At 65.0% G+C, this 56007-nt stretch carries 48 protein-coding genes (1 of these 48 cut by a window edge); 23 read left to right on the forward strand and 25 right to left on the reverse strand.

The window, feature by feature from the left end:
- Positions 1-185 precede the first annotated feature (185 nt).
- From AC1RGE_RS02730 to AC1RGE_RS02740, 3 genes are read left to right on the forward strand one after another with little or no spacing between them, the layout of a single operon-like run.
- Positions 186-1595 (forward strand): circularly permuted type 2 ATP-grasp protein, encoded by a 1410-nt coding sequence (locus tag AC1RGE_RS02730; RefSeq protein ID WP_011060815.1) that lies wholly within the window; start codon positions 186-188, stop codon positions 1593-1595.
- Positions 1596-1598: 3 nt separating this feature from the next.
- Positions 1599-2549 carry an alpha-E domain-containing protein gene (locus tag AC1RGE_RS02735; RefSeq protein WP_011060816.1) on the forward strand — a complete coding sequence of 317 codons (951 nt, stop codon included), beginning with the start codon at positions 1599-1601 and terminating at the stop codon, positions 2547-2549.
- The gene (locus tag AC1RGE_RS02740) at positions 2546-3343 is read left to right on the forward strand and encodes a transglutaminase family protein (protein ID WP_011060817.1); all 798 of its coding nucleotides are present in this window, start codon (positions 2546-2548) and stop codon (positions 3341-3343) included. Before AC1RGE_RS02735 ends, AC1RGE_RS02740 begins: the two co-directional genes overlap by 4 nt.
- A gap of 11 nt (positions 3344-3354) precedes the next feature.
- On the opposite strand, the gene AC1RGE_RS02745 is transcribed toward AC1RGE_RS02740, so the two are convergent.
- On the reverse strand, positions 3355-4152 hold the full coding sequence (locus tag AC1RGE_RS02745) for an AraC family transcriptional regulator (protein ID WP_011060818.1): 798 nt from the start codon (positions 4150-4152) through the stop codon (positions 3355-3357).
- Positions 4153-4263: 111 nt separating this feature from the next.
- Between AC1RGE_RS02745 and AC1RGE_RS02750 the strand changes: the two genes are divergently transcribed.
- Positions 4264-5214, forward strand: coding sequence for a DMT family transporter (locus AC1RGE_RS02750; protein WP_011060819.1), 951 nt, complete (start codon positions 4264-4266; stop codon positions 5212-5214).
- Between the two features lie 54 nt (positions 5215-5268).
- Here AC1RGE_RS02750 and AC1RGE_RS02755 read toward each other — a convergent pair whose 3' ends face one another.
- The gene (locus tag AC1RGE_RS02755; protein ID WP_019094320.1) at positions 5269-5919 is read right to left on the reverse strand and encodes an SEL1-like repeat protein; all 651 of its coding nucleotides are present in this window, start codon (positions 5917-5919) and stop codon (positions 5269-5271) included.
- 177 nt (positions 5920-6096) lie between these two features.
- Here AC1RGE_RS02755 and AC1RGE_RS02760 point away from each other — a divergent pair, with 177 nt between their 5' ends.
- The 3 genes from AC1RGE_RS02760 to AC1RGE_RS02770 are packed head-to-tail and all read left to right on the forward strand — an operon-like array spanning position 6097 to position 8918.
- A complete protein-coding gene (locus tag AC1RGE_RS02760) occupies positions 6097-7317 on the forward strand; it encodes a putative DNA modification/repair radical SAM protein (RefSeq protein ID WP_019094319.1) in 1221 nt (406 codons plus the stop codon).
- Positions 7314-8207, forward strand: coding sequence for a TIGR03915 family putative DNA repair protein (locus tag AC1RGE_RS02765; RefSeq protein WP_492583275.1), 894 nt, complete (start codon positions 7314-7316; stop codon positions 8205-8207). Before AC1RGE_RS02760 ends, AC1RGE_RS02765 begins: the two co-directional genes overlap by 4 nt.
- Positions 8208-8219: 12 nt before the next feature.
- On the forward strand, positions 8220-8918 hold the full coding sequence (locus AC1RGE_RS02770; RefSeq protein ID WP_019094318.1) for a hypothetical protein: 699 nt from the start codon (positions 8220-8222) through the stop codon (positions 8916-8918).
- A gap of 97 nt (positions 8919-9015) precedes the next feature.
- On the opposite strand, the gene AC1RGE_RS02775 is transcribed toward AC1RGE_RS02770, so the two are convergent.
- The 5 genes from AC1RGE_RS02775 to AC1RGE_RS02795 all read right to left on the reverse strand — a co-directional run bounded on the left by AC1RGE_RS02775 (position 9016) and on the right by AC1RGE_RS02795 (position 15307).
- On the reverse strand, positions 9016-10035 hold the full coding sequence (locus AC1RGE_RS02775) for a branched-chain amino acid aminotransferase (protein WP_011060826.1): 1020 nt from the start codon (positions 10033-10035) through the stop codon (positions 9016-9018).
- Between the two features lie 276 nt (positions 10036-10311).
- On the reverse strand, positions 10312-11703 hold the full coding sequence (gene lpdA / locus AC1RGE_RS02780) for a dihydrolipoyl dehydrogenase (protein ID WP_492583277.1): 1392 nt from the start codon (positions 11701-11703) through the stop codon (positions 10312-10314).
- 3 nt (positions 11704-11706) lie between these two features.
- A complete protein-coding gene (locus AC1RGE_RS02785; RefSeq protein WP_194237798.1) occupies positions 11707-13011 on the reverse strand; it encodes a dihydrolipoamide acetyltransferase family protein in 1305 nt (434 codons plus the stop codon).
- Positions 13012-14070: an alpha-ketoacid dehydrogenase subunit beta gene (locus tag AC1RGE_RS02790; RefSeq protein WP_011060829.1), complete on the reverse strand. Its 1059-nt coding sequence runs from the start codon at positions 14068-14070 to the stop codon at positions 13012-13014. It lies immediately after the preceding gene.
- Between the two features lies 1 nt (position 14071).
- Positions 14072-15307 carry a 3-methyl-2-oxobutanoate dehydrogenase (2-methylpropanoyl-transferring) subunit alpha gene (locus AC1RGE_RS02795; protein WP_065363800.1) on the reverse strand — a complete coding sequence of 412 codons (1236 nt, stop codon included), beginning with the start codon at positions 15305-15307 and terminating at the stop codon, positions 14072-14074.
- A 196-nt stretch (positions 15308-15503) separates the two neighbouring features.
- On the opposite strand from AC1RGE_RS02795, the gene bkdR reads away from it, so the two are divergent.
- Entirely contained in the window at positions 15504-15992 is a 489-nt protein-coding gene (gene bkdR, locus AC1RGE_RS02800) for a Bkd operon transcriptional regulator BkdR (protein WP_011060831.1), read from the forward strand.
- Between the two features lie 3 nt (positions 15993-15995).
- On the opposite strand, the gene AC1RGE_RS02805 is transcribed toward bkdR, so the two are convergent.
- The gene (locus AC1RGE_RS02805; RefSeq protein ID WP_492583279.1) at positions 15996-17192 is read right to left on the reverse strand and encodes a cyclic di-GMP phosphodiesterase; all 1197 of its coding nucleotides are present in this window, start codon (positions 17190-17192) and stop codon (positions 15996-15998) included.
- 117 nt (positions 17193-17309) lie between these two features.
- Complete coding sequence (locus tag AC1RGE_RS02810) at positions 17310-18932, reverse strand: methyl-accepting chemotaxis protein (protein WP_015635271.1); 1623 nt, start codon at positions 18930-18932, stop codon at positions 17310-17312.
- A gap of 247 nt (positions 18933-19179) precedes the next feature.
- Here AC1RGE_RS02810 and AC1RGE_RS02815 point away from each other — a divergent pair, with 247 nt between their 5' ends.
- On the forward strand, positions 19180-20664 hold the full coding sequence (locus AC1RGE_RS02815; RefSeq protein ID WP_065363802.1) for a DASS family sodium-coupled anion symporter: 1485 nt from the start codon (positions 19180-19182) through the stop codon (positions 20662-20664).
- A 15-nt stretch (positions 20665-20679) separates the two neighbouring features.
- Here AC1RGE_RS02815 and dapF read toward each other — a convergent pair whose 3' ends face one another.
- Positions 20680-21474, reverse strand: a complete 795-nt coding sequence (gene dapF / locus AC1RGE_RS02820) for a diaminopimelate epimerase (RefSeq protein WP_370058999.1) — start codon at positions 21472-21474, stop codon at positions 20680-20682.
- A gap of 208 nt (positions 21475-21682) precedes the next feature.
- On the opposite strand from dapF, the gene AC1RGE_RS02825 reads away from it, so the two are divergent.
- Together AC1RGE_RS02825 and AC1RGE_RS02830 are read left to right on the forward strand one after the other, a co-directional pair.
- Positions 21683-23344, forward strand: a complete 1662-nt coding sequence (locus tag AC1RGE_RS02825; protein WP_011060836.1) for an MFS transporter — start codon at positions 21683-21685, stop codon at positions 23342-23344.
- The gene (locus AC1RGE_RS02830) at positions 23341-24465 is read left to right on the forward strand and encodes an HlyD family secretion protein (RefSeq protein ID WP_011060837.1); all 1125 of its coding nucleotides are present in this window, start codon (positions 23341-23343) and stop codon (positions 24463-24465) included. The genes AC1RGE_RS02825 and AC1RGE_RS02830 overlap by 4 nt, the downstream gene beginning before the upstream one ends.
- Before the next feature lie 109 nt (positions 24466-24574).
- On the opposite strand, the gene copD is transcribed toward AC1RGE_RS02830, so the two are convergent.
- From copD to AC1RGE_RS02845, 3 genes are read right to left on the reverse strand one after another with little or no spacing between them, the layout of a single operon-like run.
- Positions 24575-25450, reverse strand: coding sequence for a copper homeostasis membrane protein CopD (copD, locus tag AC1RGE_RS02835; RefSeq protein WP_492583281.1), 876 nt, complete (start codon positions 25448-25450; stop codon positions 24575-24577).
- A gap of 3 nt (positions 25451-25453) precedes the next feature.
- The gene (copC, locus tag AC1RGE_RS02840; protein WP_492583283.1) at positions 25454-25822 is read right to left on the reverse strand and encodes a copper homeostasis periplasmic binding protein CopC; all 369 of its coding nucleotides are present in this window, start codon (positions 25820-25822) and stop codon (positions 25454-25456) included.
- 29 nt (positions 25823-25851) lie between these two features.
- The gene (locus AC1RGE_RS02845; protein WP_011060840.1) at positions 25852-26286 is read right to left on the reverse strand and encodes a GNAT family N-acetyltransferase; all 435 of its coding nucleotides are present in this window, start codon (positions 26284-26286) and stop codon (positions 25852-25854) included.
- Between the two features lie 264 nt (positions 26287-26550).
- Between AC1RGE_RS02845 and AC1RGE_RS02850 the strand changes: the two genes are divergently transcribed.
- Positions 26551-27171 (forward strand): TetR/AcrR family transcriptional regulator, encoded by a 621-nt coding sequence (locus AC1RGE_RS02850; RefSeq protein WP_011060841.1) that lies wholly within the window; start codon positions 26551-26553, stop codon positions 27169-27171.
- An 86-nt stretch (positions 27172-27257) separates the two neighbouring features.
- Here AC1RGE_RS02850 and preA read toward each other — a convergent pair whose 3' ends face one another.
- The 3 genes from preA to hydA all read right to left on the reverse strand — a co-directional run bounded on the left by preA (position 27258) and on the right by hydA (position 31558).
- A complete protein-coding gene (gene preA / locus AC1RGE_RS02855; RefSeq protein WP_492583285.1) occupies positions 27258-28532 on the reverse strand; it encodes an NAD-dependent dihydropyrimidine dehydrogenase subunit PreA in 1275 nt (424 codons plus the stop codon).
- Entirely contained in the window at positions 28533-29900 is a 1368-nt protein-coding gene (locus AC1RGE_RS02860) for an NAD(P)-dependent oxidoreductase (protein WP_492583287.1), read from the reverse strand.
- A gap of 218 nt (positions 29901-30118) precedes the next feature.
- Positions 30119-31558 (reverse strand): dihydropyrimidinase, encoded by a 1440-nt coding sequence (gene hydA / locus AC1RGE_RS02865; RefSeq protein WP_072442236.1) that lies wholly within the window; start codon positions 31556-31558, stop codon positions 30119-30121.
- 622 nt (positions 31559-32180) lie between these two features.
- Between hydA and AC1RGE_RS02870 the strand changes: the two genes are divergently transcribed.
- The 7 genes from AC1RGE_RS02870 to msrA all read left to right on the forward strand — a co-directional run bounded on the left by AC1RGE_RS02870 (position 32181) and on the right by msrA (position 40924).
- On the forward strand, positions 32181-33668 hold the full coding sequence (locus AC1RGE_RS02870; protein ID WP_103407949.1) for an NCS1 family nucleobase:cation symporter-1: 1488 nt from the start codon (positions 32181-32183) through the stop codon (positions 33666-33668).
- 229 nt (positions 33669-33897) lie between these two features.
- A complete protein-coding gene (locus AC1RGE_RS02875) occupies positions 33898-35175 on the forward strand; it encodes a Zn-dependent hydrolase (protein ID WP_492583289.1) in 1278 nt (425 codons plus the stop codon).
- 270 nt (positions 35176-35445) lie between these two features.
- The gene (locus AC1RGE_RS02880) at positions 35446-35997 is read left to right on the forward strand and encodes a hypothetical protein (protein WP_093408737.1); all 552 of its coding nucleotides are present in this window, start codon (positions 35446-35448) and stop codon (positions 35995-35997) included.
- A 259-nt stretch (positions 35998-36256) separates the two neighbouring features.
- Complete coding sequence (locus AC1RGE_RS02885; protein ID WP_019093858.1) at positions 36257-37225, forward strand: aliphatic sulfonate ABC transporter substrate-binding protein; 969 nt, start codon at positions 36257-36259, stop codon at positions 37223-37225.
- 113 nt (positions 37226-37338) lie between these two features.
- Entirely contained in the window at positions 37339-39411 is a 2073-nt protein-coding gene (locus AC1RGE_RS02890) for an ATP-binding cassette domain-containing protein (RefSeq protein WP_492583291.1), read from the forward strand.
- Positions 39408-40463 carry an ABC transporter substrate-binding protein gene (locus tag AC1RGE_RS02895; RefSeq protein ID WP_492583293.1) on the forward strand — a complete coding sequence of 352 codons (1056 nt, stop codon included), beginning with the start codon at positions 39408-39410 and terminating at the stop codon, positions 40461-40463. Before AC1RGE_RS02890 ends, AC1RGE_RS02895 begins: the two co-directional genes overlap by 4 nt.
- The gene (gene msrA / locus AC1RGE_RS02900; RefSeq protein ID WP_217438425.1) at positions 40460-40924 is read left to right on the forward strand and encodes a peptide-methionine (S)-S-oxide reductase MsrA; all 465 of its coding nucleotides are present in this window, start codon (positions 40460-40462) and stop codon (positions 40922-40924) included. Before AC1RGE_RS02895 ends, msrA begins: the two co-directional genes overlap by 4 nt.
- Before the next feature lie 581 nt (positions 40925-41505).
- Here msrA and AC1RGE_RS02905 read toward each other — a convergent pair.
- The 4 genes from AC1RGE_RS02905 to AC1RGE_RS02920 all read right to left on the reverse strand — a co-directional run bounded on the left by AC1RGE_RS02905 (position 41506) and on the right by AC1RGE_RS02920 (position 48020).
- The gene (locus AC1RGE_RS02905; protein ID WP_103407947.1) at positions 41506-41874 is read right to left on the reverse strand and encodes a VOC family protein; all 369 of its coding nucleotides are present in this window, start codon (positions 41872-41874) and stop codon (positions 41506-41508) included.
- Positions 41875-42240: 366 nt separating this feature from the next.
- Positions 42241-43659, reverse strand: a complete 1419-nt coding sequence (locus AC1RGE_RS02910; protein ID WP_492583295.1) for an efflux transporter outer membrane subunit — start codon at positions 43657-43659, stop codon at positions 42241-42243.
- A complete protein-coding gene (locus AC1RGE_RS02915) occupies positions 43643-44809 on the reverse strand; it encodes an efflux RND transporter periplasmic adaptor subunit (RefSeq protein WP_492583297.1) in 1167 nt (388 codons plus the stop codon). The genes AC1RGE_RS02910 and AC1RGE_RS02915 overlap by 17 nt, the downstream gene beginning before the upstream one ends.
- Positions 44799-48020 carry an efflux RND transporter permease subunit gene (locus tag AC1RGE_RS02920; RefSeq protein WP_492583299.1) on the reverse strand — a complete coding sequence of 1074 codons (3222 nt, stop codon included), beginning with the start codon at positions 48018-48020 and terminating at the stop codon, positions 44799-44801. The genes AC1RGE_RS02915 and AC1RGE_RS02920 overlap by 11 nt, the downstream gene beginning before the upstream one ends.
- A 229-nt stretch (positions 48021-48249) precedes the next feature.
- Between AC1RGE_RS02920 and AC1RGE_RS02925 the strand changes: the two genes are divergently transcribed.
- The 3 genes from AC1RGE_RS02925 (at position 48250) to AC1RGE_RS02935 (ending at position 50239) form a co-directional block, all read left to right on the forward strand.
- Entirely contained in the window at positions 48250-48654 is a 405-nt protein-coding gene (locus tag AC1RGE_RS02925; RefSeq protein WP_210456826.1) for a PA0061/PA0062 family lipoprotein, read from the forward strand.
- 34 nt (positions 48655-48688) lie between these two features.
- Positions 48689-49099 (forward strand): PA0061/PA0062 family lipoprotein, encoded by a 411-nt coding sequence (locus tag AC1RGE_RS02930; RefSeq protein WP_015635291.1) that lies wholly within the window; start codon positions 48689-48691, stop codon positions 49097-49099.
- Between the two features lie 123 nt (positions 49100-49222).
- The gene (locus AC1RGE_RS02935; protein ID WP_185021764.1) at positions 49223-50239 is read left to right on the forward strand and encodes a PDDEXK nuclease domain-containing protein; all 1017 of its coding nucleotides are present in this window, start codon (positions 49223-49225) and stop codon (positions 50237-50239) included.
- A gap of 75 nt (positions 50240-50314) precedes the next feature.
- Here the strand turns inward: AC1RGE_RS02935 and AC1RGE_RS02940 are convergent, their stop codons facing one another.
- From AC1RGE_RS02940 to AC1RGE_RS02955, 4 genes are all read right to left on the reverse strand, one after another.
- Positions 50315-50686 (reverse strand): YkvA family protein, encoded by a 372-nt coding sequence (locus tag AC1RGE_RS02940; RefSeq protein ID WP_225368752.1) that lies wholly within the window; start codon positions 50684-50686, stop codon positions 50315-50317.
- 327 nt (positions 50687-51013) lie between these two features.
- Positions 51014-51841, reverse strand: coding sequence for a sulfite exporter TauE/SafE family protein (locus AC1RGE_RS02945; protein ID WP_011060859.1), 828 nt, complete (start codon positions 51839-51841; stop codon positions 51014-51016).
- Positions 51838-53115 (reverse strand): NAD(P)/FAD-dependent oxidoreductase, encoded by a 1278-nt coding sequence (locus AC1RGE_RS02950; protein ID WP_492583301.1) that lies wholly within the window; start codon positions 53113-53115, stop codon positions 51838-51840. The genes AC1RGE_RS02945 and AC1RGE_RS02950 overlap by 4 nt, the downstream gene beginning before the upstream one ends.
- Before the next feature lie 30 nt (positions 53116-53145).
- Positions 53146-54030, reverse strand: coding sequence for an MBL fold metallo-hydrolase (locus AC1RGE_RS02955; RefSeq protein WP_011060861.1), 885 nt, complete (start codon positions 54028-54030; stop codon positions 53146-53148).
- 251 nt (positions 54031-54281) lie between these two features.
- Here AC1RGE_RS02955 and AC1RGE_RS02960 point away from each other — a divergent pair, with 251 nt between their 5' ends.
- Positions 54282-55595, forward strand: a complete 1314-nt coding sequence (locus tag AC1RGE_RS02960; RefSeq protein WP_072452278.1) for a sigma-54 interaction domain-containing protein — start codon at positions 54282-54284, stop codon at positions 55593-55595.
- Positions 55596-55621: 26 nt separating this feature from the next.
- Here AC1RGE_RS02960 and AC1RGE_RS02965 read toward each other — a convergent pair whose 3' ends face one another.
- Positions 55622-56007 carry the 3' portion of a GNAT family N-acetyltransferase gene (locus AC1RGE_RS02965; RefSeq protein WP_053151015.1) on the reverse strand. Its footprint extends 157 nt past the window's final position, so the window shows 386 of its 543 coding nt (coding positions 158-543); its start codon lies beyond the right edge, outside the window — the gene reads right to left on this strand; the stop codon is at positions 55622-55624.

Below are 56007 nucleotides of genomic sequence, written 5' to 3' on the forward strand. Positions count from 1 at the left end.
GAATCTATTTGTCGCTAAGCGGTCATTTTTGCCACGGGCCACCTCCCTGGCGGCGCACCGTGCATTTGCGGCATAGCGATTGCTATCACTCTTTCAGGGGGGCTGGGCCCCTCACGCTCGAAGCCGGGTCACGCACACACAGGGTTCAAATAAAAAGCCGTTCACGTCACGGCAAGGAGTTGGCTATGTCCCGCGCTTTCTTTGATGAAATGTATGCTGCCGATGGCGTCTGCCGGCCTCACTACCAGGGGTTTGCCCGCTGGCTGGCGGACACTCCTCTGGAACTTTTGGACCAGCGCCGGCGCGAAGCCGACCTGCTGTTCCACCGCGCCGGTATCACCTTCACCCTGTACGGCGACGAGCAGGGCACCGAGCGCCTGATTCCCTTCGACATCATTCCCCGCAGCATCAAGGCCAGCGAATGGCGCACCGTGGAGCGCGGCTGCATCCAGCGGGTGCAGGCGCTGAACCTGTTCCTCGCCGACCTCTATCACGGCCAGCGGATTCTCAAGGAAGGCATCATCCCCGCCGAACAGGTGCTGGCCAACGAGGGCTACCAGGTGGCGATGCAGGGCCTGGACCTGCACCGCGGCATCTATGCCCACATCGCCGGGGTCGACCTGGTGCGCGACGGCGACGGCAGCTACTACGTGCTCGAAGACAACCTGCGCACCCCCAGCGGTGTCAGCTACATGCTCGAAGACCGCAAGATGATGATGCGCCTGTTCCCCGAACTGTTCGCCGCCCAGCGCATCGCGCCCATCGACCATTACCCGAACCTGCTGCTGGACACCCTGAAAAGCTCCAGCCCCCTGGATAACCCGACCGTGGTGGTGCTGACCCCGGGGCGCTTCAACAGTGCCTATTTCGAACATGCGTTCCTGGCCCGGGAGATGGGCGTGGAACTGGTGGAAGGCGCCGATCTGTTCGTGCGTGACGACCGGGTGTACATGCGCACCACCGCCGGTGCCCAGGCGGTGGACGTGATCTACCGACGCCTGGATGACGCCTACCTGGACCCGCTGTCGTTCAACCCCGATTCCATGCTCGGGGTGCCCGGGCTGATCGCCGCCTACCGCTGCGGCAACGTGGTGCTGGCCAATGCCGTGGGCACCGGGGTGGCCGACGACAAGTCGATCTACCCCTATGTGGACGAGATGATCCGCTTTTACCTCAGCGAGGAACCGATCCTCAAGAACGTGCCCACCTGGCAGTGCCGCAAGCCCGCCGAACTGTCCCACGTGCTGGCCAACCTGGCGCAGTTGGTGGTCAAGGAAACCCAGGGTTCCGGCGGCTACGGCATGCTGGTGGGGCCGGCGGCGACGGCGGCGCAGATCGAGGAATTCCGCGTGCGGATCAAGGCCCGGCCCGAGGCCTATATCGCCCAGCCGACCCTGTCGCTGTCCACCTGCCCGACCTTTGTCGAAAGCGGCATCGCGCCGCGGCATATCGACCTGCGGCCGTTCGTGCTTTCGGGCCGGGAAACCCGCCTGGTGCCCGGCGGCCTGACCCGGGTCGCGTTGCGCGAGGGCTCGCTGGTGGTCAACTCGTCCCAGGGCGGCGGCACCAAAGACACCTGGGTGGTGGAGGACTGAACCATGCTTTCAAGAACCGCAGCCGATCTGTACTGGATGTCCCGCTACCTGGAGCGTGCCGAGAACCTGGCACGCATGCTCGAAGTCAGTTACTCGCTGTCGTTGATGCCCCAGGCCGGGCGCGGCGACGGCCAGGCCGAACTGGCCATGTCGCTGCTGGCCGCCGGCACCCTGGACGATTACCACCAGCGCCACGGCGAACTCAACAGCGAGCGCATGCTGCATTTCTTCGCCCTCGACGAGAGCAACCCGGGCAGCATCTACTGCTGCCTGCGCGCGGCACGCAGCAATGCCCACGCGGTGCGCGGGCGGATCACCGCCGACATGTGGGAAAACATCAACGCCACCTGGCTGGAGATGCGCAACATCGCCCGCAACGGCCTGGGGCGCTATGGCATCAGCCAGTTCTGCGAGTGGGTCAAGGAGCGTTCGCACCTGTTCCGCGGCGCTACCGCCGGCACCATCATGCGCAACGATGCCTATCGCTTTATCCGCCTGGGAACCTTTATCGAACGCGCCGACAACACCCTGCGCCTGCTGGATGCGCGCTATGAAATGTTCGGCGAGGAGTCCGAGGAGGTCAGCGACGATTCGGCCCGCGGCTACTACCAGTGGAGCGCCTTGCTTCGCGCCTTGTCCTCCTTCGAGGCGTTCAACGAGATCTACCGCAATGCCCCGGGGGCCGAGCAGGTGTCCGAAATGCTGCTGCTGCGCGCCGATGTGCCGCGCTCGCTGCACGCCTGCGTCGAGGAGCTGGACCAGATCCTCGCCGCGCTGCCGGGGGACAACGGCCGCCCGGCCCAGCGCCTGGCCGCCGAGCTGAATGCGCGGCTGCGCTACACCGGGATCAACGAGATTCTCGACTCCGGGCTGCACCAGTGGCTGACCGACTGCATCGCTCAGATCCGCCACCTGGGGCAAACCGTGCACGAGTCCTATCTGGAGGTGGTATGAAACTGTCCATTCGTCACGACACGACCTACAGCTACACCGATGAAGTCTGCACCAGCATCCAGTTCCTGCGCCTGACGCCCCAGAACAGCCTGCGCCAGCAGATCCTCCAATGGCACCTGGAGCTGCCGCGGCGGGTGCGTGCCCAGCGCGATCCCTACGGCAACATCCTCCACGTCATGACCCTGGACGAGCCCCACGGCGCGATCGTCCTCAGCGCTTTCGGCGAAGTGCAGATCGACCCGCTGCGCGAAGTGGAGGGCGACAGCCAGTCGCCGCTGCCGTTCCTGCGCAGCAGCCACCTGAGCAAGGCCGACCCGGCCCTGAGCGACTTTGCCCGACAGCATTGTGGCGAGCGCCGCGATCGCGCCGCGCTGATCGAGCTGATGCAGGCCCTGGCCGAGCACATGCCCTACAGCCCTGGCGCCACCGGGGTCGGCAGCACCGGCGCGCAAGCCTTTGCCGGCGGCGCCGGCGTCTGCCAGGACCACACCCATGCGTTCCTGGCCTGCGCCCGTAGCCTGGGCATACCGGCGCGCTACGTGTCCGGCTACCTGTGCACCGAGGACCAGAGCCACCTGGCCAGCCATGCCTGGGCCGAAGCCTGGCTGGATGACGGCTGGTACAGCTTCGACGTGACCAACCGCCTGGACCGCCCCGAGCGCCACCTGAAACTGGCGGTGGGCCTGGATTATCTGGACGCCTGCCCGGTACGCGGCATGCGTCGCGGTGGCGGGGCGGAGCAGATGCACGCGCAGGTGCAGGTCAGTTCCATGATGCAGGTGCAGCATCAATAGGCGCGCCGGGCTCAGTCGCGCCCCATGGCTTGGCGGCGGTATTCATCCGGGGTGGTGCCCATCATCCGCCGGAACATGCTGATAAAGGCCGAGGCGCTGCTGTAGCCCAGGTCCAGGCCGATGCTTTCCACGGTCCGTCCCTGTTCCAGCAGGGCCAGGGCCTGCACCACTTTCAGGCGCTGGCGCCATTCCACCAGTGACATGCCCAGCTCGCGCTGGCTGCGCCGCATCAGCGTGCGTTCGCTGGTGTTGGCGGCATGGGCCAGTTGCGGCAGCGAGCGCGGGTCGCCGGGGTTGGCCTTGAGGGTGCGCAGCACCGGGCCCAGCAGCGGGTCGTCGGACGAGGGCAGGTAGCTGCCAGCGCAGGAGGCATGCCCCAGCTTGTCCACCAGCACCTGCAGCATGCGCTGTTGCTCGTCGCTCTGGGGCAGGCCCGGTGGCGCCTGGCGCAAGTCGTCCAGGAGCGCCAGGACCAGCGGGCTGAGGCTCAGGGCGCAGTGCCGGGCGGGCAGGGCGGTGCACAGCTCGGGCGCCAGGTACAGCGAGCAGTGGCAGGCTTCGTGGCGGTTGAAGCCCATGTGCTCGACATTCGGCGGCAGCCAGATGCCGTACTGCGGCGGCGCCAGGTAATGGTGGTCGCCCAGCTCGATTTCCATCACCCCGCTGTAGGCATAGACGAACTCACCCCACGGATGGCGGTGGCGCGGGTAGGTGGCGTGGGCCGGCAGATTGGCCGCGCGAAAGAAGATCGGCGCCGGCAGGGCTTCGCTGAAAGGCGGCAGGTGCAACTGTTGCGCGGCTTTGTTCATGTCGGGCACCGGTTGGCGGATAAGTGCTATGGGCTGGCGGATTAAAACTATATCTAGGAAAACTGTCAGGCGGACAATCCTTCATCACTTTTTCTCGATGAAGGATCTGCCATGGCCACTCGCCAACCCCTGGATGCCACCGCCTGCAGCCTGATGGTCGGCCTGTGCGCGATCTGGGGCCTGCAGCAGGTGGCGCTCAAGGCCACTGCGTCGGACATCGCCCCGGTGCTGCAGATTGCCCTGCGCTCCGGCGGCGCGGCGCTGCTGGTGGGGCTGCTGATGTGCTGGCGCGGCGAGCGCCTGGGGCTGGGTGACGGCCATTGGCGCCCGGGCCTGCTGGTGGGCGGGCTGTTCGCCCTGGAGTTTTTGCTGGTGGGTGAAGGGCTGCGCTACACCACGGCCTCGCACATGGCGATCTTTCTCTATACCGCGCCGATCTTCGCCGCCCTGGGGCTGCACTGGCTGATGCCGGCCGAGCGGTTGAAACCCGCGCAGTGGCTGGGTATCGGCGTGGCCTTTGGCGGCATAGTCGTGGCCTTTAGCGGCCCCGCCGCGGCCGGGCACGGCGGTGGCAGCCATGTGCTGCTGGGGGATTTTCTCGGGGTGCTGGGCGGGGTCGCCTGGGGCGCGACCACCGTGGTGGTGCGCTGTTCGCGGCTAGCCTCCAGCCCCACCACCCGGACCCTGCAGTATCAACTGCTGGGGGCCTTTGTCTGGCTCGGGCTGGCGGCGCTGCTGACCGATCAGACCAGCATCCATTTCACTCCGTTGGTGGTCGCCAGCCTGGGCTTTCAGGTGTTGGTGGTGTCGTTCGCCAGCTTCCTGATCTGGTTCACCCTGCTGCGCCGCTATCCGGCCTCGCGGTTGGGCGTGCTGTCGTTCATGACCCCGCTGTTCGGCATCGGTTTCGGGGTCTGGCTGCTGCATGAGCCGCTGGAGCCGAACTTCATTTTCGGCGCGTTGCTGGTGCTGGCGGGGATTGTCATGGTCAGCGGCTACGAATGGCTGCGCCAGCGTTTCAAGCGCAATCGCGAAAGCCCGGTGGCGCCGCGCAGTTCTTGAACGCCCGGGCGCTGGCAAGTCGGCTCCTGCCAGCGAGACCGTTCCCGGGACGATTCAGCGTTTCGCCGCTTCAAGGGCGTTGCGAATGTCTTCCTGCAACTGGCGGGCACCGCTGCAGGCAGGGTCGGCGGGGCCGTGCTTGCAGGATTTATCCAGCACCTTCAGCGCCAGATCGGCGTCGGGCGCTACGCCTATGCCCCGGCTCAGGTGGAAGCCGTACATGGTGCAGGCCCAGGGGTCATCCAGCTCACAGGCCTTGTTGAAGGTCTGCACTGCACAGTGCCGGGTGCCCTGGCTGTCGGCGTCGGCCGTGAGCATGCCGGCGGCGCGGTTGGTGCAGCCGGAGACCAGGCCCAGGCTGCAAGCGCGCTGGTACAGCGGTTCATAGCCTTCGGCAGGCCCTTTGGCCTGTTGCAGGGTGGTTGCCAGCCAGTAGCAATCGTTGCCGTCGCCGGCTTCGCAGCGCTGCAGGCAGGCCCCCAGCTGCTCCGGTGTTTCGCAGCGGTTGGCCTGCGTGGCCCGTATCGCGGCCCTGGCCGGCATGTTGTCGCCGGGGCATTGCCTGGCCTGGGCCTGCCAGTCCTGACGGGCCTGGACTTTGGCGTACAGGGCAGCGATCAGTTCCTGGTCGGTGGGCGCGGCGCTGGCGGCAATGCTCGACAGCAAGGCCATGCCGAACAGGCAGAAACGGTAGAGGCGATGCATGGGGCAGAGTCCTTTCCAGGGGGCGTGGGCGCGGGGGTATCTTAAGGATTTTCGCCAATAGCTCCAGGCTGCCGACGGGGTGGCGAGAGGTTTTTTTTCAATTTGCCTCCTGCAGCTCTCTTGTGGTCTCGGGGTTTTTCTCTGTACTGTATATAAAAACAGTATCCGGGCCTAGCCATGCAACTGATCGACAAGCTGAGCATCCTCGCCGACGCCGCCAAGTACGACGCTTCCTGCGCCAGCAGCGGCGCGCCCAAGCGCAGTTCCGAAGGCAAGAGCGGGCTGGGTTCGAGCAATGGCATGGGCATCTGCCACAGCTATACGCCGGACGGGCGCTGCGTCTCGCTGCTCAAGGTGCTGCTGACCAATTTCTGCCTCTACGACTGCCAGTACTGCGTCAATCGCCGTTCCAGCGACGTACCCCGGGCACGCTTCAGCCCCGAGGAAGTCGTGCACCTGACCCTGGATTTCTACCGGCGCAATTGCGTCAGCGGGCTGTTCCTCAGCTCGGGGATCATCCGCTCGGCGGACTACACCATGGAGCAACTGGTGCAGGTGGCCAGGCTGCTGCGCGAAGAGCACGAGTTCCGTGGCTACATCCACCTCAAGACCATCCCCGACGCCGATCCGTTGCTGATCGAGCAGGCCGGGCGCTACGCCGACCGCCTCAGCGTCAACGTCGAGCTGCCCACCGACCAGGGCCTCAAGGCCCTGGCCCCGGAAAAGCACCTGGGTTCGATCAAGCAGGCCATGGGCACCATCTATACCGGCGAGCAGACGGTGCTCAACGAGCCCCGGGCGCCGCGCTTCGCCCCGGCCGGGCAGAGCACCCAGATGATCGTCGGCGCCGATGACACCGACGACAGCACCATCCTCCACAGCGCCGAGGCGCTGTACGGCAACTTCCGCCTGCGCCGGGTCTATTACTCGGCCTTCAGCCCGATTCCCAACAGCCCGAAAAGCGTACCCCTGGCCGCGCCACCGCTGATGCGCGAGCACCGCCTGTACCAGGCCGACTTCCTGCTGCGCGGCTATGGCTTCAGCGCCAACGAACTGTTCCAGGGGCCGGGGCACCTGGCCCTGGACATGGACCCCAAGCTGGCCTGGGCCCTGGACAACCGCAGCGTGTTTCCCCTGGACCTGAACCGTGCCGAACCGGCGCTGATCTCGCGCATTCCGGGGATCGGCCTGCGCACTACCCAGCGCCTGGTGGAACTGCGCCGCGAGCGGCGTATCCGCTACGAGGACCTGGCGCGCATGCGCTGTGTGCTGAGCAAGGCCAGGCCGTTCTTTATCACCAGCGACTATCACCCGCAGCAGGCGGAGACCAGCAGCACGCTGCTCTACCAGCAACTGCGGGAACGCCCGCAACCGCAGCAGATGGGGCTCTGGGGATGATCAGCCTGGACTGTGACGACCTGTTCGACACCTGGCGCCAGCAGGCGCGCTGGCTGCTCAGCCATTCCATCGACCCGAGCCGGGTCAGTTGGTCCGGGACGCAGGACGCCGATCTGTTCGCCAGCGATGAGGCTTGCCCTGAGCAGCCCGGTCCGTTTCGTGCACGGATTCCCCTGGCCCTGCTGGAGCTGCTGGAACGGGCCGCCTGCTATCGCGGCGAGCAGCGCTGGAGCCTGTTGTACGAGGTGCTGTGGCGGGTCAGCCATGGCGACCGCACGGCCATGCTCAGCGGCGATCAACTGGGCAGCGAGTTTCAGCGGCGAATCAAGCAAGTCGACCGCGAGGCCCATCACCTGCATGCCTTCGTGCGCTTCGTAAGCTTGCCCGCGGGCCGCTCACAGCTGGCCGAGCAGCCTGAATACGTGGCCTGGCACGAGCCGGCCCACGACATCCTGGCCCAGGCCAGCCGGCATTTCATCGGGCGCATGGGGCGCCACCGCTGGATGATCGCCACGCCCCGGGACGGGGTGTATTTCGACGGTACGCAACTGCACCACCAGAGGCGCTGCCCCAGCGCCTGGCGGCAACTGGCCCAGGCCGGCGAAGACCCCGGGGGCGAGCTGTGGCTGGCCTACTACAGCCATATCTTCAACCCGGCGCGGCTCAACCCCCGGGTGATGCAGGGGCACTTGCCGGCGCGCTTCTGGAAGCACCTGCCGGAGGGGCCGCTGATTCCGGCACTGATCAACCAGGCTCGCCACGGCAAACAGCGCGACGGGCAGGCCAGCCAGGTGGCAGCACGGCCAGGCAAGCGGATCGGCCAGCCGCGCGGCGATAGCGCTGGGCAGGCCCCAGGGCCTTCCCTGACAATGGGCGGCTTTGAACAATGAGGCAGGCAGCCAATGGATGACGGCGTGGATGACGGCAAGGGCATTACCGAGGAGTTCTGGTCGAAGGGAGTGACTGACGACGCGAAGATGATGTGGCGGGTGGGCAGCCGCGGCGTGACCTTCCTGGCGGCGCTGCTGCTGCCCAAGACCGGGTTCAAGGTCGTGGACATCGCGGTTGGAGTGCTGACCATGCTGATCCCCTTGCTGGTGATCGAAACCCAGAGGGCCTATTCGAAGTTTTCCCCCGGGTTTCTCGCCTGGGTGATCCGCATCAGTGTGTTTGCCAGCGGTGTGGCCATGGCCAGCCTGGGGCTGGTGGTCTACTTCGGGGTCGTGATGCCTTTGGTTTCAGCGGTGGGCATTCCTTTTTTTCAACAGAGCGCCAGCCTCCAGTTCCAGGGGCAGAGCGGGGTGGAACTGGTCGGCTTCTGGTGGATGGCGGCTGTCACCGGCTTTGCCGTGATGTATGCAGTGTTCAAGAATTTTCGCGAGACCAAGGTGTTCGAGATCGTCTATCACCTGCCACGCAACGGCGTGAGGCAGCTCATGCAGGAGCGGCCGCTGCGCGCCAGCAACTGGCCGATGTTCGTCTGGTTCGAGCTCTGCGTGTTGATCGCGAGCTTTTTCTACACCTTGATGGCATCCCAGGCCGCGTTGCTGGTGGTGGATGGAACGCAACAGGTGCTGATGTTGTTCGGTATCAGCCTCTGAGGGGAGCCCCTCCTTCGGTTGGCATTCTGCAGGCTCCAGGCATGAAAAAGCCCGCCCCTGGCAAGCAGGGGCGGGCTCGGCTGAAGCAGGGGGGGAATCAGACCTTGACGATCCAGCCCGCTGGCGCTTCGACGTCGCCGGTCTGTACACCGGTCAGCTCTTTATAGAGCTTCTGGGTGATCGGGCCGACTTCTTTTTCGCTGTAGAACACGTGCAGCTTGTTCTGGTACTCGATGCCGCCGATCGGCGTGATCACCGCGGCAGTACCGCAGGCCCCGGCTTCCTTGAAGTCCGCCAGCTTGTCGATGAACACGTCGCCTTCGACCACTTCCAGGCCCAGGCGGGTCTTGGCCAGCTCGATCAGCGACAGGCGGGTGATGCCCGGCAGTACCGATGGCGAGTTGGGGGTGACGAATTTGTCGTCATGGGTGATGCCGAAGAAGTTGGCCGAACCCACTTCCTCGATCTTGCTGTGGGTCAGCGGGTCGAGGTAGATGCAGTCGGCGAAGCTGGCCTTCTTGGCCTGGGCGCCGGGCATCAGGCTGGCGGCGTAGTTGCCACCGACCTTGGCCGCGCCGGTGCCCTGAGGCGCCGCGCGGTCGTAGCTGGAGATCAGGAAGTTGTGCGGGGTCAGGCCGCCCTTGAAGTAGGCGCCGACCGGGATGGCGAAGATCGAGAAGATGAACTCCGGCGCGGTGCGCACGCCGATGTTGTCGCCGACGCCGATCACGAACGGGCGCAGGTACAACGCGCCGCCGGTGCCGTAGGGCGGGATGAAGCGTTCGTTGGCCTTGACCACGGCCTTGCAGGCTTCGATGAACTGTTCGGTGGAGACCTGCGGCATCAGCAGGCGGGCGCAGCTGCGCTGCATGCGTGCGGCGTTCTGGTCCGGACGGAACAGGTTGATCGAACCGTCCTTGCAGCGGTAGGCCTTGAGGCCTTCGAAACATTGCTGGCCATAGTGCAGGGCGGTGGAGCCCTCGCTGATGTGCAGCACATTGTCTTCAGTCAGGGTGCCTGCGTCCCACTCGCCGTTACGCCAGTGCGACAGATAGCGCTTGTCTGTCTTGATGTAGTCAAAACCCAGCTTGTCCCAATTGATGCTTTCGTTACCCATGACACCCTCTATCGCTTAACAACCGTCGGAACGGCTCAAGGCTTCTGACGTTTTTTTGGATGGGCACAACAATACTGCATTCCGGGGGCGTGCCGCATCCCGGACGATGGGAGGGGGCGCAAAAAAACTTAGCCTGCTTATGAAGCTTCCCCCTAACAGCCCCATACCCCTGTAGGAGCGAGCTTGCTCGCGAAGGCCGCTTGGCTGTCCACGCTGGCCCTTTCGCGGGCCAGCCGCGCTCCTACCTGGGCACTGTCCTGTGTGCCCCTTGAATGGTTACAGATGCAGGGCGTGGCCCAGTGCCCGCAGCGCTGCTTCCTGGACCGCTTCACCCAGGGTCGGGTGGGCGTGGATGGTGCCGCCGATGTCTTCCAGGCGCGCGCCCATTTCCAGGGATTGGCCGAACGCCGTGGACAACTCGGAGACTCCGACTCCCACTGCCTGCCAGCCGACAATCAGGTGATTGTCACTTCGGGCCACCACCCGCACGAAACCGCTTTTCGATTCCAGGGTCATGGCCCGGCCATTGGCCGCGAACGGGAAGCTGCTGACGATGCAATCCAGGCCGGCAGCGCGGGCCTCGTCCGGGGTCTTGCCCACCACCACCAGTTCCGGGTCGGTGAAGCACACCGCGGGGATCGCTGCCGGGTTGAATTCCCGGTGCTTGCCGGCGATCAGCTCGGCGACCATCTCGCCCTGGGCCATGGCCCGGTGCGCGAGCATCGGCTCACCGCTCAGGTCGCCGATGGCCCAGACGTTGCGCATGCTGGTCTGGCACCGGTGGTCGATCTTGATGGCCGCGCCGTTCATGTCCAGGTTCAGGCTTTCCAGGTTCCAGCCCTGGGTGTTGGGCTTGCGGCCCACCGCCACCAGAACCTGGTCGGTGGCCAGGTTCAGGGTGTCGCCATTGGGCTCGCGTACCTGCAGGCTGCTGCTGGCGGCATCGAAGCCCAGCACGCTGTGCTTGAGGTAGAGCTTGATCCCCAACTGCTTCACCGAGTCCAGCACCGGCTGGGTCAGTTCGCCGTCGTAGGCGGGCAGGATGCGTTCCTGGGCCTCCACCACGCTGACCTCGACCCCGAGCTTGCGGTAGGCGATGCCCAGTTCCAGGCCGATGTAGCCGCCGCCGACCACGGTCAGGCGCTTGGGCAGGGTCTTGGGTGCCAGGGCCTCGGTGGAGGAAATGATCGGCCCGCCGAAGGGCAGCATCGGCAGGTTGACGCTTTTCGAACCGGTGGCCAGCAGCAGGTGCTCGCACTGGATGCGGGTATCGGCGCCTTCGATCTCCACGGTCTTGCCGTCGATGACCCTGGCCCAGCCCTGGATCACCTGGACCTTGTTTTTCTTCAGCAGCGCGGCGACCCCGGTGGTCAGGCGGTCGACGATGCCGTCCTTCCATTCCACGCTCTTGCCGATGTTCAGGGTTGGCGCCGCCACTTCGATGCCCAGGGCCGAGCCCTGGCTGTGGTGGCGGGTCTGGTGGAACTGCTCGGCGACATGTATCAGCGCCTTGGACGGGATGCAACCGATGTTCAGGCAGGTGCCGCCCAGGGACTGGCCCTCCACCAGAATGGTGGAGATGCCCAGCTGGCCGGCGCGGATGGCCGCCACATAACCGCCAGGGCCGCCGCCGATGATCAACAGTTGGGTATTGAGAGTCTGTTGCATGTCTTACTCCACAAACAGCGTGGCGGGTTGTTCGAGCAGGCCGCGAATGGCCTGGATGAATTGCGCAGCGTCCATGCCGTCGACCACCCGATGATCGAAGGAGCTGGAGAGGTTCATCATCTTGCGGATCACGATCTGGCCCTTGATCACCATGGGCCGCTCGACGATGCGGTTGACCCCGACAATCGCCACTTCCGGCAGGTTCAGCACCGGCGTGCTGACGATCCCGCCCAGCGCGCCGAGGCTGGTGAGGGTGATGGTGGAACCGGAGAGTTCATCCCGGGCGGCCTTGCCGCTGCGAGCGGCCTGGGCCAGGCGCGAAATTTCCTCGGCATTGCCCCACAGGCTGCGGGCTTCGGCGTGGCGCACCACCGGTACCATCAGGCCGACGTCGCTCTGGGTGGCGACCCCGACGTGCACCGCGCCGTGGCGGGTGATGACCTGGGCTTCGTCGTCATAGCGGGCGTTGATCTGCGGGAAGTCGCGCAGGGCGACGACCATGGCCCGCACCAGGAACGGCAGCAGGGTCAGCTTGCCGCGGGTGGCGCCGTGCTTTTCATTGAGGTGGATGCGCAGCTCTTCCAGGGCGGTGACGTCCACTTCCTCGACATAGCTGAAGTGCGCGGCGCGATGCTTGGACTCCTGCATGCGCTGGGCGATCTTGCGGCGCATGCCAATGACCTGGATCTGCTCTTCATCATGGCGCTCGGCATAGCCGGCCCCTGGCGCCGAGTAACCCTTGAGCGGCTGGCTGTCCTGGGCCAGGTAGGCGTCCAGGTCTTCGTGCAGGATGCGCCCGGCCGGGCCGCTGCCTTGCACCAGGCGCAGCTGGATGCCCAGGTCCAGGGCATGCTTGCGCACCGCCGGCGAGGCCAGCGGACGCTCGTCGGCTTCCCGGGCCACCGGTGCCTGGGGCGCTGGGCGGCAGGCGGCTGCTGGACTGGCGACGGGTTTTTCCGCTTTGGGGGCTTGGGCCACTGGCGCGGCGGCCACGGGCTTATTAATAGCTGCCGGCTCTTTTGCCGCCGGTGCGGCTGCCTGGGCGGATTCCTTGAGGTTGCCCGCGCCTTCGACCTCGATGCTGATGAGGATGCTGCCCACCGCCATCACTTCACCGGGCTCGCCGCCCAGGGAGATGACCTTGCCGTGCACCGGGGAGGGGATGTCGACCATCGCCTTGTCGGTCATCACGTCTGCCAGAACCTGATCTTCCACTACCTGATCGCCGACCTTGACGTGCCACTGCGCCAGTTCAACTTCCGCGATGCCTTCGCCGATGTCCGGCATCTTGATTACGTGCGTGCCCATTCAGACCTCCATGACCCGTTGCAGCGCCGCGCCCACTCGGGACGGCCCTGGGAAATATGCCCACTCCTGCGCGTGGGGATACGGCGTATCCCAACCGGTGACGCGCTCGATCGGGGCTTCCAGGTGGTGGAAGCAGTGTTCCTGCACCAGCGACACCAGTTCGGCGCCGAAACCGCAGGTACGGGTGGCTTCGTGTACCACCACGCAACGGCCGGTCTTTTTCACCGACTTGACGATGGTGTCCAGGTCCAGGGGCCACAGGCTGCGCAGGTCGATGACCTCGGCGTCGATGCCGGTTTCCTCGGCCGCCACTTGCGACACGTAGACGGTGGTGCCGTAGGTGAGGATGGTCACGTCCTTGCCCGGGCGGGCGATGGCCGCCACGTCCAGCGGCACCTTGTAGTAGCCGTCCGGTACCTGGGCCGCCGGGTGTTTCGACCAGGGGGTTACCGGGCGATCGTGATGGCCGTCGAACGGGCCGTTATACAGGCGCTTGGGTTCGAGGAAGATCACTGGGTCATCGTTCTCGATGGAGGCGATCAGCAGGCCCTTGGCGTCGTAGGGGTTGGAAGGCATCACGGTGCGCAGGCCGCAGACCTGGGTGAACATCGCCTCGATGCTCTGGCTGTGGGTCTGCCCGCCGTAGATGCCGCCGCCGCAAGGCATGCGCAGGGTCATGGGCGCGGTGAACTGGCCGGCGGAGCGATAGCGCAGGCGCGCGGCTTCGGAAATGATCTGGTCCGAGGCCGGGTAGACGTAGTCGGCGAACTGGATTTCCGCCACCGGGCGCAGGCCGTAGGCGCCCATGCCGATGGCCGCGCCGACGATGCCGCTTTCCGAGATCGGCGCGTCGAACACCCGCGAGGTGCCGTATTTGGCCTGCAGGCCTTCGGTGCAGCGGAACACGCCGCCGAAGTAGCCCACGTCCTGGCCGAACACCACGACGTTGTCGTCACGCTCGAGCATCACATCCATAGCCGAGCGCAGGGCCTGGATCATGGTCATGGTGGTGGTGGTCATGGCGGTGTCCAGCTGGATATTGTTGTTGTGATCGTTCATTTCAGATCCCCAGTTCCTGGCGTTGGCGTTTCAAGTGCTCGGGCATGTCCTTGTAGACATCCTCGAACATGGTCGCGGCGCTGGGGATCTGGCCGCCGGCGAGGGTGCCGTACTGCTCGGCTTCCTTCTGGGCGGCGATGACCTGGGCTTCCAGCTCGGCACTGACCGCGGCGTGTTCCTCTTCGGACCACTGGCCGATCTTGATCAGGTGCTGCTTGAGGCGGGCAATCGGATCGCCCAGGGGGAAGTGGCTCCAGTCGTCGGCCGGGCGGTACTTGGACGGGTCGTCGGAGGTGGAGTGCGGGCCGGCGCGGTAGGTGACCCACTCGATCAGGGTCGGGCCAAGGTTGCGGCGGGCACGTTCGGCGGCCCAGCGCGAGGCGGTGTAGACGGCGATGAAATCGTTGCCGTCGACCCGCAGGGAAGCGATGCCGCAGCCCACGCCGCGTCCGGCGAAGGTGGTGGCTTCACCGCCGGCGATGGCCTGGAAGGTGGAGATCGCCCACTGGTTGTTGACCACGTTGAGGATCACCGGTGCGCGGTAGACGTGGGCGAAGGTCAGGGCGGTGTGGAAGTCCGACTCGGCGGTGGCGCCGTCGCCGATCCAGGCCGAGGCGATCTTGGTATCGCCCTTGATCGCCGAGGCCATGCCCCAGCCCACGCCCTGCACGAACTGGGTCGCCAGGTTGCCGGAGATAGTAAAGAACCCGGATTCCTTCACCGAGTACATGATCGGCAGCTGGCGCCCCTTGAGCGGATCGCGCTCGTTGGACAGCAGTTGGCAGATCATCTCCACCAGCGGCACTTCCCGGGCCATCAGGATGCTTTGCTGGCGGTAGGTGGGGAAGCACATGTCGTCGATGTTCAACGCCAGGGCCTGGGCACTGCCGATGGCTTCCTCGCCCAGGCTCTGCATATAGAAGGACATCTTCTTCTGCCGTTGGGCGACCACCATGCGGTTGTCGAAGATCCGCGTCTTGAGCATGGCGCGCATGCCCTGGCGGAGGATCTCCACAGGCACGTCCGCGGCCCAGTCGCCCAGGGCGTTGCCCTGATCGTCGAGCACGCGGATCAGGCCACGGGCCAGGTCGGCGCAGTCGGCAGGTTCGATATCGATAGGAGGTTTGCGGGCCAGGCCGGCATCGTTCAGACGCAGGTAGGTGAAGTCGGTCTTGCAGCCGGGACGCCCCGAGGGCTCGGGAACGTGCAGGCGTAGCGGTGCATACGCTGGGGTCATGGCTTTCTACGCTCGATCTTGTGGATTTCTTGTAATTGGGCGCGCTAGCTGACAGTCATTCCCTGGGTAAGAGAAATCTTGTCCTACAAACATCATAGGCCGGGCGTAGAAGAATATTTATCTCTGTTTCATTGCGCTGGACGGTATTTGCAGATAAAAAATCTGCATAAACATAAAAAACAGGTTGTTTTGTCTCATGCGCAAACTGGACCGTACCGATATCGGCATTCTCAACAGTCTTCAGGAGAATGCCCGCATCACCAACGCTGACCTCGCCCGCTCGGTGAATCTTTCTCCCACCCCGTGCTTCAACCGGGTCAAGGCCATGGAGGAGCTGGGGCTGATCCGCGAGCAGGTGACCCTGCTGGATGCCGACCTGTTGGGGTTGCACGTCAATGTGTTCATCCACGTCAGCCTGGAGAAGCAGGTGGAAGAGGCCCTGCAGCACTTCGAGGAGGCCATCGCCGACCGCCCGGAGGTGATGGAGTGCTACCTGATGGCCGGTGATCCGGACTATCTGATCCGGGTGCTGGTGCCCAGCATCCAGTCCCTGGAACGCTTCATGATGGACTTCCTGACCAAGGTCCCCGGGGTGGCCAATATCCGTTCCAGCTTCGCCCTCAAGCAGGTGCGCTACAAGACCGCGCTGCCCTTGCCGGCCAACGGCCTGACCCTGGGCACCTGAGGTTCAGGCCGGGACCTCGCTCCACAGCTGTTGCAGTTGCTTGAAGTCCCAGGCCTCTTGCGCTTCCCGGGCGACGATGTGTTCCTCGCCCTGCAGCCGTGAAAGGTCCAGGACCCGTTGCGGCAGGGGCATCTTCGAGCGTGTGGAAAAGAACACCTTGACCTTGGGCAGCAGCAGCGACTCGCTGTTCTGCTCCAGGACCACCGCCAGCTTGCCGCTGTTCAGGCGCACCAGGGAACCCACCGGGTAGATGCCCACGCACTTGACCAGGGCCTGCAACACCCGCGGGCCGAAATGTCCGGTCCAGCCGGACATGCGCTGCAAGGCTTCGGCCGGGTCCCAGCCACGGTTGTAGGGGCGGGTCGAGGTCACGGCGTCATACACGTCGCAGACCGCGCCCATCTGTGCGAACAGACTGATCTGCTCCCCCGCCAGGTGGTGCGGGTAGCCGCTGCCGTCGATCTTTTCGTGATGGTGCAGGCACACATCCAGCACCAGCGCGTCCAACTGCGGGTTCTGGCGCAGGATGGCACCACCGGCGGCGGGGTGCAGCTTGATCCGCTCGAACTCGTCGGCGGAGAGTTTTTCCGGTTTGTTGAGGATGCTGTCGGGGATGGTCAGCTTGCCGATGTCGTGCAGCAGCCCGGCGACTCCGGCCTGGTGCACCTGCTCCACCGGCAGCTCCAGTTGCCGGGCCACCGCCACCATCAGCGCGCAGACCGCCACCGAGTGCATGTAGGTGTAGTCGTCGGCGGTCTTGAGCCGGGCCAGGCTGATCAGCACGTCGGGGTGGCGCAGCAGCGAGCTGGAGATGTTGTGCACCAGCTCGTCCACCTGGACCAGCTCGATGGCCTGGCCCATGCGCACCTCCTGGAACATCTGCATCACCGCCTTCTTGGAGTGGGCGCAGATCTTCAGCGCACGCTGGATTTCCTCGGCCCGCTCGACCCGCAGCGGGGCTTCGCTCTTGAGCGGCGGCAGGGCGGCCGGCGCGCTGGGCTGCGGGTTCGCCGGCAGGTCCAGGCCCTTGTCCGAGTCGATCCACAGGCTGCTGACATTGGACTGGCGCAGGCGCTGCAGGTCGGCGTGGCTATTGAGCACGAAGCCGGCTTTCCAGAACGAATGGTCCAGCCACGAACCGCAGAACTGGTGGATATACATGCCCATCTGCAACTGCTGCACGGAAATGAGTTTGAGCACGGTCGAGCCCCCCACCTGATTCAGACCGGCCCGGGCGCCAAGAGGCGGCCCGGGCTGGCTGATCGATAACGCTCCTTGCCGTTACTTATCCTGAACCGCTTGACCGGTCGCGCCCGGTCAGAGGGAGAAGCGTGCCACCAGTTTGTTCAGACTGACCGCCAGTGACGACAGTTCACTGCTGGCGATGGAAGTCTGGCTGGCGGCGGACGAGCTTTGCAGCGACAGGTCGCGGATGCTCATCAGGTTCTGGTCCACCGAGCGTGCCACCTGGGCCTGTTCCTCCGAGGCGGTGGCGATCATCAGGTTGCGTTCGTTGATTTCGCTGATGGCCTGGGTGATATGACCGATGGCGGCGCCGGCCTCGTGGGCGATGGCCAGGGTCTGGCTGGCGTCCTCGCTGCTTTGCTGCATAGACAGCATAGCCTTGCTCGAACCGCTCTGGATGCCCTGGATCATCTGCTCGATCTCCTGGGTCGAGAGCTGGGTGCGGTGGGCGAGGGCGCGCACTTCATCGGCCACCACGGCGAAGCCGCGGCCCTGTTCCCCTGCCCGGGCGGCCTCGATTGCGGCGTTCAGGGCCAGCAGGTTGGTCTGCTCGGCAATGGCGCGGATTACATCCAGGACCTTGGTGATGTCCTGGGCCTGCTGGGCCAGGCCGGCCATTTCCAGCCGGGTGTGTTCCACGGTGCCGGTGAGTTTCTCGATGGAGTGGATGGTCTGCTCGACCCGCTCCTTGCCCAGCCCGGCCGAGCGCTCGGAGGCCTGGGTGGATTGCGAGGCGGACACCGCGTTGCGTGCCACTTCCTCCACCGCAGCGGTCATTTCATTGACCGCGGTGGCGGCCTGGTCGGTCTCCATGCTCTGTTGCTGGATGCCGGCGTTGGACTCGCGGGTGATGGCGCTCATTTCCTCGGCCGCGGAAGCCAGTTGGGTGGACGAATCGGCGATATGGCGGATGGTGGATTTCAGGCTGTCGAGCATGGCCTGGGTGGATTTCTGCAGGTCGGTCAGCTCGTCCTGGCCGCTGACGTCCACCTGGGCCCGCAAGTCGCCCTCGGCGATCTTCTGGGTGGTGGCCAGCAGCGACAGCACCGGGCGGATGATGCTGCGGGTGAACAGGGTGGCGATGAGGATCGTCAGGACAATCGCCAGGACGATGATCACCGAGGTCAGGGTCAGGCCGGTGTCGAACTGTTGGCCTGCCTGGTTGGCGGAGTGCTCGGCGCCGTTTTCGTTGATGGCGATCAGTGCCTCGATGGCGGACTGCAGGGTGTTGGCCAGGGGCACGGTGACCTGGTTGATGTAGTCGCTGGTCTGTTGTGCAGTGTTGGTCTTGCTGCTCTCGATCAGCACCGCCAGCTTGTCCAGGTAGTCCTGGGCGCCGCGCTTGACCTGATCAAAGGTGGTTTTTTCCTCGGCGCTGGAAACCAGCGGTTCGTAATCCTTGATGGCCTGGGCCAGGCTGGCCTTCAGGGTCCCCAGCTTGTCCAGCGAAGCGGCTTTCTGGGCATCGTTCTCAGTGGCGTAGTGCAGTGCTTCCAGGCGCACGCGCAAGGTGCCGGATTCGATTTTCGTGGCTTGCCTGACGCTGGGCAGCCAGTTGGTTTGCAGATCCAGTGCCGCGTCGTGAATCTGTCCCATTTTCCACAGTGCCAGCCCTCCCAGACCAATCAGCAGTACACAGATGGCGCCGAAACTCAGTAGCGCCCTGGAAGTCAGTTTCATGTTTCTTGTCACCATAAAGGCACCTTGCAGGTTGGAGTGATACAGCCAAGTACGTTTCGACTCCTTGTCGCCTTGATATCACTCTGATCTCAAAGTTGTGAAAAATCTGCATAGATGTAAAAAAATATTTCTACGGGTGTTTTCCTGTTCAGCCCGCAGACAGCTTGAGCCCTTGCAGGACGCCGTGCTTGACCTTCATCAAGGCGCTTTCCGGGGTTTTGCGCCATGCTCGGCGCCTGTCCAATTGAAAAGGAAAAGGCCCATGTCCAAGCCTGAAACAACGGCGCCCACGGCCAAGGCTGTATTACCGATTGGATTGCTGATCGCCGTGCTGGCGATGGTTGCCGTGCTGCTGTTGCCACTGCCCGCCGACCTGCCGGTGGCGGGGCACCGGATGCTGGCGATCCTGGCCTTTGCCGTGGTGGTGTGGATCAGCGAGGCGGTGTCCTACGAGGCCAGCGCGATCATGATCACCGCCTTGATGGCCTTCCTCATCGGCACCGCGCCGACCCTGCAGGACCCGAGCCAGCTCTATGGCAGCTCGGCGGCCATCGGCCTGGCCCTCACCGGGTTCTCCAATTCGGCCCTGGCCCTGGTGGCCGGTGCCTTGTTCATCGCCGCCGCCATGACCCACACCGGCCTCGACCGGCGCATCGCCCTGGTGACCCTGACCCGGGTCGGCACCAGCACCCGGCGCATCCTTATCGGGGCTATTGCCGTGACCATCCTTCTCAGCCTGCTGGTGCCCAGCGCCACCGCGCGCAGTGCCTGTGTGGTGCCGATCATGATGGGGGTGATTGCCGCGTTCGGCGTCGACAAGCGCTCCAATATCGCCGCCGGGCTGATGATCGTCGTGGCCCAGGGCACCAGCATCTGGAACGTCGGCATCCAGACCGCCGCGGCGCAGAACCTGCTGACCGTGGGCTTCATGGACAAGATGCTCGGCCAGCGCGTGGCCTGGCTCGACTGGCTGATCGCCGGGGCGCCCTGGGCGGTGATCATGTCTTTGGTGCTGCTGTGGCTGGTGCTGAAACTGCTGCCGCCTGAAACCGACAGCATTCCCGGCGGCAAGGAGGCGGTGGCCCAGTCCCTGGCGGACATCGGGCCCATGACCGGGCCGCAGAAACGCCTGCTGGCGGTGTCGGTGCTGCTGTTGTTGGCCTGGTCCACCGAAGGCAAGCTGCACCCCTTCGACACCACGACCACCACCTACGCCGGGCTGGTGATACTGCTGCTGCCGCGGATCGGCATCATGACCTGGAAGGATGTGCAGTCGCGCATTCCCTGGGGCACGGTGATCGTCTTCGGCGTCGGCATCAGCCTAGGCTCGGCGCTGCTCAGCACCCAGGCCGGGCAATGGCTGGGGAGCCAGGTGGTGGCCCATACCGGCCTGGACCAGGTCGGGCCGTTGGCGGTGTTCGCGATTCTCGCGGCGTTCCTGATCCTCATCCACCTGGGGTTCGCCAGCGCCACGGCCCTGACCTCGGCCTTGCTGCCGATCCTGATCGCCGTGCTGCAAACTCTGCCGGGCGAGTTCAGCCGCCTGGGCATGACCATGCTCCTGGGCTTTGTCGTCAGCTATGGCTTCATCCTGCCGATCAACGCGCCGCAGAACATGGTCTGCCTGGGTACCGAGACCTTCAATGCCCGGCAGTTCGCCAAGGTCGGGCTGTTGGTGACGCTGATCGGCTACCTGTTGATGCTGGTGTTCGCCATGACCTGGTGGAAATGGCTGGGCTGGATGTAGGAAAAGTAAATCCCTTCACAGTGACCCGCTGAACACCCGGGTCACGCTGCCGGCCAGGCGCACCTTGCCCTGGCCGTCCCAGCTCACCGTCACCGGCCCGCCATCGCACAGCACTCGCACCGGGCTGTCCAGCAGGCCGCGGCGGATGCCGTTGACTGCCGCTGCGCAGGAGCAGGAGCCGGAACCCAGGGGGATGGCGCCATTGCGCTCCCAGATGCGCAGACGGATGGTCTGGCGGTCGATCACCTGGATGAAGTGCACATTGGTCTTGTGTGGAAACAGCGGGTCGCTCTCGATCTGTGGGCCCAGCGTGGCAATGTCCAGCGGTGCTAGGTCGTCGACGAAAAAACTGCAATGGGGGTTGCCCATGCTGCACGCCGCCGGTGTTCCCGGCAGTGGCAGGTGCAGGCTGTCCAGCTCTCGGGCCAGGGGGATGGCCTGCCAGTCGAACGAAGGCAGGCCCATTTCCACCGACACCGACCGATCCTCAAGGCGCAGGCATTGCTGCAGGCCGCGGGCGGTTTTCACCTGCACCGAGGTGACGCCGCTTTCCTGCATCAGCAGGTCGGCGGCGCCCCGGGTGGCACTGCCGCAGGTGTCCAGGCTGGAACCATCGGCGTTGAAGAAGGTCAGTTGCGCCGCGCTGTCGCTGCAATCGCCGAGCACCACCAACTGATTGAAACCGATGCCACGCCGGCGGTCCCCCAGGGCCCTGGCCAGCTCGCGGGTGATCGGGTTGGTGCGGCCACGGGCATCGATCAGCACGAAGTCGTCACCATTGGCGTGCATCTTCACAAAGTTCAGCGGCATTCGGGCTCCAACAGGCGAGGGCAGGGAAGGGCGGGGGGCAGCGCATGCAGGATTCCGAAAAAAAGCCACCGACGCCAGCGCCTTAAAATAAAATTCATCCTGCAAGCCCGGGCATTGCCTGGGCGGCGGGATTTTCCGGCACACTGCCGGACCACCGGGAATATCGCCGACCGCCGCAACAGCGGCCGGCACAGCACAAGGTCATGGCATGGATCACTACGCCCCGCGCAACTGGCAGCCCCACGAAAAGCCCAGCTTGCCCGGCTCCCCCTCGACACCGTTGCACCCTACCCACAAGCGCCTGGCCTACGCGCTGGTGGGCTTGCTGGTGGCCATCACCGGTGGCCTGGGCAACTCGTTGGTGATCGCCAACCTGCCGTACCTGCAGGGGGCGCTGGGGGCGACCACCGCGGAAATGGCCTGGCTGCCGGCCGCCTACGTGATGACCAACGTGTCGATGAACCTGTTGCTGGTGAAGTTTCGCCAGCAGTTCGGCCTGCGCGCCTTCACCGAAGTGTTCCTGGTGCTCTACGCCCTGGTGACCTTCGGCCACCTGTTCGTCAACGACCTGAGCTCGGCCATCGCCGTGCGGGCGGCCCACGGCATGGTCGGCGCGGCGCTGAGCTCCCTGGGCCTGTACTACATGGTCCAGGCCTTCCCGGCGAAGTGGCGGCTCAAGGCCCTGGTGCTAGGGCTGGGCGCCTCGCAACTGGCCTTGCCCCTGGCCCGGCTGTTTTCCGAGGACCTGCTGCAGATTGCCGAATGGCGCGGCCTGTACCTGTTCGAACTGGGCCTGGCGCTGACCTCCCTGGGCTGCGTGTTCATGCTCAAGCTGCCGCCGGGGGACCGCTTCCGTACCTTCGAGAAACTCGATTTCCTGACCTTTGCCCTATTGGCCACTGGCGTGGCCCTGCTGTGCGCGGTGCTGTCCCTGGGGCGCATCGACTGGTGGCTGGAGGCGCCGTGGATCGGCTACGCCAGCGCCGCCTCGATCCTGCTGATCATGGCGGGGCTGTGCATCGAACATAACCGCAGCAACCCGATGCTGATGACCCGCTGGCTGGGTAGCGGGGCGATAATCCGCCTGGCCCTGGCAGTGATACTGATTCGCATGGTGCTGTCGGAACAGTCCACCGGCGCCGTAGGCTTTCTCCAAGCGCTGAACATGAGCAGCCAGCAGATGCGCATGCTCTACGGGGTGATGCTGCTGGGCAGCATTGCCGGGCTGGCCACCAGCGCCCTGACCATCAACCCGGCGCACCTGCTGATGCCACTGGTCATTTCCCTGGCGCTGATGGCCGTGGGGTCGGTAATGGACAGCTTTTCGAGCAACCTCACGCGCCCGGCCAACATGTACTTCAGCCAGTTCCTGCTGGCCTTCGGCGGTACGTTCTTTCTTGGCCCGACCATGGTCCTGGGCACCCGCAACGTGCTGACCAACCCGCGCAACCTGGTGAGCTTCTCGGTGCTGTTCGGCATCTGCCAGAACCTTGGCGGGCTGATCGGCTCGGCCTTGCTCGGGACCTTCCAGATCGTGCGCGAGAAGTACCATTCCAGCCATATCGTCGAGCAGTTGACCCTGCTCGATCCCCAGGTCCTGGCCCGGGTACAGAGCGGCGGGGCGGCCTACGGCAAGGTCATCGCCGACCCGGACCTGCGCACCCTGCAAGGCATACGCAGCCTGGCCACCGCGGCCACGCGCGAAGCCAACGTACTGGCCTATAACGATGTATTCATGCTGATCGCGGTGATTGCGGTACTGACCATGATCTGGATATTCATTCGCAGCCTGTGGCTGATGAGCACGACCCAAGCGGTCGCGCCTGCCGCCCCGGCTCCCGTTCAACAAAGTGGTGCCTCTTCTTCATGAGCGAAACCGTCAACCCCACCACCAACGCCATTGCCTCGACTCCCGAGCCCAGCGGCCCGCCGACCATGCCGGCCACCGAGCCACGGCCGCTGGCGGTGCGCATCATCTCGTCCCTGGGCTTTGCCGCCATCGCCATCGTTGGTGTGCTGATCGTGCTCTACGCCTGGCAACTGCCACCCTTCTCCAGCGCCATCGAAAGCACCGAGAACGCCCTAGTGCGGGGGCAGGTGACCATCATCGGCCCGCAGCTCAGTGGCTACGTGTTCGAGGTGCCGGTGCAGGACTTCCAGCAGGTCAAGGCCGGCGACCTGCTGGTGCGCCTTGACGACCGTATCTACCAGCAGCGCCTGGACCAGTCCCTGGCGCAACTGGCGGTGCAGAAGGCGGCCCTGGCCAATGCCCTGCAACAGCGCAACAGCGCCGAAGCCACCATCAAGCTGCGCCAGGCGGCCCTGGTCGACAGCCAGGCCCAGGCGCGCAAGAGCGCGGCCGACCTGCAACGCAACGAAGCACTGATTGCCGACGGCTCGGTGTCCCGGCGTGAACTGGACGTGACCCGCGCGGCCAATGCCCAGACCGTGGCCGCCGTGGCCCAGGCCCAGGCGCAACTGGAAATAGCCCGCCAGGACCTGCAGACCGTGATCGTCAACCGCGGCTCCCTGGAAGCGGCGGTGGCCAGCGCCGAAGCCGCGGTGGAACTGGCGCGGATCGATCTGTCCAACACCCGCATCCTCGCCCCGCGGGACGGCCAGCTGGGGCAGATCGGCGTGCGCCTGGGGGCCTACGTCAACTCCGGCGCCCAGCTCATGGCCCTGGTGCCGAACCAGCTGTGGGTGATTGCCAACATGAAGGAAACCCAGATGGACAACGTCCGGGTCGGGCAGCCGGTGAGCTTTACCGTGGACGCCCTGAACCACCGCAAATTCACCGGCAAGGTGCAGCGGATCTCCCCGGCCACCGGTTCCGAGTTCGCCTTGCTGCAGGCCGACAATGCCACCGGCAACTTCGTCAAGATTGCCCAGCGGGTGCCGGTGCGGATCACCGTCGACCCGGACCAGCCGGAGCTTGAACGCCTGCGCCCGGGGTTGTCGGTGGTGGTCAGCATCGATACCAGCCAATAGCCGACACAGCACCTCACGTAGGAGCCGGCTTGCCGGCGAAGGGGCCGGCAAGATTTGCACCGATGCTGCAAACGCCTTCGCTGGCAAGCCAGCTCCTACAGGCTGAGGTTTAGACCGCCTGCATCGGCGGCAAGGTGCCCAGCAACGAGACCGCCGCCACTGCGGCCACTCCCAGCAGCCATTCCACCTGCACGCTGTTGCGCAGGCTGGCAAGGCGCTGGTCGCAGCCGCGAATCCGCAGGCGATTGAACAGTGCCAGCGCGAGCATGCCCGCCACCAGCAGCACCTTGATCAGCAGGATCAGGGCAAAGCCGCTGAACAAGGGCGTTGGCCACCATTGCCCGGTAAGCACCCGCACGTTGATCAGGCCGCTTGCCAGCAACCCCGCGACCAAGCCGTACCCCACACCGCTGAAACGCCGCAACAGCGGTTCCACAGAGGCCTGCGGTGGTTGCCGCAACACCAGCAGCAACACCAGCAAACCGCCAAGCCAGATGCCCACGCAGCTCAGGTGAACGACCTGGTTGAGGATCAGCAACTGCCCCGCCAACCCATCGAGCATGGCGCCGTGGCCCACCGGAGCCAGGGTTGCCAGGAGCAGGGCGCCCAGGCCCAGTTGCAGTGGCAGGCGCCGGCCCAGCGGGGTCAGCAGCAGGCCCAGCAACAGCAGGTTGAGCGATAGGTGCCAGCTCCACACCTGGCCGAAGAAGGTCTTGCCCAGCACCAACTGCACGGTCGCCAGGTCCAGCGCTGCCGGCCAGGAGCCGGCCATGCTGGCGGTGATCAGCAGCAGCCAGCACAGGCCGCTGGCCAGGCCGATCAGCGTCAACCAGCGGCTGAGCCGATCGAGCTGTCGATGCACGGCGCCATGGCCGTTGTGCGCTGGATCACGGCCCAGCAGCAGCGGGCGAAACACCCAGGCACCGACCAGGGTCAACACCACCGCAAAGTGCACGAAGCGGCACAGCACCAGCCATGACGCCATGGATTACTGGCTCACCTTGAAGCTGTAGCTGCCTTCGCTCTTGTGGGTATCCACCGACACGGCGTGCCATTCCACCTTGTACTCGCCGGCGCGCAGCGGCGTGGCGGTCGGGGTGACCACCAGGGTCTTCTTGTCCGCGCCTTCGGTGGCGACGCTTTTGACCTCCACCGGGGCGCCGTCCTTGCTCAGCTTGACCTGGGTGAAGGCCACTTCCACGCCTTCGGTGAATACAAGACGCAGCTCGCTGGGCGCGCTGACACTGCCTTGGGCCGCCGGGGTCGAGCTTTTCAGGTGGGCGTGGGCGAACACCGAACTGGCGGCCAGCAGGGAGGTCAGCAGGGCGGTGGTGGTGAAGAGGTTTTTCAGGGACATGGCAGGTTTACCTTTAAAGAGAATGGGGCTCATTGGTCTTGCAACTGCATGTGAATGATCGGAAACGGCCGGCCTTCACCGTCGGTTTCCGAACGACCGCAGTCGACGAAGCCGTAGCGACGGTAGAAACCATGGGCCTGAGGGTTCTGTTCGTTGACGTCGACCTTGAGGCCGGGACGGCGTACGTGATCCAGGAGCTTTCGACCGATGCCCTGGCCCCGTTGGGCCGGTTCGATGAACAGCATTTGTACCGTGTCGTCGCTGGTGGCGATAAAACCGCCGGGGCTGGCGTCGGGGTTCTCCCAGACCCAGGCCTCAAGGGCCGGCAGGTAGCTGTCGCGTACCAGCGGGTACAGGCGCTGGATATCGTCTTCAGCGATAAAGTCATGGGTGGCGCGGACCGAACGCTCCCAGAGCGCGGTCAACAGGGCGTCGTCCGCAGCGACGCGAGGGCGAATCTTCATGAGCATGTTCCATCGGTAACAGGACAGATGGCCGGCGATGGTGCAGGGCCGGCATTCGGGCAGAGACCTGTATGCCCGTGTCGCGAATTAACGCCTGGACGGAGCACCGCAGTGGCTGCTGCAAATGAGCGGGAGGCCGATCCTACCCAATATGGCCGGGTGGTGAAAGACCGACGCAGGCCGGCGATGTCGCAGGCTTGACAGCTCCCCGCAGCGGGCGGGCGGATGCTAGTCTTGCCCCAGACTGTTTTCGTAGGAGCCCTCATGGGCAATCACAAGATCGAGATTCGTCGCAGCAACGTGGAAAAGATCCTCCTGGGGGCCGAGAAAATCTTCGCTGAAAAGGGCTATGCCGGCACCGCCATGGCCGACATCGCCGAAGAAGTGCAACTGCCGCGCTCCAACCTGCATTACTACTTCAGCACCAAGAACGAGCTGTACAGCGCTGTGCTCCTGGACCTGCTGGATGTGTGGAAACAGGACGCATTGTGCTTCGAGATGTTCGATGACCCGCGGGTGGTGCTCAGCAGCTACATCCGCGCCAAGATGCAGCATTCACGCAGCCGGCCCTATGGCTCCAAGGTCTGGGCCAACGAAATCATGCACGGCGCCCCGACCCTGGGCGAGACCCTGGATGCCAGCCTGTACGACTGGGCGAAGATGAAGGAAGCGAAGATCCGCCAGTGGGTGGAGGACGGGCGGATCCTGCCGGTGGAGCCGTCGAGCCTGCTGTACATGATCTGGGCCTCGACCCAGCATTACGCCGACTTTGATCATCAAGTGATGATCCTCAACGACCACCAGCCCCTGTCGGACCTGCAATTCGAACGGGCGGTGCAGACCGTCACCAGCGTCATCCTGCGGGGTATCGGGCTGGAACCCTGAACCTGCATCGCCGCTTCCCGTAGGAGCTGGCTTGCCAGCGAAGGGGCCCGCAAGACCGCCTTCGCCGGCAAGAGCAGGCCTCTCTCTCAAACAGCTTCGCGGTAGGGGTTGCGCGGGTCGTGCAGCCAGTCGAGGAACGGTTTGCCGGTTTCCTGGGGCACCATCTCGATGCAGTCCTGCACCGGACAGGTGATCTGGCACAGGTTGCAACCCACACACTCGTCGTCGATCACTGCATATTTATGACTGCCGTCGGCCTGCCTGAGGCTGGCAATCGCCTGGTGCGAGGTGTCTTCGCAGGCGATATGGCAGCGGCCGCAGCCAATGCAGGCCTGCTGGTCGATCCTGGCGATTACCTGGTAGTTGATGTCCAGGTACTTCCAGTCGGTGGTGTTGCCCACCGCGCGCCCGGAGAAGTCCTGCAGGCTGTGGTAGCCCTGGCTGTCCATCCACCGCGACAGGCCGTCCTTCATCTCGTCGACAATGCGAAAGCCATGCAGCATCGCCGCCGTACACACCTGCACGGCGCCACAGCCCAGGGCCACGAACTCGGCGGCGTCGCGCCAGTTGCCAATGCCGCCAATGCCGCAGATCGGCAGGCCGCGGGTCTGCGGATCGCGGGCAATTTCCGCGACCATGTTCAGGGCGATCGGCTTGACCGCCGAGCCGCAATAACCGCCGTGGGTGCTCTGGCTGCCCACCATCGGGTGGGCCACCATGCGCTCCAGGTCGACGCTGGTGATGGAGTTGATGGTGTTGATCAGCGACACCGCGTCCGCCCCGCCACGATGGGCGGCGCGGGCGGCCATGCGAATGTCGGTGATGTTCGGCGTCAGCTTGACGATCACCGGCAGCGAGCAGTAGGTCTTGCACCAGCGGGTCACCTGCTCGACATACTCCGGCACCTGGCCCACCGCCGCGCCCATGCCCCGTTCCGGCATGCCGTGGGGGCAGCCGAAGTTCAGTTCGATGCCGTCGGCACCGGTGGCTTCCACCAGCGGCAGGATGGCTTTCCACGACTCTTCGACGCAGGGCACCATCAGCGAGACGATCAGCGCCCGGTCTGGCCAGTCCTTCTTCACCTGGGTGATTTCCTTGAGGTTGATCTCCAGGGAGCGGTCGGTGATCAGCTCGATGTTGTTGATCCCCATGACCTCGCGGTTGGGCCCGAAGTGCGCCGAGTAGCGCGACGACACGTTGACCGCCGCCGGGTCTTCACCCAGGGTTTTCCAGACCACGCCGCCCCAGCCGGCCTCGAACGCGCGGACCACGTTGTAGGCCTTGTCGGTGGGCGGCGCGGAGGCCAGCCAGAACGGATTGGGCGCCTTGATACCGGCGAAGACAATCGACAGATCGGCCATTTACGCAGCCTCCACATTGAGCATGAGTTGAGCATGCATGGCTTCTGCGGCCAGCTTGCCGTGTTGTACCGCCTGCACGGTGAGGTCCTGGCCAAGGCTGACGCAGTCGCCGCCGGCGTAGACTCCGGGAATGCTGGTGCGCAGGTGTTCGTCCACCTGGATACGTTCGCCGCTGCGTTGCAGCTCCCGGGCCAGCGGGTCGCTCAGGGCTGTAGCGTCGAAGCTCTGGCCGATGGCCTTGAAGATCGCATCGGCGGCCAGTTCGAAGGTGTCGCCGGTGGTTTGCAGGCGGCCTTCCACCATGCGGGTGCGGGCGAAGCGCATGCCGCGTACCCGGCCCCGGTCATCCAGCAGCACTTCTTGCGGTGCGGCCCAGGTCAGCAGGCGCACCTGATTGGCCTTGGCGATCTCCTGCTCGTGCTCGGTGGCGCCCATGTCCTCGATGCCACGACGGTACACCAGATTGACGTCCCGGGCGCCGAGGCGGGCCATTTGCACCGCCATGTCGATGGCGGTGTTGCCGGCGCCGAGAACGATGCAGCGGTCCGCCAGGGGCAACTGGCTGAGGTCGTCGGCCTGGCGCAATTCGCGAATGTAGTCGGTGGCGGCCAGCAACCCGGGGGCGTCTTCATGCTCCAGCCCCAGTTGCTTGCTGGCGGCCAGCCCGAGGCCGAGGAACACCGCGTCGAACTGCTGGTGCAGCTCGGTCAGGCTCAGGTTGGCGCCCAGCTTGTGCCCGTGGCGGATCTCGATGCCGCCAACGCCCAGTAGAAACTCCAGCTCCTGCTGGGCGAAGTCATCCACCAGCTTGTACTTGGCGATCCCGTATTCGTTGAGGCCGCCAGCCTTGTCCCGGGCTTCGAAAATCACCACCTCATGGCCGTGCAGGGCGCAGCGGTGGGCGCAGGACAAACCCGCCGGGCCGGCGCCGACCACGGCAATGCGCTTGCCGGTGGGCGCGGCGCGCTGGAACGGGTGCTGGGTGAAGTGCGCGTTGTCCAGGGCATAGCGTTGCAACAGGCCGATCAGCACCGGCGCGCACTCCTGGGCGTTGTTGCGCACGCAGGCCTGCTGGCAGAGGATCTCGGTGGGGCAGACCCGGGCGCAACTGCCGCCGAGGATATTGGCCGAGAGAATCTTCTGCGCCGCGCCCTGGACGTTGTCGGTGTGGATATTGCGGATGAACGAAGGAATGTCGATCTCGCTGGGGCAGGCGTTGACGCAGGGCGCGTCGTAGCAATACAGGCAGCGCGAAGCTTCCAGATGGGCCTGGCGGGCGTTGAGCGGCGGCGCCAGGTCGCTGAAGTGGCCGGCCAGGGTGGCGTTGTCCAGGGTCGGGTGGGGCAAGTGGTTCAAGGTCTTGATCACGGTTTTGGCCTCACGGTTCGTTTCTTGGTTGCCTCTGACGGGCATTTTCTATAGCTGGGATCACCCATATCCGTAGGAGCCGGCTTGCCGGCGAATAGGCCTTTGACTCTTACAAGGGATCTGCGGGCGCCTTCGCTGGCAAGCCAGCTCCTACAGGGGGCATGGGTTTCTGTAGGAGCGAGCTTGCTCGCGATAGGGGGGCAACGCCCCCCCCGGTCTCAGCGTTTAACCGCCGTCGGCTTGTGCCGCTCGGCGCGCTTGCTCAAGAGGTCGAACACCGCCGGGTAGGCCGGGCGCTCGATGTAGCGCCCGGCGCCGCGTTCGGCCCGCAGGTCGCCGTCGGCCCACACCAGCTTGCCCTGGCTGATGGTGTGGCTGGGCACGCCGCGCACGGTCTTGCCTTCGAAGATGTTGAAGTCCACCTGCTGGTGGTGGGTCTTGGCGGAGATGGTCCGCGTGCCTTGCGGGTCCCAGAGCACCAGGTCGGCGTCGGCGCCGACGCGGATCGCGCCCTTGCGCGGGTAGAGGTTGAAGATCTTCGCGGTGTTGGTGGAGGTCAGGGCGACGAATTCCTGCATCGACAGGCGCCCGCTGTTCACCCCTTCATCCCAGAGCACGGCCATGCGATCCTCGATGCCGGCGGTGCCGTTGGGGATCTTGCTGAAGTCGTCGCGGCCGGCGGCTTTCTGTTCGGCGCAGAAGCAGCAGTGGTCGGTGGCGGTGGTGTGCAGGTTGCCCGATTGCAGGCCGCGCCACAGGGCCTCCTGATGGCCACGGGGGCGGAAGGGCGGGCTCATCACGTAGCCGGCGGCGGTTTGCCAATCCGGATCGCGGTACACGCTGTCGTCCAGTAGCAGGTGCCCGGCCAGCACTTCACCGTAGACCGGCTGGCCCTTGCCTCGGGCGTAGCTGATTTCGTCCAGGGCTTCCTGGGTCGAGACGTGCACCAGGTACAGCGGCGTGCCCAGGGTCTCGGCGATGCGAATGGCCCGGCTGGCGGCTTCGCCTTCGACTTGCGAAGGCCGCGACAACGGGTGGGCTTCCGGCCCGGTAATGCCCTGGGCCAGCAACTTGCGCTGCAGGTGGTACACCAGCTCGCCGTTTTCTGCGTGCACCGTGGGCACCGCCCCCAGTTCCAGGCAGCGCTCGAAGCTCGCCACCAGGGTGTCGTCGGCGGCCATGATGGCGTTCTTGTAGGCCATGAAGTGCTTGAAGCTGTTGATGCCGTGGTGCTGCACCAGCTCGGCCATTTCCTCGCGCACCTGCTCGCTCCACCAGGTAATGGCCACGTGGAAGCCGTAGTCGCTGGCGGATTTTTCCGCCCAGCCGCGCCACTGCTGGAAGGCCTCCAGCAACGACTGCTGGGGGTTGGGAATCACGAAGTCGATGATCGAGGTGGTGCCCCCCGCCAGGCCCGCCGCCGTGCCGCTGAAGAAGTCTTCGCTGGCCACGGTGCCCATGAAGGGCAGTTGCATGTGGGTATGGGGGTCGATGCCGCCGGGCATCAAGTATTGGCCGCTGCCATCGAGCACTTCGCAACCGACGGGAATATCCAGATTGTTGCCGATGGCGCGAATTAGACCGTCTGCGCAGAGCACATCGGCTTTATAACTTTCATCATGGGTAATAACGGTGGCGCCACGGATCAACAGAGACATTCCGAGTTCCTCGCAGGCATGACCGACTGCTGTCGGTTCTAACTTTTTTATTGAACGCACTGATAACTTAAACAATCCTGTCATCGGTGACAGGATTAGAAGCTAGTCGCACTTCAAAGAAACATCAAGAATATTTTTTATAAGCTTATATTCAATATAACTTGTTGAAATATAACGATTAAAAGTTCAAATCTGCAAAATGGTGCAGCCTCTCACCATTTTGACGCACTTGACAGGATCAAAAAATAGTCGAGATTTCCTATGTCAAATCAGCTGCTTGAGGAGGCGCTGGGAAGACCGATAAATGACTAAGAAAATAACCGTGCACTGCTTTGGGTCCTGAACGAATGGACAACTTGCCAAACACCCGGCCTGAGTGAGTTGGCAACTAACCGAGGACTTCAAAGTTAATTGAATAAAACTGAATGACATCAGTTGTTTACATGGATTCCGCCAGCCGTGCAGCAACGACCGCGCAAGTACTTGGCATCTTTATTGAGTGCCGCCGCAGGTCGATGTGCCGGAGGGTGGAAGTCGTAAGTTCTCCGGCCATCGTCCGGCGCGCTGTCCCTTGGTGCGCCGGCCTGATGAGCAAAATAATCAGAACAACAGTGGAGCGGCCATGCAACAGATCAGATCCCAGGTGACCGAGCGCGCCGGCTTGTACGAGCTGGACGCCGGCAGCGACGTACTCGACAGCCCCCGTTACAACCACGACATAGCACCGACCCAGGTCCAGGAGCGCACCTGGAACAAATGGCACATCACCGCACTGTGGATCGGCATGTCGATCTGCGTGCCCACCTACACCCTCGGCGGGGTGCTCACTGCCTACTTCGGCCTCAGTGTCGGCGAGGCGCTGCTGGCGATCCTGCTGGCCAATATCGTGGTGCTGGTGCCCCTGACCCTCAACGCCTTTGCCGGCACCAAGTACGGCATTCCGTTCCCGGTGCTGCTGCGCTCCTCGTTCGGCATCATCGGCTCCAACGTGCCGTGCCTGATCCGCGCCCTGGTGGCCTGCGGCTGGTTCGGCATCCAGACGATGTTCGGCGGGCTGGCGATCCACCTGTTCCTGGGCTCGATCTTCGAGGGCTGGAAGGCCCTGGGCGGCACCGGCGAGGTGATCGGCTTCATGATTTTCTGGACCCTCAACCTGTGGGTGGTGCTGCGCGGCGCCGAGTCGATCAAGTGGCTGGAAACCCTGTCCGCGCCGCTGCTGGTGGCGGTGGGCATCGGCCTGCTGGTGTGGGCCTTGCCCAGCGTGTCGCTGACTGAGCTGTTGGCGATCCCGCCCAAGCGTCCCGAGGGCGCCAGCGTCACCGGCTACTTCATGGCCGGGCTCACGGCGATGGTGGGTTTCTGGGCCACCTTGTCGCTGAACATTCCCGACTTCAGCCGCTACGCGAAAAGCCAGAAGGACCAGATCCTCGGACAGATCTTCGGCCTGCCGCTGACCATGTTCCTGTTCGCCGCCCTGGGGGTGGTGATGACCGCCGCCTCGGTGAAGCTGGTGGGGGTCACCGTCTCCGATCCGGTGAGCCTGATCGGCCATATCCAGAGCCCGGGCTGGGTGGCCCTGGCCATGGCGCTGATCATCATCGCCACCTTGTCCACCAACACCGCGGCCAACATCGTCTCGCCCACCAACGACTTCCAGAACCTGGCGCCCAAGCTGATCGGTCGCACCACCGCGGTGATCCTCACCGGCCTGGTGGGGCTGGCGCTGATGGGCCACGAGCTGCTGAAAAAGCTCGGCCTGCTGATTTCCGACGTCAGCCTGGAGACCGTGTATTCCAACTGGCTGCTGGGTTATTCCAGCCTGCTGGGGCCGATTGCCGGGATCATGGTGGTGGACTACTTCATCATCAAGAAACAGCGCCTGGACCTGGCCGGCCTGTACCGCGACGACGTCTACCCGGCGTGGAACTGGCACGGTTTCATCGCCTTCGGCGTACCGGTGGCCCTGACCCTGATGTCCCTGGGCAGCAGCGCCTTCAACTGGTTCTACAGCTACGGCTGGTTCACCGGCTCGGCCCTGGGCGGGTTGATCTACTACGGCCTGTGCAGCTGGCGCAGCCCCCAGGTGGCGACCGCCAAGACCCCAACATGAACACCCAGCCACCGCCCTTGCGGGCACCAGGTGCGCGCGGTTTGCAGGAGCTGGCCTGCCAGCGAAGGCGTCGGCACGGGCGATGCACCTCTTGCGGGCTCCTTCGCCGGCAAGCGGTACGCCGCCCGGCCGACTCCTGGGCAAGAGCAGGTTTTTGCTAGGCCGTTATCCCGGGCGTTGCGCCACGCATCCCCCGACAAAACCAGAAGAAACGCCTGAGGAAATCACCATGAACGCTGCCGTCGAGGTTCTGCAATCCAGCCATCAGCACATCAACCGCGACCGCCTGTGGCAGTCGCTCATGGAACTGGCCAGGCTCGGCGCCACGGTCAAGGGCGGCGTCTGCCGTTTGGCCCTGACCGACCTCGACCGCCAGGCCCGGGATCTGTTCGTGCAATGGTGCGAGGAGGCCGGTTGCGCGGTCACGGTGGATGGCATCGGCAACATCTTCGCCCGCCGCCCCGGGCGCAATCCGCACCTGCCGCCGGTAATGACCGGCAGCCATATCGACACCCAGCCCACCGGCGGCAAGTTCGATGGCTGCTTTGGTGTGCTGGCCGGGGTGGAAGTGCTGCGCACCCTCAACGACCTCAAGCTGGAAACCGAGGCGCCCCTGGAAGTGGTGGTGTGGACCAACGAAGAAGGCTCGCGCTTTCCGCCGTGCATGATGGGCTCCGGGGTGTTCGCCGAGAAGTTCACCCTGGAGGACACCCTGGCCAAGACCGACGTCGATGGCATCAGCGTCGGCGAGGCGCTGAACGCCATCGGCTACGCCGGCACGCGCCCGGTCAGCGGGCATCCGGTGGGCGCCTATTTCGAGGCGCACATCGAGCAAGGCCCGATCCTGGAAGATGAGCGCAAGACCATAGGCGTGGTGCTCGGCGCCCTGGGGCAGAAGTGGTTCGACCTCAAGCTGCGGGGCGTCGAAGCCCATGCCGGCCCGACCCCCATGCACCTGCGCAAGGATGCCCTGGTGGGCGCCGCCGCCGTGGTGGCGGCGGTCAATCGCGCCGCCCTCGGCCACCAGCCTCACGCCTGCGGCACCGTCGGCTGCCTGCAAGCCTACCCGGGTTCGCGCAACGTGATTCCGGGCGAGGTGCGCATGACCCTGGACTTCCGCCACCTGGAGCCGGCACGCCTTGACTCGATGATTGCCGAGGTGCGCCAGGTGATCGACAACACCTGCGAAGAACACGGCCTGAGCTTCGAACTGACCCCCACCGCGGACTTCCCGCCGCTGTACTTCGACCCGGTGTGCGTCGATGCGGTGCGCGGCGCCGCGCAGGGTTTGGGGTTGTCCCACATGGACATCGTCAGCGGTGCCGGGCATGACGCGATCTTCGTCGCCGAGCTGGGCCCGGCGGGGATGATCTTCGTGCCTTGCGAAGGTGGCATCAGCCACAACGAAATCGAGAACGCCGACCCCGACGACCTCGCCGCGGGCTGCGCGGTGCTGCTGCGCGCCATGCTCGCCGCCTCCCAGGCCATCGCCCAGCGCCAAGCGTAGGAGCCGGCTTGCCGGCGAAGAGGCCCGCAAGATGTGCATCGCCGGTGCCGACGCCTTCGCTGGCAAGCCAGCTCCTACACGGGGCTTGTGGCGTTTCCACAAGTCCTCCCACACCACCATTCCCGTAGGAGCCGGCTTGCCGGCGAAGAGGCCGGCAAGACATGCATCGCCCGTTTCGGCGCCTTCGCTGGCAAGCCAGTTCCTGCAAGGGGCATCGTGGTGGGCTTGGCCTGGCGTACACTGGCGAACTTTTCCCATGGGATGTCGACCATGCACAGGATGGTGCTCTGTCTGGCCCTGGCTCTGAGCCTCGGCGGTTGTATCGATTACAAATGGGGCCACGACTGGAAGGCCGACAGTCCGGGCGGTTGGCAAGACGCAAGCGTTGTCGGTTTCGACAAAGGCACGGCGTTCCAGCTGGCCTGCGGGGGCAGCCCACTCTATGTGAACGTGGAGACCCACGCCTCCCATCAACTTTTATCGCTGTTCTTCATCCCGTTGTTTTCCGCGTCGGACGATGACGGCCATGTATGGATCAGGGTCAGTCACCCCAGCCTGATGGCATGTGCTTCGCCTGCGCAAAACCCTCTGCTGCTGAAGCTGGACAACCGGCCCATTCAGGCAGTTGGCTTCTCGCGGCGTAGCGGCGAAGGCCTGTGCATCATCGACCTGGGCCCGCGCGAGTTGCAGGGCGAACAGCTGTCGATCGAGGTCAACCAGGCCTTGCTGCCCTGCGCAGTGGCGCCGATGACCCTGAAAAAGGACAGTTTCTTCTGCCTGCGGGCTACAAAGTTCGGCGGCTCGACACCGTGCGGTCGGTAGCCAAAAGCAAGGCCCTGCGTACCGAACGCGGCCCGACCTTTCGCAGCCTCGCGGGCTCGGCAGCGGCTACAGGGTCCATGGCGAGCTGGTTTTTTGTAGCCGCTGCCGCAGGCTGCGCACGCCCGGCACGGGCGTAGGGGGCAGGGCCGAGATAGAGCTGCCAGCCGAACCTAAGCTAATTCCTAAAAAGTATTTATTTTAGATTTGTTAGATCGTTTAGCTTTTAGCGACTTTCCTGTCTCCCAGAAGGTTCGCCCCCATGCGCCTGCCCTTTGCTTTGCGTCGTAGCTTGTCGATCACCGCCCTGGCCGGCCTGGCGCTGGGCATGGCCCTCAATGCCCAGGCCGATACCGACCTGCGCATCGGCTACCAGAAATCCTCGACCCTGCTGGCCTTGCTCAAGGCCCAGGGCACCCTGGAAAAACAGCTGGCGGGGCAGGGCGTCAACATCACTTGGCACGAGTTCACCAGTGGCCTGCCGTTGGCGGAATCGCTGAATGTGGGCAATGTCGATATCAGCGCCGATGTCGCCGACACGGTGCCGGTCTTCGCCCAGGCCGCCGGGGCCCAACTGACCTATTTCGCCAGCGAAACTCCCTCCCCGGCGGCCCAGTCCATCGTCATTCCCAAGGATTCGCCGCTCAAGTCCCTGGCCGACCTCAAGGGCAAGCGCATCGCCGTGACCAAGGCCGCCGGCAGCCACTACCTGCTGATCGCCGCCTTGCGCGAAGCGGGCTTGAGCTTCGCCGATATCCAGCCGGTGTACCTGACCCCGGCCGATGGCCGCGCGGCGCTGGAAACCGCCAAGGTCGATGCCTGGGTCACCTGGGAACCCTTTGTCGCCAGCGCCCAGCGCCAGCAGGGCGCGCGGGTGCTGCACGACGGCCAGGGGCTGGCCAGCTATCGCCGTTACTACCTGGCTTCCAACGACTACGCCAAGGCCCATCCCGAGGTGCTGCAGCAAGTGTTCGCCGAGTTGCAGAAGACCGGCACCTGGGTCAAGGCGCACCCGGCCGAGGCGGCAAAACTGCTGGGCCCGCTGTGGGGCAACCTGGATGTGCCGACGGTGGAACTGGCCAACAGCCGCCGCACCTACAAGGTGGAAGCGGTCAAGCCCGACGCCCTGGGCGAGCAGCAGAAAATCGCCGATGCCTTCTACCAGGAAAAGCTATTGCCCAAGCCGGTGGATGCCCGGGCGGTGCAGTTGTGGAGCCCGAAATCGTTGTAATTGACCGTTAGATCGCTTTCGCCGGCAAGCCGGCTCCTACAGCGAAGCAGGTCCCCCCCTTTTTCTTGTTCACCGCCGGCTACGCCATCCCGCGCCCGGCGTCAGGAGTTCCCGTGTCTGCCGTTCACCCCCAAGAGGCCTTTGCCGTCCCAGCCTCCGTCAGCCCGCCCGCGGATAACGCCGACGTGGTGCTGGAATTGCGCCACCTGACCAAGCACTACGCCCGCCGCCGTGGCCAGTCCGCTCCGCCTGCGGTTGAGCAGGTCAGCCTCAAGGTGCGCCGTGGCGAAGTGCTGTGCCTGATGGGCACCTCCGGCAGCGGCAAGTCCACCTTGCTGCGCCATATCAACCGGTTGATCGAGCCCAGCAGCGGCGAGGTGCTGATCGACGGTTCGGCCATCAGCCAGCTTTCGGCCAGGGAACTGCGAACCCTGCGTTCGCGGCGCATCGGCATGGTGTTCCAGCACTTCGGCCTGCTGCCCCATCGCAGCGTGCGCGACAACGTCGCCTTGCCCCTGGAACTGCGCGGCGAACCCGAGGCCCTGCGCCACGCCGCGGCCGACGTGCAATTGCAAGCCATGGGCCTGGAAGGCTGGGGCGAGCACTATCCCCATGAGCTGTCTGGCGGCATGCAGCAGCGGGTCGGCCTGGCCCGGGCCCTGGTCAGCGAGCCGGACATCCTGCTGATGGACGAACCCTTCAGCGCCCTGGACCCGACCATCCGCCGCGACCTGCAAAGCCACTTTCTGCAGCTGGTGCGCGAGCGCGGCATCACCACCTTGCTGGTGACCCACGACCCGGCGGAAGCCCTGCGCCTGGCGGACCGCATCGCCGTGCTGCGCCACGGCCAGCTGATTCAGGTCGGCACGCCCGAGGAATTGCTGAAGCAGCCGGCGGATGCCGAAGTGGCGGACTTCTTCCAGGACCACGGCGCCCGCAGCGCCACGCCGGTGGCGACGATTGCCCCGCGCAAGAGCGCGACGACCCCGGCGCCGGTCAACCCCGGACTGTCCTTTGCCCAGGCCCTGCTGTTGGGGCCCGCCGCCCTGGCCGCCAGCGGTCGCGGTGGCCTGTACTGGCTGGGCTTCGCCCTGGAACTGGGGGCGGCCGCAGCCTTGGGGCAGGGGCTAGCCACGGCCAGTTTCGCCTGGGCCGCCCTGGCGCTCATCGGCTTGCTGCTCAGCCGCCTGTTGAGCCTGGCCCTGGCCCGCCGCCCCAGCCGCCTGGGGCGCTCGGACTGGCGTCTGCCGTGGCTGGTGTTGCTGCTGTCCCAGGCCCTGGTGCTGTGGCGGGTGTTGGCCACCGATGCCTCTGGCCCCTGGCTGCAATTTCCCGCCGACCGGCAAGTGCTGCTGGGCACCGCCGCGGCCATCGATCAACTGATTGCCTGGTCCCAGGTGACGTTCGAAAGCACCTTCGTCGGCGTGATAGTCGCCGTGCGCACGGTGATCGAAAGCATCGAAAGCCTGCTGGGCTGGCTGCCCTGGCCGGTGCCGGCCCTGGCCCTGGTGCTGCTGGCCTGGCGCAGCGCCGGCGCCGCCCTGGCCCTGACCAGCGCCGCGGCCTTGCTCTACATCGGCCTGTTCGGCTTCTGGGAACGGACCATCGCCACCCTGGCCCTGGTGGGCTCCTCGGTGCTGATCTCGCTGTTGATCGGCGTACCCGCCGGCATCCTCCTGGCCAAGCGCGCCCTGGCCCGGCGCCTGATCACTCCGCTCCTGGACGTGATGCAGACCTTGCCCACCTTCGTGTACCTGATCCCGGCGGTGGCGTTCTTCTCGGTGGGCAAGACCCCGGCGGTGATCGCCACGGTGATCTTCGCCCTGGCGCCGATGATCCGCCTCACCGCCCTGGGGATTCAGGAAGTGCCCAAGACCGCCGTCGAAGCGGCCCTGGCCCACGGCGCCACGCCGTGGCAGATCCTGACCAAGGTCGAACTGCCCCTGGCTGCGGGCTCCTTGCTGCTGGGGATCAACCAGACCCTGGTGATGAGCCTGTCGATGGTGGTGGTGGCGGCGCTGATCGGCGCCGGTGGCCTGGGCTACGACGTGATGACCGCGCTGCGCAACATCAAGGGTGGCGAGGGCATGTTGGCCGGCGCCGCGATCGTGTTCTGCGCGCTGATTCCCGACCGCATCATTCAAGCGACCCTGCGCCAGCGGGATCGCACATTGCATCAATCATGAGGTGTCCCTTGAACAAGTCGTTTACCCGTACCCTTGGCGCCGCCGCGCTGTTGTTGGGTTTGTCCCTGCCGGTGCTGGCCAAGGACAAGATCGTCATTGGCGAGCAGAACTGGACCGGCGCCATCGCCATCCAGAACATCCTTGGCGAAGTGATCAAGAGCCGCCTTGACGGCGAGGTTTCCTACCTCGCCGGTGACGTGCCGGTGCTGTTCGCCGCCGCTGCGAAGGGCGACGGCTCGGTGGACGTGCTGACCGATATCTGGCTGCCCAACCAGTCCGCCGCCTGGGCCAAATACGTCACCGGCGGCACCCGCTCGCTGGTGCCCAACAAGCAGCCGTACCTGGGGGTTCAGGGCTTCTACATCCCCGGCTACCTGCAAGACAAATACGGCGTGAAGTCGGTCTACGACCTGCAAAAGCCCGAAGTGGCGAAACTCTTCGAACCCCTGGGCGGCGGCAAGGCGCAACTGCTGGTGGGCCCGGCGGGCTGGGAATCGACCTACATCGGCGAGATCAAGGCCAAGGATTTCGGCTTTGCCGACAAATTCGAATCGGTGTCCACCGAAGCCTCGGTGACCTACGCCAAGCTCGCCGCCGCCTACAAGGCCCAGCGCGGCGTGGTGTTCTACGCCTACACCCCGGACTGGATCTTCTCCGCCTTCGACCTGCGCCGCCTGGATGAACCGGCGTTCGACGGCTACGCCCAGGACAACAAGAAGGGCGACCCGCTGTACAAGGCCGACGGCTGCTGGAAATTCATCAGCCCCACGGTGGATGCCGACTGGCTGAGCAAGAGCAAGATCACCTGCGCCTACCCGGATGCCCGGGTGTATGTCCTGGCGTCCACCGCCCTGCAAAAACGCGCACCGCGAATTGCCGCGTTCCTGGAGAACTTCAGCATCGAACCTCAGGCCCTGAACGACCTGATTCTCAAGATCGAAAAGGAACAGCAACCGGCGGTGCAGGCGGCCAAGGAATGGGTCGCGGCCCATCCGCAGATCGTTGATGGCTGGCTGGGTGCCAGCGGCGAGAAAGTGGGAGTGGCGCAATGAGTGGGGCGCCGGTGAACAGCCTCGAACAGGCGACCTTCGGCGCCGGTTGTTTCTGGGGCGCGGAAGCCGCGTTTCGGGCGCTGCCTGGGGTCGTGGACAGCCGCGTCGGCTACGCCGTGGAAGCGGCGGACGAAGCCTTGCAGATAGAAGTGGTGCAGGTGGATTTCGACCCGCAGGTGCTGGCGTATACACGCCTGATCGAACACTTCTGGGATCTGCATGATCCGACCTCGGTGGATCGCCAGGGCGAGCATGGCGGGGTGAAATATCGCTCGGCGATCTTCCACACCAACGCCGCGCAAGCCGAACAGGCGAGGGCGGCCAAGACCGCCCTGCAAGACTCCGGACGCCTCAACAAACCCGTGGCCACGGTGATCGTGCCCCTGGGCCGCTTCGACCTGGCGGATGAAGCGCACCAGCGTTACCTGGAGAAGAATGGCCTGAGCAGTTGCCACATCTGATCGTTTGCAGGTACGCAGGCTGTAGGAGCTGGCTTGCCGGCGAAGAGGCCCGTGAGCCATGCATCGTCTGGGCGGACGCCGTCGCTGGCAAGCCAGCTCCTACACGGTGGGACGGTACACACCGCTCCACCTTCAGGTCGGCCGGCAGGCCGCCACCCGGGCATTGATTACTTTGGGCTGGGCCGGCATTCCGGCATTTCCAAAGGGAGTCGCTGTCAGAGCGAACCCCTAAGCGGCCGTGACCACAGCAACGGATATGTACACCACCGCGGTAAAAAAGAAACGCAACAACGGATGTGTATTTCGAACCTCCCTGACGACCTCTATATCATCCCTTAAAATAAATTAGAGGGTGTCGTCACAAGACTCAAAAAACATTGATGGTTGGTCTATCCAGTTAGACGGCCAGCGTGTCGTGGCACTTGCAAGCCATCGGCGGCACGATATCTAGATTAATTTGTGGAACTCTCTGAAGCTTCATTTATCTAGCCGTTCACCGTCAGAGGAACTGATGGTGAAGCAATACTTCTGCTCAGATATTTGTATTGCCCTCTGGGCTATCAAAGCTTGTGGGCATGAGATTAAGCAGGCATCTGGGCAGAAAAACATAGTTTGTTTTTATCCAAATCTCTCGCATACGCTGAAAAGTATGGTCCCCGTTGGCCGGGTTTACCCTCGCAGGTACCGCCTAATTCAATCACCTTTTCATGAAAGCTTTTTACTTTTTCTACAGAGTCAACATTAAAACCAATCATCGTGCCATTTCCATTTGTTGCAGGCTCCTTGTTAAAGGGAGTTGCTAGCGCAAATGAGAAATTGCTGCTTTGCCAGTAAGTCATTCTGTCTGTTGATATCACGTACTTGAGTTCTGTTTTCTCAAAGAGTGCATTGTAGAACTCAATTGCGGCCTCCATGTTATTTGTGCCTAGGACGCAGTAGTTGACTCTCATAATTTAATATCTCGTATTTGTAGCAGGGGTTAGTACTCATGATTAGCATGTTAAAGCTGCTCATTGTCGTCATTATGCTGCAGGGCAGTGACAGTTTCCGTCAGGATTGATCGATACGCACAACAAGGGTAGGCCGCTGAGTTTAGGGAAATCCTACGTTAAGCCGGCTCGGCTTAGGTGCGTGTCATGCCCTTGCAACTCATCGGCGCCACGATATCTCCGACAATGTGTGGAGTTTGCTGAAACCGCATTTAGCCGGCCGCGAAGGTACCAGGGGAGGACGAGCCAAGGTTCACCAACACCGTATTGTGGGTTTGCGCGCCGGGGCACCTTGGAGAGACCCGCCAGGCGATCATGTTTCAGGTTTCAAACTCCACCTTTCCACCCCCCACCCAACGCCACCACCAACCCCACACTGGCCTGCAACTCCCTTGTCTGCACCGCCTGCAACCCCCGTTGTGCCTGCAAGGCTGCAGTCTGTGCTGTCACTACATCCAGATAGCTGACGGCCCCCGCCTGATAGCTGTTCATCGCCAAGGTCTGCGTGTGCTCGGCAGCATTCACCGCCGCCTGTTGGTCCAGCGCTTCCTGGTGCAAATCCCGCAGTTGCCCCAGGTTATCCTCCACCTCGCGCACCGCCCGCAGCACTTGCCCACGGTAATGGGCGGCGGCCTCTTCGAACTCGGCGTGGGCCTGGCGCTCATTGGCGCTCAGCCGGCCGCCGTCAAAAATCGGCAGGTTCACCAACGGCCCCAGGGCCCAATAACGATTGCCCGCCGCCAGCAGGTTGCCCACGCCCTGGGTCTGGCCACCGAGCATTCCGGTCAGGCTGAAATCCGGGTACCAGGCGGCGCGGGCGATGCCGATGCCGGCATTGGCGGCGTAGACCCGGCGTTCGGCGGCGGCAATGTCCGGCCGACGTTGCAGCAGGGGGCTGGGCAGTTGCTGGGGAATGCCCGGCAGGCTCAGCAGTTGCGTCGAGGGCGCCAGGTGGAACTGGCTGGCCGGCTCCCCCACCAGTTCACCGATGGCGTGTTCGGTGAGGTTGCGCTGGGCCCGCACTTCGTCCAGTTCCGCTTCGGCGCTGGCCAGTTGGCTCTGGGCCCGGGTCAGGTCCAGTTCCGAGGCGATCTGCCCTTGATAACGGTCGCGGGTCAGTTGCAGGGCCTGGGCGTAATCCTCCAGGGAGTGGCTGAGGATGCGGCTCTGGGCGTCCAGGCCATTGAGTTGCACATACAGGCTCGCCAGCTGTTTTTGCAGGCTCAGGCGCGCGGCTGCCAGATCATCCCCGGAGGCCTGGGCCTGGGCATCTCCGGCAGCCGCTTGATTGCGAATCCGCCCCCAGAGGTCGAGGTCCAAGCGCAGGGCAAAACCGGCGGTGTTGCTGTTGTATACCGAAGGCTGGGTGCTGCCGCGTAGCGGGCGGTTGTCCGACTGACGCTGGCGCAACGGTTGGGCGCTGGCGCTGATCTGCGGGAACAGCCCGGCCTGCAGCTGGCTGGCGTAGGCCTGGGCGCCGTCATAGTGAGCCAAGGCCGCGGCGAGGTCCGGGTTGGCCTGGAGCAGACGCTGTTGCAGGTCGTTGAGACGCGGGTCCTGGTACAACAGCCACCATTGCTCGGCGATCATCTGGGGCGTGGCGGCCGGGTGCCAGGGGCCGTCGGCGTTCTGTTCGCGATACTGCGCCGGCAGGTCGATGGGCGGCACCTGGTAGTGGGGCGCCAGGGAGCAGCCGTGCAGGGCCAGCAACAGCAGGGCGGCGAGGGGCTTAAGCCTTGGGCGCATGTTCGCCTCCCGCGTCCGCCAGTTGCACCAGGTCACCTTCGCGCAGGGCGTCCGGCGGGTTGTCGATGACCTGGTCGGTCGCTTGCAGGCCCTGGTCGATCACCAGCCGTTCCCCCAGGTCCAGGCCGATATGGATGCTGCGCAGGTGCACGTGGCGGGAACGGTCGATCACCGCCACCTGGGTGCCCTGGGCGCGGAAGATCAGGGCGCTGGCGGGGATGCTCACACCGTGGGTGTCGGCAGGGATGGCCAGTGTGGCTTCGGCATAGTCGCCGGGCATCAGCGCGCCGTCCGGGTTGGCGGCGACGAACTGTGCCAGCAGGGTGCCGGAGCGTGGGTCGATGGCGGTGGAGTCGCCCAGCAGTTGCGCGCTGAAGTGCTGGCCAGGGTGCTCGGGCACGGTCAGCTGCGCTTGCAGACCAGGGTGGATCACGCTGGCGTAGTTCTGCGGAATCGGCACGTAGAGCCGCAGTTTGTGGGTGTCCGCCAGGTCGAACAGCTCCGGGTCGCTGTCGTTGTCGGCCTTGATCAACTGGCCGATATCGGTGTGGCGGGCGGTGATGGTGCCGGCGAACGGCGCACGAATGGTCTTGTAGTCCTCCAGCGCCGAGAGCCGCGCATAGTCGGCGGCGGCCGCCTCGGCATTGGCTTTGGCGGCGGCTGCGTTGGAGGTCTTTTCATCGGCTTCCTGGCGCGATACCGAGTGGCTGGCCAAGAGGTTCTGCCAGCGCTCGGCGGTGGTCTGGGCCAGCCGGGCATTGGCTTGCTGCTGGGTCATCCGCGCCCGGGCCTGGGCCACTTGCTGGTCCAGGTCGGGGCTGTCGATATGGGCCAGTACCTGCCCGGCGGCCACGTGGGTGCCTATGTCCTGGGTCCAGTCCTTGAGGTAGCCGCTGACCCGGGCATGGATCGGCGCCTTGCTCCAGGCTTCCAGGTGCGCCGGCAGGCGCAGGGTGTCGCCCAGCACGTTGTGCTGCGGCTGGAACACCAGCACTTGCGGCACGGCGGCGGTTTCGGTCCAGGCAACGACGGCCCGTTCATGCCGGGTGCGCGCGGCCAGGCCGCTGGCCACCAGCAGGGCAGCCAGGCTCAGGCCGCCGATGCCCAGCAGCATCAGGCGTTTGCGCGAAGGGGTGTGATCAGGCGACATGGGTGTTTTCTCCAGCAACAGCGGATTGGGGACGGCGGCCGTGGACCAGGCTGAAGACCACGGGGACAAAGATCAGGGTGGCCACGGTGGCGAGCAACAGCCCGCCGATCACCGCGCGGCCCAGTGGGGCGTTCTGCTCTTCGGAAAGGGCCAGGGGCAGCATGCCGATGATCATCGCCAGGGCGGTCATGCACACCGGGCGAAAGCGCGTGTAGCCGGCTTCCAGGGCAGCCTTGAGGGCATCGCCGTGTTCCGCCAGGCGCTCGCGGCAGAAACTCACCACCAGGATCGAGTTGGCGGTGGCCACCCCCATGCACAGGATGGCTCCGGTCAGCGCCGGCACCGACAGCGAGGTGCCGCTCAAGAACAGCATCCACACGATTCCGGCCAGGGCCGCTGGCAACGCGGTGATGATCACGAACGGATCGACCCAGTACTGGATGTTGACCACGATCAGCAGGTAGATCAGCACCACCGCCCCCAGCAGGCCCAGGCTCAGGCCGCTGAAGGCTTCATGCAGGGCATCGATCTGCCCGTGCAGGCTGACCGTGGCGCCCTTGGGCCGCAGGGCCGCGGCGTCGTCCAGAACCTTTTGCATGTCGTGGGCCACGGCGCCCAGGTCGCGGCCCTGGACGTTGGCGTACAGGTCCAGTGTGGGCTGGATGTTGTAGTGGCTGACCACCGCCGGGCTCTCGACCCGGGAGATGTCCGCCAGGCCGCCGAGGATCTGCGACTGGCCGTTGCTGCCGGTGACCGGCAGCGCCTCCAGGGCCGGCAGGCTGTCCAGGCGGTACTGCGGGGTGGCGGCGACGATGGAATAGGACACGCCGTTCTTCGGGTTGAGCCAGAAGGTCGGCGCCACCTGGGAACTGCCGGCCAAGGAGGCCACCATGCTGTTGGTCACGTCGCGCTCGGTGATGCCCAGGCCGTTGGCCCGCAGGCGGTCGACCTTGACCTGCAGCGACGGGTAGCCGGTGGACTGCTGGATCCGCAGGTCGGCAATGCCCGGCACATGTTGCAGGCGCCGTTGCAGTTCCAGGGCGTAGGCACGGTTGGCCGCGTCGTTGGGCCCGGAGATTTTCACGTCCAGCGGGGCCGGGGCGCCGAAGTTGAGGATCTGGCTGCTGATGTCCGCCGGGAGGAAGGCGAACTGGCTGCCGGGGAAACTTTCCGGCAGGGCTTCACGCAGCTTTTTCTCCAGGTCGGCGCTGGGGGCGTGGCCGGGTTTGAGGGTGACCTGGATATCACCGTCCTGGGGGCCGATGGTGCCGCTGTTGCTGTAGGCCATGTCGATGCCGCTCAAGGGGATGCCGATGTTGTCGATGATGCTGTCCAGTTGCTCGGCCGGGATCACCTCGCGAATGCGCGCTTCGATGCGGTCGAAGGCCGCCGCGCTTTCCTCGATCCGCGTGCCCAGGGGCAGGCGCACGTGCAGGGCCAGAGCGCCGGCGTCGGTGGCGGGGAAGAAGTCCTGGCCCAGGCTCGGCAGCAGGGCGAAGGAGGCCAGCACGCAGGCCAAGAAGCCGAGGATGAAGGTCTTGCGTCGGCCCAGGGCCAGGTGCAACAGGCCGTGGTAGGTGTCGCGCACGCTGGAGAAACGCGCCTCGAAACCCTGTTGAAAGGCCAATAGCCCGCGCACCAGGGCATTGCGCGGCTTGGCATGCTGTTCGCCTTCGTGGTGGTTGATGAAGGCATCTTCCGGGTGGTGCCCCGGACCTGCTTCCGGCGTATGGGGCTTGAGCAGGTACATGGCCAGGGTGGGCACCAGGGTCCGCGAGAGGATGAACGAGCTGGCCATGGCGAAGATCACCGCCAGGGCCATGGGCCGGAACAGGTAGCCGGCGATGCCCTGCAACAGGAACATCGGCACGAAGACGATGCAGATGCACAGCAGCGAGACGAAGGCCGGGCCGACGATCTGCTTGGCGCCGTCGAGGATGGCCTGCTTGACCGCCTTGCCCTGTTCCAGGTGCCAGTTGATGTTCTCGATGGTCACGGTGGCGTCGTCCACCAGGATCCCCACCGCCAGGGCCAGGCCGCCCAGGGTCATCACATTCAGGGTCTGGCCGCTGAGCGCCAGCAGGGCAATGGCCGAGAGCACCGCCAGGGGAATCGAGGCGGCGATGATCAGTGTGGAGCGCCAGCTGCCGAGGAACAGCAGGATCATCGCGCTGGTCAGCAGGGCGGCGATGATGCCTTCCTGGGCCACGCTGCCCACCGACTGCTTGACGAACACCGAGGCGTCCCCCAGCAGTGAGGTCTTCAGCGCTGGCGGCAGGGTCTCATTGATGCGCGGCAGCATCTGGCGGATGCCGTCGACGATCGACAGGGTGGAGATGTTGCCGTTCTTCAGGGCCGGCATCAGCACCGCGCGGCGTCCGTCGACCCGCACGATGTTGGTCTGCGGCGGCGAGCCGTCGCGCACGTGGGCCACCTGGCCGATGGTGATCAGCGCGCCGTCCACGGTCTTGATCGGCAGGTCGTTGAGCTCCTCGATGGCGGTCGGGCTGTTGTTCAGCAGCACCGTGTATTCATCGCTGCCCAGCTTGGCGGTGCCCACCGGGATGATCTGGTTCTGCGCCGCCAGGGCATTGCCCACGTCCTGGGCCGACAGGCCCTTGGCGGCCAGGGCTTGCGGGTCCAGGTCGAGGGTGATCTGGCGCTGCTTGCCGCCCATGGGGGTGGGCATGGCCAGGCCGGGCAGGGAGCTCAGGGGCAGGCGGATGTTGTTCTGCACCAGGTCGCGGATCTTCGCCTCCGACAGGGTCGGGCTGGAAAACGCCATCTGCAGGATCGGCACCGTCGAGGCGCTGTAGTTGAGGATCAGCGGCGGGGTGATGCCCGGCGGCATCTGCTTGAGCACGGTTTGTGACACCGCGGTCACCTGGGCGTTGGCCGTGCGGATATCGACCCCGGGCTGGAAGAAGATCTTGACGATGCCCATGCCCGGCAGCGACTGCGACTCGATGTGCTCGATGTCGTTGACCGTGGTGCTCAGGGAGCGCTCGTAGGTGTAGATCACCCGCCCGGCCATGGCATCCGGCGACAGGCCGTTGTATTGCCAGACCACCGCCACCACCGGGATGCCGATATCGGGGAACACGTCGGTGGGGGTACGCAGGGCCGCCAGGGGCCCGATGATGCAGATGAATATCGCCAGCACGATGAACGTGTAGGGCTTGAGCAGTGCGGTCTTGACCAGCCCGAGCATGCCGAAAACCTCCGAGGGAGTGGGGTTGCAAACCTCGGCAGCCTGCAGCGACCCACCTAACACGCGGCTTTCAGCCAGGTGAAGGAAGTTTTAGGTAAGGCCTGTATTTCCTTTCATGTGGATTCATTTGTTCTCGCACCGAGGCCTCGACAAGCTTGGTGGCCATCGGTGCAGGGGATTTTTCCGGGCTTGCGCCGCACTCATGACTGTCATTTGCGAGGTTGCTTCCATGTCCCTCAAACCCTTGTTGCTGCTGCCGGGCCTGGGCCTGGTGTGCCTGCTTTCGGCCTGTGCCGGGCCGCTGCCCAAGGCCGATCCTCAGCAGGCCTGGATCGATCTTGCTCCGGAGTCGCCCAACGACTTGCTGGCCGATAGCGTCGATGGCAAGCGCCTGAACGATGGCCGCTACTTCCAGGTCAGCCCCGGCCAGCACCGCTTGCGGATGGCCTTGCTGCAAGGGGCCAACGGCAACTCGGCGCAACCCGACTGCCTGGGGCGCCTGGACTATGCCGGGTTCCAGGCGGGGGGCCATTACCGACTGGTGGAGTCCAGCCAGGGCCAGGACGTCAGCGCCGAGCTGCTGGACGCCCAGGGCCGGCAGGTGGCCCAGAGCCGGCCGTTCAGTTGCCTGTAGGGCTTTTTTTTTTCCATTGCCAAGGTAGATTTTCATGACACTCAAACCGCTGCTGCTGATACCCGTCCTGGGCCTCGCGTGCCTGCTCGGCGCTTGCGCCGGGCCCATGCCCCGGCCCGATCCCAGCGAGGCCTGGATCGGCCTGCAGGAAGAGGCGCCCAACGACCTGATGGCCGAACGGGTGGACGGGCAGAAGATCGACGATGGTCGCTATTTCCAGGTCAAGCCCGGTGCTCACCGCCTGGACGTGACCCTGTTTGAAGAAAACGTCGGCGACTCCAACCAGCAAGACTGCGACGGCCACATCAGCTACGGCGGCTTCAAGGCCGGGGAGCATTACACACTGGTGGAGTCGAGCCTGGGGAACGAGGTGTCGGCGCGCCTGTATGACGCCAAGGGCAAGCAGGTAGCCAGTACCCACGACTTCAATTGCATGCCCGGCTGATGGGGCTGTTTACCGCGCTCAAACAAGGACATTTCGCTCACCACAAAGAGACGGGCCTGACTTCAGGCCCATGGCGAGCCACGGGATGATAAGGGCCTGTCTCCCAGCAAGCGGGCGTGCGTCATGAAGCAAGAGGCTGAAGCGGCGATCTCTTCCACCGAAGTGGCATTTGGCGAAGTGGCGCAAATGATCACCGCCGCGCGGCAGCGGGCAGTGCGCGCGGTGAATACTGAACTGGTGGAGCTGTATTGGCAGGTCGGGGCCTATATCAGCCGCAAGATCGAGGCGGCGGAGTGGGGTGATGGCGTGGTCCGGCAATTGGCGGATTACCTGGCGCGGCAGCAGCCGGGCCTGCGGGGTTTTACCCGGGCAAACCTGTTTCGCATGCGCCAGTTTTATGAGGCCTATCGTGCTGACGAGAAAGTCGCACCACTGGTGCGACAATTGTCCTGGAGTCACCATCTGGTGGTGATGGGGCAGAGTAAAGGGCCCAGTGAACGTGAGTTCTACCTGCGCTTGGCGGTCCAGGAACAATGGTCACGCAGAGAACTGGAACGGCAGATCAAATCCGCGCTGTTCGAACGCACGCTGACCCGCCCGGCCAATGCCTCGGCAACCTTGAAGCAGGCCCGTCCCGAGGCCCTGAAGGTCTTCAAGGATGCCTACATGGTGGAGTTTCTCGGCCTGGCCCAGGGGCATGACGAAGCCGACCTGCACCAGGGGCTGGTGCGCCAACTCAAGGATTTCCTGATCGAGATGGGGCGCGACTTCTGCTTTGTCGCTTCAGGCTATCCGCTGCAGGTCGGCGGGCGCGATTTCGCCCTGGACCTGCTGCTGTTCCATCGTGGGTTGAATTGCCTGGTGGCCGTTGAGCTCAAGGTCGGGCGCTTCGAGCCGGAGTACCTGGGCAAGCTGGACTTCTACCTGGAGGCCCTGGATCGCCAGGTGCGCAAGCCCCACGAGAATCCGGCCCTGGGTGTTCTGCTCTGCGCCAGCAAGCATGACGAGGTGGTGGAATATGCCCTCAACCGTTCCCTGTCGCCGGCGCTGATCGCCGAGTACCGGACCCAGTTGCCGGACAAGCAACTGCTGCAGGCCAAGCTGCAGGAGTTCTATGCCCTGGACACCCAGGCGCGGTGAGTCGGGTGGCCATGGTGTCGGGAGCGCTGCACTGCCTTGGTGAGTCGAATGCCCAGCCTGGCGCCGACCTCTGGCTCATTCCGACTCGCTGCCGAACCAGTCGGCCAGGCGTGCGCTGGCTTGTTCCCGGACCTCGGCGTTGATGTGGGCGGCCACTGTCACCACTGAGCCGGTCAACAGGCCGAGGTCATCGACGTACCCGGCCCCGGGGATCAGGTCGGGGATGATGTCCAGCGGCAGCACGAAGTAACCCAGGGCGGCATAGATGGTGGTCTTGGCCCAGATCGGGGTTTGCGGCCGTTGCGCGGCGTAGTAGAGCCATAGGGCTTTCTGGATCAAGGCCCGGCCGATGCGCGAGGCGTAGCGGCCGATCTTGCGCCAGAAACAGAGTTCAAGGGACTGGGCGGTGGACATGGCGCACTCCTGGGGGACATGGGTCCAGGTCATGGTCGCCACCCGAGCGCTGGACCGGCAGAGGCCAATATTTCCCCGGTCGTTCTCAGCGTAGGAGCCGGCTTGCCTGCGAAAGGGCCGGACCAGGCGCCGTGAATCTTGCGTCAGGACAGGGGCGCCTGTGAGGACGCCTTCGCTGGCAAGCCAGCTCCTACGGGGGGCGCACATGATGCTGTAGGAGCCGGCTTGCCGGCGAAAGGGCCGGATCAGGCACCGTGAATCTTACGTCAGGACAGCGGCGCCTGTGAGTACGCCTTCGCTGGCAAGCCAGCTCCTACGGGGGGGCGTACACGATGCTGCAGGAGCCGGCTGGCGAAGGGGTCAAGGGGCAATCAGCCCCAGGGCGCCGCCGGCCAGCAGCAGGGCAGCGAGGATCCCGGTGATGGCGAACAGCTGTTGCAACCGCGGGCCGGCCAGGTGGCTGGCTACCTGGCGTCCCAGCACCAGCCCCAGGACCGCCCCCAGGGCAAAGGGCGCGCCCACCGCCCAGTGCATGATCCCGCTGAGGCTGGCGGTGACCACGCTGCCCAGGGAGACCAGGGCGATCACCGCCAGTGAGGTGGCGACGATGCTCTTGCTGTCCAGGTTGGTGTAGCGGCTCAGGGCCGGGATGATGACGAAGCCGCCACCCACCCCCAGCAGCCCGGAAAGCAGCCCCGAGAGCATTCCGGTGAAGGTCAGCGCCCGGGCGCAGGGCAGGGTCCAGCGCAGGCGGCCCTGGGCCGGGTTGAGCACGCAGGGCATGAAGGCCGGGCGCGGCGCCGGCTGGCCCTGTTTCAGTTCCAGGCTGGCCTTGCGCAGGATGCGCCCGCAGGCGTACAGCAGCACCAGGGAGAACAGCAGCGCCAGCGGCAGGTTGGGTAGGCGGTGGGCCAGCCACAGGCCCAGCGGCGCCATGAGGATGCCGATGCCGGCCACGAACCCCGCCGCGCGGTAGCGCACGATGCCCTGGCGCAAACCCAGCACCGCGCCGACGCTGGCTGCCAGGCCCACCGCCAGCAGGCCGATGGGCGCGGCCTCGACCATGCTCAGGCCCAGGCCGAAGACCAGGAGCGGCACGGCGAGGATGCCGCCACCGGCCCCGGTCAGGGCCAGGATCGCGCCAATGATCGCCCCCAGCCCGGCGCCCAGAAGACTGTGTTCGCTCATGCTTTCGGGGTGTCCGTGGCCAGGGTCGGGTGGGCCAGCCATTCGTGGCCCTTGAGCATGCCGCGCCAGTACAGCGGTGGCAGGATCCGTTCCTTCAGCCACCAGGCGCGACGGGTTGGCTGGCGCCCGTCCAGCAGCCAGCGCGGGAAACTCGGTGCCAGCTTGCCGCCATAGGTGAATTCGGCGAGGACGATCTTGCCCCGTTCCACGGTCAGCGGGCAGGAACCGTAGCCGTCGTATTCGGCCAGGCGGGTCAGGCGCTTGAGGGCCACCAGCACATTGTTGGCCACCACCGGTGCCTGTTTGCGTGCCGCTGCGGCGGTCTTGGCATTGCTGGTATTGGTGGCGTCCCCCAGGCCGTGGATGTTCACGTAGCGCTTGTGGCGCAGGCTGCCCGGGTCGACGTCGATCCAGCCGGCGGCGTCCGCCAGGGGGCTCTGGCGGATGAAGTCCGGGGCGCACTGGGGAGGCACCACGTGCAGCATATCGAAGGCCCGTTCCAATGTTTCCTGGCGGCCATCGGCCAGGGTGCGGACAAAGGTCGCGCGTTTGGCCGGGCCGTTCACCGCCACCAGGTTATGGCCGAAATCCAGTTCGATGGCGTATTTCTTCACGTATTCCATCAGCGCCGGCACGTAGTCGGCGACGCCGAACAGCACACCGCCGGCATTCAGGAAGCGCGGCCTGATCTGCCCCAGGCGGCCGTGGCGCAGCCAGTGGTCGCAGGACAGGTACATGGCCTTCTGTGGCGCTCCGGCGCACTTGATCGGCATCGGCGGCTGGCTGAACAGCGCCTCGCCCTGCTGCAGTTGCTGCACCAGTTGCCAGGTGTAGGGCGCCAGGTCGTAGCGGTAGTTGGAGGTCACGCCGTGGTTGCCCAGGGCCTGGGGCAGGCCGTCGATGGCGGCCCAGTCGAGCTTGAGCCCGGGGCAGACGATCAGTTGGTCATAGGCCAGCACCCGGCCGTCCTCCAGTACGAGGGCGTTGTGTTCCGGGTCGAAGCGGCTGACCGCGTCCTGGATCCACTTGACCCCCTGGGGCATCAGCTCGGCCATGGCGCGCTCGGTGGACTGGGCGCTGAATACTCCGGCGCCCACCAGGGTCCAGCCGGGTTGGTAATAGTGGTGCCGGGCAGGGTCGATGAGTGCCACGTCCAGGTGTGGATCGCGGGTCAAGAGGCTGGCAGCAACGGCGATGCCGGCGGCACCGCCACCGACGATCAGCACCTGGTGGCTGCCGTCGACAGTGGGCAGGGCCGGGTTGAAGGGGCGCATGGCAAGGTCTCCGTGTGGAGTAGGTAATAGTTATAGGGTGTTCAGGGGAATCTTCAGGTAGCTCACGCCGTTGTCCTCGGGCTCGGGGAAGTGCCCGCTGCGCATGTTGACCTGCACCGAAGGCAGGATCAGCACCGGCATGTCCAGGGTCGCGTCGCGGGCTTCGCGCATGGCCACGAAGCTGTCTTCGTCGACCCCCTGGTGAATGTGGATGTTGTTGGCGCGCTGCTCGGCGACGGTGGTCATGTACTGCAGCTCGCGGCCGTTGGGCAGGTAGTCGTGGCACATGAACAGCCGGGTGCTGGGGGGCAGGGCGAGGATCTTGCCGATGGAGCGGTACAGGGTCCGCGCGTCGGCCCCGGGGAAGTCGCAGCGGGCGGTGCCGTAGTCGGGCATGAACAGGGTGTCGCCGACAAAGGCCAGGGTTTCGTCGCCGACCTGCACCAGGTAGGTCATGCAGGCCGGGGTATGCCCCGGGGTGTGCATGGCCCGCGCGGTGAGGCCGCCGATGGCGAATTCGGCGCCGTCTTCGAGCAGCACGTCGAACTGGCTGCCGTCCCGGGCAAAGGCCGGGGCTTCGTTGAACAGCGCGCCGAAGGTCTTCTGCACCCGGGTGATCTGGTTGCCGATGGCCACCTGGGCCCCGAGCTGCGCCTTGAGGTAGGCGGCGGCCGACAGGTGGTCGGCATGCACATGGGTTTCCAGGATCCAGTCGACCCGGGCGTCCAGCTCTTTCACCCGGGCGATCAGGCGGTCGGCGGACTCGGTGTGGGTGCGGCCGGATTTCGGGTCGTAGTCCAGCACGCTGTCGATCAATGCGCAGTGGCGGCTGGCCAGGTCCATCACCAGGTAGCTGATGGTCCAGGTATGGCTGTCGAAAAAGGCTTCTACACGCAGCGTGTCGCTGATGATCATGGGGCACTCCAGGCAATGAAGGTGAGGGCAGTCTGCGCTGACGCTCGTTTCTTGAAGTGTCAATAAGCGTGCCAACCCGAAACGGCGTCGTTTGGCGCCTGTTCATTGGTTTAGACGCTTTTTCAACCCCTTGGTGATGTGTTGTCGCCAGGACTGTCATCCGGGCTTGGCAGTCATTTGGCAGTTGCTGGCAGAAAATGGCAGTGATGGCGCCCATGCTTTAAGCTGCCGCCTCTGCCCCGGAGTTGCCCATGTCCCTGATTGCCACCGACCTAGTCCCGCCACCGATGTCCGCCCTGGTGTCCTACCTCGAACACGACCCGCAGCCCACCATAGTGCTGGACACCGACTACAACATCATCGCCGCCAACACCGCCTACCAGCGTCAGTTCGGCGTGGCCGGCAAGCCCCACGTGGGCGCCAAGTGCTACCGGGTGTCCCACCAGTTCGCCGTGCCCTGCGACCAGGCCGGCGAGCATTGCCCGATGCGCAAGGCCCATGACAGCCGCGTACCGGAACGCATGCTGCACATCCACCACACGCCCCGGGGGCCGGAGCATGTGGACGTGGAGCTGCGGCCGATCATTGGCCAAGACGGCACGGTGGTGGCCTATGTCGAGCGCCTGAGTTCGGTGGCCGTGGCCTCGGTACAACCCCAGCAGAAGGGCCTGGTGGGGCGCTCGCCGGCCTTCAACGAAGCCTTGGGCGCCTTGCAGCGGGCGGCGCCGGCGCCGATCCCGGTATTGCTCCAGGGTGAATCCGGCACCGGCAAGGAGCTGTTCGCCCGTGCCCTGCACGACGGCAGCCCCCGGGCCAGCGGGCCGCTGGTGGTGGTGGACTGCACCGGGCTCACCGAAAGCCTGCTGGAAAGCGAATTGTTCGGTTATGAAAAGGGCGCCTTCACCGGTGCCCTGCAGCGCAAGATCGGCCTGGCCGAAGCCGCCCATGGCGGCACCCTGTTTCTCGACGAGATCGGCGAAGTGCCCCTGGCCATGCAGGTCAAACTGCTGCGCCTGATCGAGTCCGGCAGCTTTCGCCCGGTGGGCAGCCTGCGCACCGTGCACTCGGATTTCCGCCTGGTGGCGGCGACCCACAAGCCGCTCAAGGAAATGGTCGCCGCCGGCACCTTCCGCCAGGACCTGTACTACCGCATCAGCGCCTTCCCGATCCGCCTGCCTGCCTTGCGCGAACGCAGCGACGACCTGCCACTGCTGATCGACAGCCTGCTGCGCCGGCTTGACCCCGGGGTAGTGCCGCGGGTCGATCCCCAGGCCCTGGCCCAACTGAGCCTGTACACCTACCCGGGCAATATCCGCGAGCTGCGCAACATCCTCGAGCGGGCGCGGCTGTTCAGCGACGACGGGGTGATCCGCCTGGCGGACCTGCCGCCGGAGCTGCGCAGCACGCCGGCACCAGCGCCGCCGGGCCGCCGCCGCGGCAACAAGGACCTGGAGCAACTGGCCCATGCCCTGGAGGTGTTCGAGGGTTCGCGCAGTGAGCTGGCCAGGGCCCTGGGCCTGAGCGAGCGGACCCTGTACCGGCGGCTCAAGGCCCTGGGTCTGTAGCGGCGGGCGAGGGTGGCAGGGCCACCTCAATCTTGGGCGGGGTGGTTCTGGAGGGGCAGGTCGCAGGCCATCACCCACATGCCGATCTGTTCCAGGTCGGTGCTGAACGGCACCTCGTCGACCTGCCGCAGGCCGGCGCTTTCATAGAAGCGCCGGGCGCCGCTGTTGCTCTTGAGCACGTCCAGCCACAGGCAGGGCTCACCGGCAGCGCTGGCCCGTTGCAGCACATGCTCCAGCAACCGGCGGCCATAGCCCTTGCCGGCCTCGGACTTGAGCAGGTAGATCTTCTGCAGTTCGGCCCCGCGCCGGGCTCCATCGGGCAGTGGCCGGTTCCAGTTGAGCTTGGCAAAACCGATGGGCTGCTGCTGCGGATCCAGGGCCAGCAGCCACAGGTGCAGGTGCTTGTCGGCCA

Source organism: Pseudomonas sp. GW823-FHT02C05 (assembly GCF_058797595.1).

Excerpts from the sequence above, each read along its gene's own strand:
- lpdA (WP_492583277.1), bottom strand. The coding sequence starts at position 11,703 with ATGCAACAGACTCTCAATACCCAACTGTTGATCATCGGCGGCGGCCCT.
- hydA (WP_072442236.1), bottom strand. The coding sequence starts at position 31,558 with ATGTCTCTGTTGATCCGTGGCGCCACCGTTATTACCCATGATGAAAGT.
- AC1RGE_RS02935 (WP_185021764.1), top strand. The coding sequence starts at position 49,223 with ATGAAGCAAGAGGCTGAAGCGGCGATCTCTTCCACCGAAGTGGCATTT.
- AC1RGE_RS02960 (WP_072452278.1), top strand. The coding sequence starts at position 54,282 with ATGTCCCTGATTGCCACCGACCTAGTCCCGCCACCGATGTCCGCCCTG.
- AC1RGE_RS02845 (WP_011060840.1), bottom strand. The coding sequence starts at position 26,286 with ATGAAGATTCGCCCTCGCGTCGCTGCGGACGACGCCCTGTTGACCGCG.
- bkdR (WP_011060831.1), top strand. The coding sequence starts at position 15,504 with ATGCGCAAACTGGACCGTACCGATATCGGCATTCTCAACAGTCTTCAG.
- AC1RGE_RS02880 (WP_093408737.1), top strand. The coding sequence starts at position 35,446 with ATGCACAGGATGGTGCTCTGTCTGGCCCTGGCTCTGAGCCTCGGCGGT.
- AC1RGE_RS02795 (WP_065363800.1), bottom strand. The coding sequence starts at position 15,307 with ATGACCCCAGCGTATGCACCGCTACGCCTGCACGTTCCCGAGCCCTCG.
- AC1RGE_RS02745 (WP_011060818.1), bottom strand. The coding sequence starts at position 4,152 with ATGAACAAAGCCGCGCAACAGTTGCACCTGCCGCCTTTCAGCGAAGCC.
- copC (WP_492583283.1), bottom strand. The coding sequence starts at position 25,822 with ATGTCCCTGAAAAACCTCTTCACCACCACCGCCCTGCTGACCTCCCTG.
- preA (WP_492583285.1), bottom strand. The coding sequence starts at position 28,532 with ATGGCCGATCTGTCGATTGTCTTCGCCGGTATCAAGGCGCCCAATCCG.
- AC1RGE_RS02875 (WP_492583289.1), top strand. The coding sequence starts at position 33,898 with ATGAACGCTGCCGTCGAGGTTCTGCAATCCAGCCATCAGCACATCAAC.
- AC1RGE_RS02760 (WP_019094319.1), top strand. The coding sequence starts at position 6,097 with ATGCAACTGATCGACAAGCTGAGCATCCTCGCCGACGCCGCCAAGTAC.
- AC1RGE_RS02770 (WP_019094318.1), top strand. The coding sequence starts at position 8,220 with ATGGATGACGGCGTGGATGACGGCAAGGGCATTACCGAGGAGTTCTGG.
- AC1RGE_RS02825 (WP_011060836.1), top strand. The coding sequence starts at position 21,683 with ATGGATCACTACGCCCCGCGCAACTGGCAGCCCCACGAAAAGCCCAGC.
- AC1RGE_RS02775 (WP_011060826.1), bottom strand. The coding sequence starts at position 10,035 with ATGGGTAACGAAAGCATCAATTGGGACAAGCTGGGTTTTGACTACATC.
- AC1RGE_RS02945 (WP_011060859.1), bottom strand. The coding sequence starts at position 51,841 with ATGAGCGAACACAGTCTTCTGGGCGCCGGGCTGGGGGCGATCATTGGC.
- AC1RGE_RS02815 (WP_065363802.1), top strand. The coding sequence starts at position 19,180 with ATGTCCAAGCCTGAAACAACGGCGCCCACGGCCAAGGCTGTATTACCG.
- AC1RGE_RS02910 (WP_492583295.1), bottom strand. The coding sequence starts at position 43,659 with ATGCGCCCAAGGCTTAAGCCCCTCGCCGCCCTGCTGTTGCTGGCCCTG.
- AC1RGE_RS02740 (WP_011060817.1), top strand. The coding sequence starts at position 2,546 with ATGAAACTGTCCATTCGTCACGACACGACCTACAGCTACACCGATGAA.
- AC1RGE_RS02785 (WP_194237798.1), bottom strand. The coding sequence starts at position 13,011 with ATGGGCACGCACGTAATCAAGATGCCGGACATCGGCGAAGGCATCGCG.
- AC1RGE_RS02750 (WP_011060819.1), top strand. The coding sequence starts at position 4,264 with ATGGCCACTCGCCAACCCCTGGATGCCACCGCCTGCAGCCTGATGGTC.
- AC1RGE_RS02850 (WP_011060841.1), top strand. The coding sequence starts at position 26,551 with ATGGGCAATCACAAGATCGAGATTCGTCGCAGCAACGTGGAAAAGATC.
- AC1RGE_RS02895 (WP_492583293.1), top strand. The coding sequence starts at position 39,408 with ATGAGGTGTCCCTTGAACAAGTCGTTTACCCGTACCCTTGGCGCCGCC.
- AC1RGE_RS02915 (WP_492583297.1), bottom strand. The coding sequence starts at position 44,809 with ATGTCGCCTGATCACACCCCTTCGCGCAAACGCCTGATGCTGCTGGGC.
- copD (WP_492583281.1), bottom strand. The coding sequence starts at position 25,450 with ATGGCGTCATGGCTGGTGCTGTGCCGCTTCGTGCACTTTGCGGTGGTG.
- AC1RGE_RS02870 (WP_103407949.1), top strand. The coding sequence starts at position 32,181 with ATGCAACAGATCAGATCCCAGGTGACCGAGCGCGCCGGCTTGTACGAG.
- AC1RGE_RS02830 (WP_011060837.1), top strand. The coding sequence starts at position 23,341 with ATGAGCGAAACCGTCAACCCCACCACCAACGCCATTGCCTCGACTCCC.
- AC1RGE_RS02885 (WP_019093858.1), top strand. The coding sequence starts at position 36,257 with ATGCGCCTGCCCTTTGCTTTGCGTCGTAGCTTGTCGATCACCGCCCTG.
- AC1RGE_RS02730 (WP_011060815.1), top strand. The coding sequence starts at position 186 with ATGTCCCGCGCTTTCTTTGATGAAATGTATGCTGCCGATGGCGTCTGC.
- AC1RGE_RS02950 (WP_492583301.1), bottom strand. The coding sequence starts at position 53,115 with ATGCGCCCCTTCAACCCGGCCCTGCCCACTGTCGACGGCAGCCACCAG.
- dapF (WP_370058999.1), bottom strand. The coding sequence starts at position 21,474 with ATGCCGCTGAACTTTGTGAAGATGCACGCCAATGGTGACGACTTCGTG.
- AC1RGE_RS02955 (WP_011060861.1), bottom strand. The coding sequence starts at position 54,030 with ATGATCATCAGCGACACGCTGCGTGTAGAAGCCTTTTTCGACAGCCAT.
- AC1RGE_RS02905 (WP_103407947.1), bottom strand. The coding sequence starts at position 41,874 with ATGAGAGTCAACTACTGCGTCCTAGGCACAAATAACATGGAGGCCGCA.
- AC1RGE_RS02810 (WP_015635271.1), bottom strand. The coding sequence starts at position 18,932 with ATGGTGACAAGAAACATGAAACTGACTTCCAGGGCGCTACTGAGTTTC.
- AC1RGE_RS02765 (WP_492583275.1), top strand. The coding sequence starts at position 7,314 with ATGATCAGCCTGGACTGTGACGACCTGTTCGACACCTGGCGCCAGCAG.
- AC1RGE_RS02920 (WP_492583299.1), bottom strand. The coding sequence starts at position 48,020 with ATGCTCGGGCTGGTCAAGACCGCACTGCTCAAGCCCTACACGTTCATC.
- AC1RGE_RS02735 (WP_011060816.1), top strand. The coding sequence starts at position 1,599 with ATGCTTTCAAGAACCGCAGCCGATCTGTACTGGATGTCCCGCTACCTG.
- AC1RGE_RS02755 (WP_019094320.1), bottom strand. The coding sequence starts at position 5,919 with ATGCATCGCCTCTACCGTTTCTGCCTGTTCGGCATGGCCTTGCTGTCG.
- AC1RGE_RS02930 (WP_015635291.1), top strand. The coding sequence starts at position 48,689 with ATGACACTCAAACCGCTGCTGCTGATACCCGTCCTGGGCCTCGCGTGC.
- msrA (WP_217438425.1), top strand. The coding sequence starts at position 40,460 with ATGAGTGGGGCGCCGGTGAACAGCCTCGAACAGGCGACCTTCGGCGCC.
- AC1RGE_RS02940 (WP_225368752.1), bottom strand. The coding sequence starts at position 50,686 with ATGACCTGGACCCATGTCCCCCAGGAGTGCGCCATGTCCACCGCCCAG.
- AC1RGE_RS02925 (WP_210456826.1), top strand. The coding sequence starts at position 48,250 with ATGTCCCTCAAACCCTTGTTGCTGCTGCCGGGCCTGGGCCTGGTGTGC.
- AC1RGE_RS02790 (WP_011060829.1), bottom strand. The coding sequence starts at position 14,070 with ATGAACGATCACAACAACAATATCCAGCTGGACACCGCCATGACCACC.